Source organism: Streptomyces sp. NPDC059787 (assembly GCF_042732315.1).
Taxonomy (GTDB): Bacteria; Actinomycetota; Actinomycetes; order Streptomycetales; family Streptomycetaceae; genus Streptomyces; species Streptomyces atrovirens.
The window spans coordinates 1-57,671 of record NZ_JBHWHX010000011.1 but is presented as its reverse complement, the minus strand read 5'-3'; the positions used below and the strand labels follow the sequence as shown (position 1 = coordinate 57,671).

Genomic DNA, 57,671 nt, shown 5'->3' with positions numbered 1-57,671 from the left:
CCGGGAAATGCGTGCCGAGTAGCTGGCGGAAGTGCGCGGCGCCGGCTGCATTAGAAATAGCATAACGCACGCCCTTGCCGCCCAGTCCGTCGTTCAGTTCCATCAGCTTTGCGGCCTGATCGGTGATCTTCTTCTCGTTGTACAGCGAACTTTCCGGGTTGTACGCGGACTTGGCCCATTCGCTCTCCCGGCCGCCGGTGAACTTGGCCTCCATGATCCAGCCATGGGCGGGCCCGCCGTCTACATGCACTTCACGGCCGTCGGCAAGCTTCCATATCTGTTCATAATCCGTTCCGGACACCACGCGCTGATAGCGGAACGAGGGCCGCTTCAGCATTTTGTCCGTCAGCCAGGCCAACCCCTTGAACGTCGGACAGGACTGAAGGCCGAGCGGATCGCACCAAGTGAGCGGATTGACCACGTACGCGTAGTCGTCCGGCCCTGCCGTCAATCCCAGCGGATCCGGAGAAATGTACCGTCCGGAAATGGGGTCGTAGTAGCGGAAGTAGTTGTAGTGGAGTCCGCTTTCCGCGTCGAAATACTGACCGGGGAAGCGGAGCAGGCACTCGGCTTCGCCGGATTCCTGGATCCTTCCACCCCACAGGGCGGACCGGTTCCTCCATGTCACCTCGCCCTCGGGCGAGAGCAGCTCGGTGGGGGTTCCGGCGAGGTTGCCGATGATGAGGCGGAAGTGCCGGTCCACCTCGTGCTGGGGGGCGTCCCGGAGCCACTCACGGCGATCCTGCACCACGGGCCGGTGGCTGTCGGGCGTGTACTCGTAGGTGATGCTCGTACGGCGATCACCGCCGTACACGTGTGTCTCCTCGGCCAGGCGGTTGCCGTCCCACACGAAGAAGACCGCCTCCGCGACGCTCCCCGCGTCGTCGGTCCGCTCCTTGGCCACCCTGCGGCCGAGAGGGTCGTACGTGTAGCGCCACTGTGCACCTTCCGGGGTGACCACCCGGATCAGCCTGTCCTCCGCGTCCCAGTCGTACGCCCAGACTCTCCGCTTGCCGGAGAGGGTCGTCAGCACCCTGCGGACCACCCGCCCCTGGGCGTCGTGGGAATAGGCGTGGCGACCTGCCCGGACGAGCCGCGTCCCGTCGTAGGCGAACGAACGGACGGGACTGTCGCTGGCCCCGTCCTCCGGGAGACGGGCCGACACGAGCCTTCCGGCGGTGTCGTAGGCATACCGTTCCTCCCACGCCTCCGCCCGGACGGCCACCGCCCGGCCTGCCCCGTCCAGCTCGTACCGGGCCCCGCCATCCGCGCCGTCCACCGTTCCCGACAGTCCGAGCGGCGCATGGTGGAACACGCGGTCGACGGATGCGGTGGCGGTGACGTCACGACGCTCGGCCTCACCCGCTCGCACCACCGTCTGACGGCTCAGCCGGTGCAGTGCGTCCCACACCTGCCGTACCGCAGGCCCGTCCTCGACCCCGATCTCGGTCTCCCTGCCCGCCGCGTCGTGACCGAAGCACACCGTGCGGCCGAAGGCTTCGAGGCGGCTGGGCAGTCCGTCCCCGTCGTAGGACCACCGGCTTCGGGCGCCGGACGGGGTGACGCGGGAAAGACGACGCCCCAGCGTGTCGTAGGTGAAGGTGCTGGTGGCTCCGTTGACGGCTTCCTGTGTGACACGCCCGTGGGCGTCGTGCTCGAAGGAGAGCAGGACCTGCGGAGAGCGGGCCTTCTTCAGGTATCCGGCGTCGTCGTAGTGGAACGTCGTCACCGCGTCCCCCACTCGCTTGCGCACGACGTTGCCGTTGACGTCACGGTGATACTCGATCTTCTGCCCCGCGCCGTTCACCTGTCCGACGAGCCTGCCCACCTCGTCGTACGCGTAGGCGAGGCGACGACCGTTGAAGTCCCGCTCGGCGACGAGCCGGCCGACCTCGTCATAGGTGTAGTCCCACACGAGTCCCGACTGGTTCGTGACCGAGACCAGCCGCAGTTCGGTGTCGTGCGCGAAACGGATCCCTCCCCCTGCCGGACCCGTCCTGCCGACCAGGAGGTCGAAGTGGGAGTACTCGGACCGGGTGACCGCTCCGGACGGGTCGGTGTGCGTCAGGAGGTTGCCCTCCGGGTCCCAGGTCCAGGACTCCCTGCTGCCGTCCGGGCCGACCCGCTCCCTGCGCCTGCCCTCGACGGTCCACGACGTGCGCGTCACTCCTCCGAGTGGATCCGTCACGGCGGTGACGTGGCCGAAGGCGTCGTACGCGTACTCGACGACCGCCCCCGTGGCGCTCGTCACCCTGGTGGGCAGTCCAGCCCCGTTGGACTCGATGCGTACGGTCGCACCCGACGCGTCCGTCAGCTCTGCGAGCGCCCCGTGGTCGGAGTGGGCGAACACGGTCACCGCGTCCTGCGGCTCGGTCACCGACGTGCGGTTGCCGCGCTCGTCGTAGCCGTAGGTCCGATGCGCGCCGTCGACGCCGACGGTGCGCGTCGGGAGGTGCCATTCGTTGTACTCCGCGGTCGCCCCACGGCCGTCCGGACCGATGACGGAGGTCACGTTGCCCGCCTCGTCGTAGGTGTAGGCGGTCCGCCGGCCCACCGGATCGGTCTGTGCGAGCAAGCGTCCGTAACGGTCCCACTCGAGCGACTCCTCCCGTCCGGCGGCGTCGACGACGCGGACCAGCTGCAGGAACTCGTCGTGCTGGTACGTCGTCGCACGACCCAGGGAGTTGACGTACGTCGTGGTGCGTCGCTCGGCGTCGTAGGAGAGCGAGCAGTTCAGGAAGCCGTCGACGCCCGTGCCGGCGACGCAGCGGTCCTCGTCGTCGTAGGTGAACCGGTACCAGCTCCCCTTGCGGTCGGTCCAGGACGTCACGCGGCCCCGGTCGTCGTAGGTGAACCTGAAGGGCAGGTCCGAGGAGTTGTATATCTCGGTCAGGTTCCGCTCCGCCGAATACCGGTAGCGCAGCACCTCCGTGAAGCCCTCGTCGCACGCGTCGTCCCGAAGCCGGAGGGCCGTGACGAGCCCCTCCTCCGTCTCTACGTCCAAGTGGTAGCCACCCGAGTGCCGCACCGTGCGTGGAGTGCCGTCCGCGGCACGGTCGAAGTCCACACGGTTGCCGTTGCGGTCGGTCACGGCGGTCAGCGCCAGGGTGTACGGCATGCCGGGCAGCGGATCTTCGATGGCCCGGAAGTGCCGTGTGACAGCCCCGTCCGGTGTGCGGATACTCAGGATTCCGTTCTGTGTGCCGTCCCATTCCAGGGGCCACCTCGGACCCTCCGACGGCATCGTCACCTCCCCCGGCCTGGGGGCCGGGTAGGCGAGGACCATGCCGTCCTCCGCCGCGAACAGGACGCCCTGCTCGTCCAGCTCGACCCTCTCGTCCAACGTCGACGCCCAGGACCTGCCGAACCAGCGGCCCTCGCGGTAGGTGGAGAGGTGAGTGCGCCGCAGTGCCAGGGCGAGAACGCCCGGCAACTCGATGTCCGTGTCGTACATGAGCATCTCACCGGTGACCATGTCGATGGGGTCACCGCCCGGGCACCGTCCCGCCAGAGCCTTGGCCCGCTTCACCAGGTCCCCGGATCCGCTCCGCAGCGAGGCGAGACCGGCCCGTCCAAGGCCCCGGATTCCCAGGGTCATGCTCTTGAGTCCGGCTGCTCCGCCCTTGAGGCCTTTGGCGAGTCCGCCGAGGGTGGTCAGCCCCTTCATGCCGGGTATGCAGTCCAGCGCGGCCAGTCCCACGTCCCACAGGGACGCCTGTCCTTTGGAGTATTTGTAGAGGGTGTCGGCGAGGACGACGAGTGCGGCGATGAGCACGATCGCGCCGAGGATGGGCCCGCCGATGATCATGGCGACGATGCCGACGACCGCGACGACGATCTTGCAGGCGGCGACGATGGTGTCCCAGTTGTCGGTGAACCAGTCGCCGATCTCCTCCCACCAGGAGCGGTTCCGGATACCGGCGTCGGAGGCCTCGTCGATCTTCGACTTGGTGTCGCGGGCGGCCTCCTCACGCATCTTCCGCGCGTCGGCGGCCATCTTCTTCGCCGCCGCGAGCGCGTCCTGAGCCGCGGAGACGTCCGACTGGGCTTTGTCCTGGGCGGACTTGGCGCTCCGCACGTCCCGGGTCGCGGCCCGCACCTTCGCCTCGTCCGGCTTGTCCGCGTCCGACTTCGACCCCGTGGGGTCGTCCTTGTACTTGTCGGCCTCCTTCGTCGCCCGGCCCACCCACGACTCCGCCGAGGTCAGCTTCGACTGCGCCGAGGACAGATCCGCGCGGGCCTCGCGCGCCTTGGCCAGCGCCTTGTCGGCGAGGGCCTGGGCGCGCTCCAGCTTCGGCCAGTAGTCGGCGAGCGCGTCACCGCACATCCCGTACGACTTCTCCAGCTTCCGCAGGTTCTTCGGAACCCCGGAGAACTCCTCCTTGAACACGTCGGCCGACTTGCCCGCCCACTCGGCCAGCGTGCCCTCACCGGCCATCCCCTTCACCAGGCGCAGCGCCTCGGAGACGTCGTCGGCGAAGCCGTGCAGGAACCTCGCCAGGGTGCGCACCCGGTCCGGGTCGCCGGGGGTCGGGTCCTTGTCCAGGTCAAGGACATGCCAATCACTCGGCCGATGGCCCACCATCCCGCAACCCCCGTCGCACGCACATCACCAACACCCGTATGCGCAAGCGAACCTACACAGCACGACAGTTCGACGAAAGATCGGCATCCAGCAGCAGCGCCACCAGCGCTAACCTCCTGGAGGTCGCCACCGGACCGGAGCAGGTCGCCGGCACGCCGGCCGCCTCGCAGACTGCGCCGGACGACGGCCCCGATCCGGGAAACGAAGGCCTGCAGACCGTCGATCCGGGGCTCACGGGACGCCCGGTGCACGACGGCATCAACGCCGGACCGCACCGCGCCCGGTCGACTGCGCTGTTCCATCACCGCCTGACCGACTCCCCTGAGGGAGCCCCTCGTCCCGTCACCGCCGGCCAGCCGGTACGGGAGGCCCTGTGCACGGGCATTGCCGCGTTCCCGCCACTGGGCCGCGGCAACGTCGGTAACGAGCACGACCACCTCATGACGGTGTTCCGGCACGCCGTCGAGCAGCCCGCGGACGCGGGGCTGCTCGCGCGGTTCGCACCAAACGGCGACTCCGTCGCCTGTGTGACGGGCGTGCTGCTGGGCGCCGTACACGGGATCGAGGCACTGCCCGTTGATCTGGTGAGCCGTCACGAACTGTCATGGGTGCTCGGCACCTTGGCATGTGACCTGCTGATCCAGATCCTGGACTCGCCCAGCGGCAGCGAGTACGTCGAAGGCTGGGACCCGCACTGGTGGAGCCGTCGTCCAGGTTGGTGACTTCCGCTGGTCATGGACGACGCAGCCTGCCGGATCGAGGACGAGGAGAGGCCCGCTGGGCCGGCCCGTGCCCTGTCCGCCGCTTCCGCCCTCGAGGGGGGACAGGCCGGTCACAGACCCATGACGACCACGCGGTCCCCGCACAGCTTGCGCAGGGCGTCCTCGTCGGAGGTGAAGACCGTGACCGGCCCCGGCCGTCGCAGGGCGACGGCCGCTACCTCCACGGCTGCTACTCCATCGGCGACGTCACCCTCTGGGGCGTCAACCGTCGACACGAGGGCACCGCCAACAGCCTGGCCGCGCTGAAGTCGATCCGCGCAGCCCGGTCCGACGGCACACCGATCTACGTGGTCCTGGACAACCTGTCCGCCCACAAGGGCCCCGACATCCGACGCTGGGCGGTGAAGCACAAGGCCGAGTTGTGCTTCACCCCGATCACATCGTGCAGACCCGGACTCTGCACGCCCACCTGCGCTGGCGCAACGCCAGCGGCCGCCACCGCGACGTCCTGGCCGCCGAACGCAAGGAACACGCCCGCATCCGCAGCGAGAAAGGCGTCCGCTGGGGTGGGCGGCCGTTGAAGGCGGCGTAACCAGCCGCGAACGGTGATCTCTGCGGACTCATTGAACCCGAGCCCGGTCAAGGTGTCCCGTCAGCCGCTCCAAAGTAGCCGCATTACCAGGGCTCCCCTGTGGATGGGTCGAGGCCCGCCTCCAAACGCCGTTTCTGCTCACGCCAGTTGACGAAGGAGGGCTCTCCGGGAAGGACGACACTGATCGTCTCCTCCTGGAATTCTTCATCGGTGAGCAGTCTGCGCAGGAACTCCGCCATTCCGAAAGGGTGGACCTGGAAGTGGGGATTCGTGTGCCGCCCGCATACGAGCACGGGCCACAGGTCGGGGTCGTCGCCCGTGGTCAGCCAGCAATAGATGTCTGCGCCACTGGTGACGCCCCAAGCCAGGATGGAGTCCGGGTCCACGTCGAGGGCCGCCCTGCCGCCGCACATCTCCCAGGTACCGCGGGCGTTCGCCGTCTCGTCCTTCAGCCCGGACCCGTCTGAGTAGGCGTCGGGCCGCGGAACCGGCAGCAGTATGCCGATCGCCTCACTGAGCTCCCCTGCCCCGTATACCTCCATGAAAGCGACATAGTCGGCCGGAAACCGCGTCCCCCAGGTCTCTTCGAGCTCGCTCCAGTCGATCCACTCGTTCACGCCGTGCGTCGTCGACACGACCTGCGCGAGCGCCGCTATTCCGGAGGTCCCGCCCACTTCCACTCCTTCACGTGCATCTTCGAAAAGCCACAACCTGCGCGATCACGCTCCCCACAGAAAGGGAAGGGCCGGCGCCGGCACGAACCTTCAACCCGGCGAACCGTCCGGGTCTGAGCACTGGCGAGGTGCCGCGAGTACGTCCCCGAGTACCTTCTCGAGCGTGACGCGGACCAGTTCGTGTCTCAGGGTCTCCTCGATGCCCTCGTAGATGCCCCGCATCGCCGGCTGGATGCCGTGACCCACCACGCATCCCTGGTCCGGGGTGGTGCGGTGCATCGCGAACAGCGGGCCGGGTTCCACTGCCTCGTACACGTCGAGCAGGGTCATCGACTCCAGCTCGCGTGCCAGCGACCAGCCCGCGCCCGCGCCCCGCCGGGACTCCACGAGCCCGGCTCTGCGCAGCTCGCCGAGCAGCCGTCTGATCACCACGGGGTTGGTGTTCGCGCTGGCCGCGATCTGCTCGGAGGTGGCGACCTCGTGGCCCTGGCGCTGGTAGAGACCGATCCAGGCCAGCGCATGGGCGGCGATGGTCAGCCTGCTGTTGGCGCTCATGAACCCCTCCTCTCGGCCGCAACGGTTCATGTTACGACAACTTAGTCGTAACAGTAAAGGTTGCAACAAGCTGTCGTAACAATTAGCGTTGCGACTGTCGGGGGAAGGGCCAATCGACGAGGAGAGAAGAATGAGCAAGCCACTCACGGGCAAGGTCGCCCTGGTCACCGGGGGGTCGCGCGGACTGGGAGCCGCGACCGTACGGCTGCTGGCCGAGCAGGGCGCCGACGTCGCCTTCACCTACGTCAGCTCCGAGAAGCAGGCGCAGGCCGTCGTCGACGAGGTGCACGGCAAGGGAGCCAAGGCCGTCGCCTTCCAGTCCGACCAGGCGGACACGAGCCGGGCGCCGGCGCTGATCGACGACGTGGTCGCGCACTTCGGCGGCCTGGACATCCTCGTCAACAACGCGGCGATCTCCGTGGCCGGCACGGTGGACGACCCGGACGCCGACACCGCCGCACTGGACCGGATGCACGCCACCAACTACCTCGGCGTGATCGCCGTCGTCCGGGCCGCCTCCCGAGTGCTGCGCACGGGCGGCCGCATCATCACGGTGAGTTCCGGACTGGGCTCCCGGGTCGGCGCCCCCGGCCTCGCCGACTACGCGGCGACCAAGTCCGGAATCGAGAGGTACACCATGGGCGTCGCACGCGACCTCGGGCCCCGGAACATCACGGCCAACGTCGTGGAGGCCGGGCTGATGGAGGGCGGCATGGAGCCGCCGGACCCCGAGACCCTCAAGGTCCTGGTCGGCTCGCTGTCCCTGCAGCGCATGGGACACCCCGACGAAATCGCCGCGGCGATCGCCTTCCTCGCGAGCCCCGCCGCGTCGTACGTCACGGGCGCGGTGCTGGACGCCCACGGCGGCTACAACGCCTGAACCCGAACCCCTGCCACGCGCCCCGAAGGGCATCGCGCCTTCGGGGCGTACGCACCGCCGACGACCCGGTGTCGTACATGCTCGCCCGGCCGCACGAACGGCCGCCTCGCCCCACCTTCCACGCGTCACCCGAACCGCAAGTCCTGACGACTGCTCGCTGCCCGCCGGTGCAGCCAGGCGGAGACGGAGAGGCCGATGGTGGCGACGGCGGCCACCGCGGCAATTTTTGCCGTAGCAGCAAGGCTCCTTCGCGAATCGGCACGGTTGCGCGGAGGCTGCTTCTCGAGCGCCCCCGACTGCATCGGGGTAGGTACGAGAGGGCAATCGATGACCAGCAGTGACATAGCCGCAGCCGCAGCCGCTGCGAGCCGGCCCGACGAGCAGGACTCCGAGTCGTCCGCCCGCTTGGCCGCTGTGCGCCAAGTCGCCAGTCGGTTCACCGGGACATACGGCCTGACGCAAGTCGACCCCGAGTTCGGTCTGCTCTTCGCCGAGACCGTGGAGGTCTGGCACAGCTTCGATCACGAGACCGTGTCACTTCCCGGCGATGAGTTCGCGGGTGCGATGCTGCGGATGCTCCGTGCGACCGCCGGCCTCGTGAGAAACCACGCCGACCGCATCTGGTCCCTCCAGGTCGACCACCACGGCTTCGCTCTGGCCGCCACCGCTTCGGGCGAATTGGAGAACGGCACCCCGGTGCGCATTTCACGTTGTCTCCAGGTGACGGTCCACGAGGGGCGCATCACTCGCATCTGCGAGTTCGGCGACCGACAGCAGCGCCTGCCGCTGGATGAAGCCCTGCGTGCCGCAGGCCGCTTCCGCAGCTGACACCCCCACCACCCCCGACATCGCCAGGAGTCATCATGGACGTCTTTCTCACAGGTGCCGGCGGCTATATCGGCGGAGCCGTAGCCCGCCGTCTGATCCGCGAGGGGCACACGGTGCGCGGCTTGACCCGCACGCCCGGCGTGGTCGATGCTCTCGCCGCCGCCGGCATCGAACCGGTCGTCGGGGAACTCGACGACACGGCGCTGCTCAAGCGAGAGGCCGACCGCGCCGACGCGGTCGTCAATGCCGCTCACAGCGACCACCGCGGCGCTGTGGCCGCCTTTGTCGACGCTCTGCGGGGTTCGGGCAAGGTGTTGATCCACACCAGCGGGACCAGCGTCATCGGTGACGACGCCCAGGGCCGGTACGCATCCGAGGTGGTCTTCGACGACGCGAAGCCCTTCGGCCCGGGGGACCACGAGATCCGGCGGGCCCGGTACGCCATCGACCGCTCCGTCGTCGACGCCGGTGCGGCGGGAGTGCGTTCGGTGGTGCTGTGCAACTCACTGATCTACGGCAACGGCACGGGACCGCGCCCGCAGACCGTGCTGATTCCGCCGCTGGTCACACAGGCCCAGGCCGGCAAGACCGTCCGCGTCGTCGGACGCGGCCTGAACCGCTGGTCGACGGTGCACCTCGATGACATGGCCGACCTGTATCACCTGGCGCTCACCGACCCCGCGGCCACGGGCTTCTACTTCGTGGAGGGCGGCGAGGACGCCTCGTTCGCCGATATCGGTGAGGCGATCGCCCGTCGGCTGGGTCTGGGGCCGGTGGAGCCGTGGGATCTGGACTCCGCCGCTGCCGCGTGGGGGGAGGGTTTCTCCCGGTACGCCCTCGGCGCCAACAGCCGCGTACGCGCCACCCGGGCTCACGACCTTGGCTGGCACCCCTCGCGTCCGTCGATCACGAAGTGGATCGAGCAGGAAATGCCTTTGCCGTGAGGCGGTCGGTGCGTCGGTGGTGTGGTGGCGCGGTCAAGGGTGGGGCCGGGGGCTCGCCTCCAGGGCGAAAGGTCCCTTCCGGTTGCGGACATGCGGCTCTCGCGTGAGCGTCCATGCGGGGTCCCCTCGTACGGTGCGTCACCGTACGGGGATGACGGGTGAGTTGTACGAGTGTCCTTCTGGCTGCTCCCGGCGTTTTTCATCAGAGGAACCCGGTGTGCGCGAACCTGGAGGTGGGCCTCGGATGACGACCGACCATGTGGAGCCGGCGGTGCCGGGCGGGGAGTGCGAGCGGGAGCCGGACCCGTCGGACAGTCTGCGGACGTTCGGGGCCGTCGTGCAGGCGCTGAGGGAGCACGCGGGGCTGAGCAGGGTGCAGTTCGGGGAGCTGGTGCGGTTCTCCAAGCACACCGTGGAGTCGGTGGAGTTGGGGCGACGGATGCCGGACGCGTCCTTCGTGGAGCGGGCGGAGGAGGCGCTGGGGAACACGGGGGCGTTGCGGCACTCGGCGCGGTTTCTGACGCGGGGGGATGCGGGGCGTGGCGGCCTCCGGACGTTGCTGGATCAATCAATTCTCCAGCAACCCGACTCCATCAGACCCGGGGCGAACCAGCGGTGCGCCGAAACCTACGGGGTGGCTTCGGTTCCTCGGCCGTGTGGAGAGGCACGGGCAGGATGCCCTTGCCCCGCAGATCGTCGCTGGTGATCAGAGGGCTGTCGCTTTCTCGTCCTGAGTCGACCACCCGACGGACCTGTGCCGCGGCGAGGGACTGGTTGCCGACCGTCGGAACTCGCCTGCACTTCGCCGTCGGGCGCGCGGAGTGGTCGCGGTTCGTGGGGGCCCGAGCATTTTTCGTCCCGGCGGTCGTGTAGCGATGACGCCACCGGCGCGACTCGTCGTCGGCGGCGTCATCTTTCCGCGCGTTGTGGTCAGAGATCCCACACCTGGTCGGGGTCGTCCAGTGCCGCCCGGACCTGGGAGAGGTCTCCGATGTCCGCGAGCGGCGAGCTCTTGGCTACGTCGACGATGCCGCGCACGACACTGTTCAGCACTTCGCCGTTGCCTTCGTCGAGCGCTCGGTCCAGCCTGGCGAACATCTCCTCGAAGAGGTTGCGCCGCTCCGCGAACGCCTGGGTGAAGTAGTCCTTGAGGACGGCTTCGGCGGCCCGGATCCGAGCGACCTCCGTGGCCTCGTACGCCTCCAGACGGGCCCTCTTGGTGCTCTCGACCTCATGGATGTGGATGCACTCACGGGCGGCTTCGACGATCTGGTTCAGCGCGGCGAAGCCGTCCGCCGCCTGGACGGAGCCCTTGGCCGCCTTGAAGACCTTGCCGACGTGCACCTTGGTCTGGTCGGGCACCTTAATTCTCCTCGGTCAAGGGTCTGTACCTGATGGTGAGGTTCGAGCTGCGCTCGTCCAGCTCGCCTTCTGCGTCGACGATCGGAGTCGTCGCCACGTCACGGACCGCCATGACCAGGGTCATGGCCCGCTGGAAGCGTTCGGCGTGACTCCGCGGCTCGAACGGCTCGGATTCCAGGAGGTCCAGCGCCTCAAGCCCTCGGGAGGTGAGGTCCGTCAGGAGGTCGCGCAGCTCCGCAACGCGGGCGTCGACACCCTTCAGGCGGGTGTCCGTCTCGTCGAGTTCGGCGATCGCCACGGCGACCTTTGCCTCGAACTCCCTTGCCTGGGTGATCGCCTTCTTGCCTTGGCCCTTGAAGACCAGGCCACCGACGAGCAACGCCGGGCCGATGGTGACGAAGTTGAGCGCCGCCGTCCCGAGTGCCACTCCGCCGCCTCCCGACGCGAGCGCCCCACCGCCCAGGAAGGCAAGGGTCGCGCTCTCGGCCGCGGCGCCCGTCAGACCGGAGATCGCCGCTCCGGTGCTCGCGACTCCGAAGCTGCTCGCTGCCGCCGCGATGCCGGCGCCCGTGCTCGCGCCCGCCGCCGCGGATCCGAGGGCTCCGCCGATCCATGCCGCCGCGTTGACGTCGAGGCCGTGCAGCCCAGGGATTTTGGTCATGGTGGCGTCGACGCCGTCCACCAGCAGCCGCTCGCTCTCGCGCACCTGTCGTTCGTGGCGACGCAGGAAGTCGCCCATGCGCACGACGACATCGATGAGCGCCTGTTTCTGCTGCTCCCCCAGTGTCTTGAGAGCGGTGTTCGTCACCGCCAGCGCTTCCTCGGTCTGGGCTCGGCGTTGCTCGTAGTCCTGGCCCGCCTCTTCCAGTCGGGCCTTCGAACGCTTGAGGTCGTGGATACCTTTGCCGCCGAGGGCGACTCCACTACCACCGGTCGCCACACCGACACCGATGAGTATGACCGGTATGAAGAACGGCACGATCCCCCCTTGATCCCCATGGCCCTGCGCGAACGGACGGGTCCACCCGCCCGTTCCCCCTGCTGGGTGCGACGCAAGGGGCCATGCATGCTGTTGGTGCGCATTGTTGGCTTTTCGAGCATGACGATGAGCTGTTACTTCTGTCAACGCGTTCCCGGATGTCGGGCATTCGAATTTTCGTATGTGCTGGACTCGTCGGGCCGGCCCGGGATGCGGACACCCTCGTTTGCTTCGCCGTCAGCTCCTTGCCGCAGCGGCCACCAGCAGGATGCCGCAGAAGAAGCCGCGGTCGAATGGCAGGAACGGCGGTCGGTCAGATCTCGGCCGGCCGGTGACCTTTATGGTCAGGAAGAGCGCCAGCGGTTGCGGCCGTCGGAGCCGGGGCCGCAGACCATGGGGGTTCCGGCCTTGGTCACGCCGGTGGCACCGAGCGGGGAGCAGTAGGAGCCGGGGTGCACGGTGCCGACGTTGCTGCTGCCGTCGTCGGACGACGAGGAGTCGCCGCCGGCGGTGTCGCTGCCGTCGTCGTAGTCGGGGTCGTTGGCGGGGATCTTGTAGGTCGTGTCCTTCTTCGACGGGCACTTCTGGACGAGATCGGCGTCGGTCCACTGCCCCAGGTCGAGGTGGATCGTGGTGGTGGAGGTGACGTCACCGTTCTCGTCGGGGCGTTGGAAGCACACGCGCCACTCGTCGCCTTCCTCGGCGGCCTCTTCGGCCGTGGGTGCGTCGATGTCGAGGTAGACGTCGTCGAGTGTGACGCTGTCGAGGTCGATGCCGGCCCGGTCCAGTGCCTTGACCGCCGTGTTGTAGGTGTCGCCGACGACATCCGGCATCTTCGGCCACGGGAGCGGTCCGCCGTCCTTCGTGGGGCAGGGCTCGTTGTCCTTCACGGCGGCGAAGACGACGGACTGTGCGGTGGTGTCGGCCTTCTGGAAACACACCGTCCACGCCGATCGTACGGCGATCGGGCGGTCCTCCGGGGACGCGTCGTGACGCTCGGGCGTGAAGCCGGCCGCTCGTGTGCCCTTCTCGGCCTCGTCCAGTGCCTTGCCCGTGTAGTCGGTGAGCTCGGGGGCCTTCGAGGTGGTGGGGGATGGAGTGGCTTCGGTGTTTTTGCCGTGCGTGTCCTGTGCGCTGACGTCGGACTTGTCCGGTTTGCTGTCGTCGAGCTGCCCGCTCATGCCCGCGCTGATCAGCATCAGGAAGAAGGCGCCGAACGTGGCGCCGAGTCTGGCGTACCAGCGCCATGCGGGCAGGACCCACACGGCCACCATGGCGGCGATCATCACGAGGAAGCCGAGCCCGAGGCTCACCGCGCTGAGCAGAGCCACGAGGGCCAGGAGGCCGAGCAGGGCGGGCGTGGTCCTCCACCAGGGCCGGGACGGGGGTGGAGGGGTGTTGTACGGGTTCACGGGCTCTCTCTCGTTCTCCGGTGTTCGGCGTTCGGTGTGGACCGGGTCGGGCCCGGGCTCGTGTCGGGGCACGACGTCCAACGGCCCTGGCCGTGCTGTTGTTACGCGAGTGGTTGACGGACGCGTACCCCAGAGGCCGTGGTGCGGGCGCGTCCGGGGCGACGGCGGCTGTCAGTTGGCCAGTGCCATGCGTTCGACGTAGGCGACCTTCACGGACGTGATGTCGGAGAGCTCGTGCTTGTCCTCGAGCGTGCCGTACGAGGTGAACTCGCTCTTGTCGGCGTCGGTCTCGCCGGCGGCCAGGTGCTCCGCGCCGATGTAGGTCTGGCCGACGTAGTCGCCGTCCTTGTCGAAGGCGTTGACGAGGATGGAGTAGTTGGCGGGTTCGTCGCCCTTGTTCGTGATCTTGTAGACGAATTCGAAGGTCGATTCGGGCTCGGTGTCGTCGTCCGCGTCGCAGTCGTTGAACGAGTAGATGTCCGAGTCGTCGCAGTACTCGTCGTCGCTGTCGTCGTACGAGTCGCTGTCGTCGACGACGAGCTTGCCGCCCGAGACCTCGACATGGTCCATGGGGTCCCCGTCATCGGACAGCGCCCAGTAGGTGACGCCGCCTATGAGGAGTACGGCGACCGCGGCGGCGATGACGCGGGTGCGGTTGCCCGGCCGTCGTGGGCCGGGAATCGGCGGGGCCGGCGTCGGGGCAGCGGTGGGTGACCCGGCGGGCAGCGGGGGAGCGGGTACTGCTTCCGGTCTTTCGGACGTGCTGTCGGACATGGGGTGGTGACTCCTCGTCTGGACGGTGCGTGCCCACTCCGTGAGCGGCGCGTGTGCGTGAGCTCAGCTCAGAAACGGAGCCGATGCGTTCACCGGGGCAGGGTCGCCCCCGGCCTCCTGGGTGCTGTGCGTCCATGCCGGGACGGCGATGTGCACATAGAGAGTATGAGTAGTGCACGTTAGCGCTGTCAACAAGTTTTATGACTCGCGAGTGTGACCCCGTACGCTGCGTCAGCGTACGGGCACGTTCGGTGGGCTGTGCGAATTCCCGTGGGTCACTGTGGGTGCCTTCGCGTCCTCGATCACGGGGACTTGGCGCGTGCGCACGTATCTGGAGGTGGCCTCGTATGACGACCGACCGCGTGGGGGCCGTGGACCCGGCGGAGCCGGTGATGCCGGGCGGGGAGTGTGAGCGGGAGCCGGACCCGTCGGACAGTCTGCGGACGTTCGGGGCCGTCGTTCAGGCGCTGCGTGAGCACGCGGGGCTGAGCCGGGCGCAGTTCGGGGAGATGGTGTGCTTCTCCAAGCACACGGTGGAGTCGGTGGAGCTGGGGCGGCGGATGCCGGACGTCTCCTTCGTCGAGCGGGCGGAGGAGGTGCTGGGCAACACCGGGGCGTTGCGGCACTCGGCGCGGTTCCTGACGCGGGGGGAGGCGGGACTGGCGGCTTGGTTCCGGCGGTGGGCGAAACTGGAGCGGGTGGCGGTGAACCTGTGCACGTACGAGTGTCGGCTGGTACCGGGGCTGTTGCAGTCGCAGGGCTACATGCGCGCCCTTTGCGAGAACGACATCCCTCCCATGGCTGACGAGGACCTGGAAGCCACGGTGCAGGCGCGACTGGAACGTCAGTGCCTGCTCAAAGAGCGACCCAACACGGCCTTCGACTTCATCGTGGAGGAGTCCGTGTTCATGCGACGCCTCGGTGGTACGGAAGTGACGCGTGAGTTGATCGACTATGTACTTGATGCCGTCGCCCCAAGGAACATCACCCTCCAGATCATGCTGGCGGACAGCGAGCATCACGCATGCATGGCCGGACCGATCCAGCTGTTGGAGACCCCGGACGGCAGCTGGCGCGGCTACGCGGAGGGACAGGAGAACGGCCGCCTGATCGCTGACCCGAAACAGGTCAGCAGGCTGCATATGCGCTATGCGAGACTGCGCTCGCAGGCCCTTACTCCGAAGGACTCCAGGGGCCTGCTGGAGCGGATGAGAGGAGCGCTATGAGCACGCCTGAACTCGACTGGTTCAAGTCCAGCTACAGCAGTGCACAAGGTGACAGCTGCATTGAGGTCGCCGTCACTGAACAGGCCATCCATGTGCGGGATTCCAAGGACGTGACGCGTCGGCCCTTCGCTGTCGGGCGTGAGGAGTGGGCGCACTTCGTGGAGTTCGCTGCGGGGGCCTGAGCCGCGAGCCGCTTTGGTGGACTCTCGTCACCGTCCTTCGAAGTGCCGGCGTAGTGCCATCCGCCAGTGCGTGTACAGCGCTTCGGGCACAGGTGTAAGCCGGTCCAGGTTGAACAGGACTTGGCGGTAGAGCGGATGCGGCTGGCGCGTGTCGTGTGCGGTGATCAGTGCGGACAACGGCGGGCTGTCCTCGGGCGTCTCGCGGTCCACCTCGACGAGTACGGAGACCTTGTCGTCGGGGTGGAGCCCTGACAGAGGAGCGCCGATCCGTTGGGTCAACTCGCTCCACGTCGTCGTGCGGCGCTCCCGTGCCGCCCACCTCAGCGCGAGGCGCACGGCGGTCGCGTAGCGGCAGATCTCGGAGAGGGTGGGACGCTCGGCGAGGCGGGCCACGTGCTCGCGCCATCGGGCGATGTCGCGACCTTCGTCGGTGGCCAGTTCGGGAGCGAGGCTCTGCGCCAACTCTTCGGCACGGTGGAGGAGTCGGCGAATCTGGTCCAGGTGTAGATCGTCTCCCTCACGGTTGAGCCGGTCCGTGAGTGCGGCGAGCCGTTCCCAGTCCTGGTACAGCTCTTCCGCCGCCTGGTCTGTCACCCAGTCGGTGAGTTCGTGTACTGCCTGCTGTTCGGCGGTGGAGACGGCGAGGGCTTCCAGATCGACGGTGAGCTGCTCGACGTACGTGAAGTCGTTGGCTCTTTGAGCTTCTCGGGCCAGGTCCATGAGCACGTCATAGGCGGCGCGGCGACGTAGGGCAGGGGAGTCGGATAGCTTGGCAGGGGAGGGTGAGCGGCGTTCGGGTTCTTGGGGGGCGGGGGCCGGAGCGCTGGTCGTGGCCCGGTAAGCAGCGTGTGCGCGACGGATTTCGCGGTTCCAGATTGCCAGGACGTTGGTGTCCGAGAGGTTCTTCTCCCAGCCCAAGTGCTCCAGGACGTCCCTGAAGAACGGCGCCGGCCCACCGTCCGACCCCTTGATCAGGGCGGAGAGCACGGGCTTGCCTGACAGGCGGGGGCGTTCAATCTGGAGCAGAAGGTTCAGCCAGCGGCCGATGGTGAGTTCGTCCTCTGACGGGAGAGCTCGTTTGCGGAGCGTCGCCATGTTCACCATGCCGCGGTTACGGGCGGTGTCTTCCAGGGCCTCGCGGAGGGCGGCGACTGTTTCCTCGTTGTGGAACCGAACTTCGGTGGAGGGCGGCTCGGTGGGGGTGTCCGGAGCGTGCTCGACCTCTACCGGTCGTACCGAATCGGCAGCGATGTGCCAGAGCCCGTCATCGCCGACGGACAGGGGGGCGTCGATCGGCTGGTACGCCCAACGGGAATCCAGGAAGGAAGTCCGGCTGGGCAAGGTCAGGCGTGCGGTGATGCGAACCGATACCTCGTAGAAGTGCTCTGCTTCTGTGGCACCGACGAGTGTGGCGTCGTGGAGGGTGACGCTGTCCGGAGCAATAGGGAGGGCAACCTGCGGGGGAGCCTGCTGCTCAGCTTCGGAGGGGAGTGGTGGTGTGTCGTCCTTGGCGTGTAGGAGACGTGGTGTCAGTACTCGTCCGTCCGGTGCCAGCGTGCACTCAGTGAGCCGAGTCCATTCCACGGAGCCGTCCGGGAACTGCGTTCCCACCTCCACCTCTCGGCCTGCCCTCATGGAGCGGCACTGGACGCGCAGAGCGTATCCCTGCCGGTCCACCTGCCAGTTGGCGAGGAGGCTGTCGGGCCCCATGAACCAGTCGAGACCCGAGCGGCGGGTTCGCAGTTCCGCGTCCACCTCTTCCCACTCGCGCTTCGAGCGCCGGGCCAACTGCACACGTAGGAGACGGCTACCACCGTTGTACAGGACGTCGACGACTTCGCGGACCTCGTGCATCTTGGGTTTGTACACGGGCTGTGCGCCGCGCTGCCCTTGGTTTTTCAACCACGCGGCGAGGGCATGTCCGATGTACAGGTGGTCCGCACTGGCCTCGTCACGCTCGGCCCGCTGGCACCTCTCCGCGGCGGACACGTGGGCGAAGTGACATTTCCTGTCGCGGTACTGCTTGGGGGACAGCCGGTTGCCGCAGCCACCCAGGAGTGTGCCGCAATAGAAGGCGCGCTGCGGGTGGAGACGTATGAACTCGTCGTAGTCCTCTGCATCCGTCGGAAGAAACACGGGCACATCGGAGTGTGCGTGGCCGGACACCGCCGTCTGGACCTTTCGGGTGTCTTCCTCTTCGAGTGGCGGCATGAGGGCTCCGGATAGCGGTACAGGGGGAGGGCAAGTGCGGGTTGGCGGGCCGGGGCTTCGGGCCCGCCAACCCGCTGGTTTAGGCCGACTTGGGGTGACGGGGGCCGCGGCCCGGAGGCGGGGTGAGGGTGGAGGTGTAGTTCTCGCCGTGCGCGGCGGCGTCGATGGCCTCGCGCTGGTGGCGGTGGAGGGTGAGCGGACGGCCGTCCGGGACCGTGCCGCCCTTGGTCTTCCCGGCCTGGAAGATGCGGGCGCACTCCGGGTGCAGCACCTGCTCCCCGACCAGTTCGGCGACTGTGCCGCCGCTCTGGAAGAACCGGGTTGAGGGACAGCCAGGGGTCCGGCCACTGGGCCTTGTCGTCGAGGTCCTTCTCCACGAACGCGGCGACACGGTCGTCGCGGATGACGGTGCCGCCCTCGGTGAAGTCGCGGTAGTCCTTGATGAGTGCGCGGTGCACGCCGAAGACGTCCATCGCGGTGCCGGAGGCCGTGACCGGCGCAGGCCGCGGGGCGGCGGGCTCGGACGGGGAGGCGGCGGTGCGGGCGCCGGCGGCGACGAGGTGACGCGTCGGGTCGAGGGCGCTCCAGTGAGGGAGCCGGGAGGTGTCACCGTCCCGCACGGCCAGCGGGTGCAGGGCGTCGCGGACCTCGGCCGCGTTCGCCGGACGGTCGGCCGGGTCCTTCGCGAGCAGCCGGCCGACGAGGCGGATCAGCTCAGCGGGGATCTCACTGCGAATGACGCCAATGGGCGTCGGCTCCGCCTCCAGGTGCTTGCGGGCGAGCTCGAAGGGCGACTCGCTGATGAACGGAGGTACGGCGACGAGCATCTCGTACAGTACGCAGCCGAGCGCGTACAGGTCGGCGGCCTGGGTGACCTGGCGGGCCTCGAACTGCTCGGGCGCCATGTAGCGGGCGGTGCCGACGCTGACGCCCGTGCTGGTCAGCCGGGACTCGTCCGGGTCGTCGACGATGCGGCCCATGCCGAAGTCGAGGACCTTGACCGTGCCGCCGCGGGTGAGCATGACGTTCGCGGGCTTCAGGTCGCGGTGCACTACATCGGCCGCGTGGGCGGCTGACAGGCCGTCGGCTATCTGGACGCCGATCGCGGCCACCCAGGAGATGGGCAGCTGGCGTTCCTCCTCGATGAGGTCGCGCAGCGTCTCGCCGTCGAGGAACTCCATCGCCAGGTACGGCAGTCCGCCGTCCTCGCTGACCCCACCGGCGACGAGCCGGGTCAGGCTGGGGTGCTCCAGGCGGCGCATGATGCGGACCTCACGGGCGAACCGCTCCACCGACTTGGCGTCCGCCCCGGTGTCGATCAGTGCGCCCGAGCGGCGGCGCAGGATCGTCTTCACGGCGACCTGGCGTCCGGCGCTGTCTTCCGGAGCCTGGAGGTCCTCGGCCCGGTGCACTTCCCCCATGTTGCCCTTGCCGATGACCTGTCCGACGCGGAACCTGCCGTCGATCAGCCCCTGCCCCACAATCGCCCCTTTTCCCTCACTAATTCGTCACCCTGCGCGAGGACTCGTCCACGTCCGGCGATGGGTACTCGCGCTTACTGACACCGTTTCAGGCGCACGATTTCCAGTACTGTACACGAGAGTGGTAATTCTTACTAGAGATTGATTCCGTTGACAGCGCTAACGTGCTATCTGTAACTTTCCGCGTGTCGTCGGGTTGGGAGTGAAGGTCGTGGAGCGTCGAGCGTTCGGGGAATCCGGTGCGTCCGTGTCGACGGCCGCACTGGGGGAGCTGCTGAAGCGACTGCGCCGCGCTGCGGTCGACGGAGTGGTGCCGGAGCGTGAGTTCGTTCAGGGTGTGCGCGTGCTCGCGGTGGACGACGCCGCGCAGGGCCGGTTGCGTGATGAATTGGCCCGGCTGGGTCTGCGTGTGGGGAACTTGCACGTGCACGCCGACATTGACTCACACTTCAGTGAAAAGGTTGTAGGGGGAAATGAAAAAAGCGTGAATCCGCGTGTTGCGCTCGCACGAGGGCTGCTGGCGAGGTATGCGGACGCCGAGGGCGGTGTGACGTCCCGAGTCGTGGAGGGCGTTGTACGGCTGTCGGGGCTGAGCGTCCGGGAGGCGGCCGAGCTGTTGTCCGGGGCCAGTGTCCGGCCGGACACGGACGGCGCCGTGGAGGGAAATCCCGAACCTTCCGGGACTTCCGGAGTGCCTGAAGGGCCGCTGAAGGGCGTGTCCTCCGCAACTGCCGGGAAAGGTCCGGCTCCGGCGACGCGACTGCCGTCGAACACGAACGAGGTGAGCCGGGCCGCCGTGGCGACCACGGCAGACTGGGACCGCGCCCGTCAGCTGGCCAAGGAACCGCCGAGCCAGGCATGGCTCGCCGAATACGCGCTCGCCGCCGTGGGGCGTCGGAGTCTCACGGAGCTCATCGGTCAGCCCGCCTGCGAGGCGGCCTTGCGCGTCGCACGGGACCGGGAGCCTGCGGATCACTCAGTACTGGCGGCACTCGAAATCCTCCGCCGTGTGTGGGACAAAGTCGCGGAAGCAGGTCTGCGGCCCGAGGACTTCCTCGACCGACCCACTGACGCGTTCGGTGATGCGACCCCCCGCTCCTGCCTTGCGGCCAGGCCTCTGGTGCACGCGGAGTCGCGGTTGGCAGTACGCAACGCGCTACGCAAATTCGCCGTCGCGGCGGAGCCGCCTGCGGAGCCGGTACAGGAGGTGGAAAGCTTGGAGGAGACGCCGGGCGCGGGGCACACAGAGGAGGCCCAGCCTTCTGGTACGGACGAGCGGCCCGAGACGGCCATCCGTGAGGTGTCCTCTGCCGACACGGATGCGACCGCGGCCGAGCCTGAGCGAGCCCCGGTGCACACCGAGTCGCCTTGGGCCGGGCCTTCGGCGCGGATCGGCGCCCGGGAGACCGATGCCGCAAGGGGACTGCAGTTCACCGCCGACTGGGCCAAAGCCACGGCGTTGGTCCGACCGCCGTTCGGCGGGGAGGTCGCCTGGCTCGCCGAGTACGCGCTGCTGGCCGTGGGGCGCCTGCAATTGGGAGCGCTGCTCGGTTCGTCCGCCGCTGACGCCGTGGTCCGCGCCGCGCGACGGCGAGGCATGCTCAACCGCCACGCGATCAAGGCGCTCGAAGTACTCGAAGGCGTCTTCGACACGGTCAAGGAGCTGGGGCTCAGGCCCGAGCACTTCTTCGAGCGGCCTGCCGATGCTCTCCTCGGGATGACCCCGCGGACGTATCTGACCGAGCAGCCCCTGATGCGCAATGAGTCGCGTCTCGCCGTCCGTGACGCCCTGCGTGAGTTCGTCGACGCGCAGGCGGAACGGAACGAACCGGCCTCGGTGACCGACGAAGCGAGCGCACCCCAAGAGCCCCGGACCGACACGGAGGAGCCCGCGGCACAGCCTTCCACGGACGCCGACCGGATGCTCGCCGAGGTGCACACCCAACACGAGGCCGAAATCGCCCGGCTCGCACGGGAACACGAGCACCGGCTCACGGAGGAGCGAAGCGTCGCCGCCGAGCACCTTGCGGCCGTCCGGGCGGAGGCCGAACAACAGCTCGCCGCGTTGGAGGAGCAGCTGCTGGACCGCGCGGACCGCACCATGGAGCGACGTGAGCAGCATGTGCGACGTCAGGCCGAAGGAGTCCTTGCACGTCTGAAGGAAGAACACCACGAGGCGTACCAGGCGCTGCTGCGCAGGACCGAGCGCGCGGAGGAGACCGCCCGGCAAGCGGACGGCGCCGAGGAACGGATCCATACCCTGGAGCAGAGGCTGCGCGAGTACCGTGAGGGCGCCGAAGCGCATATCGGGGATCTCGAGTCACGGCTGAGCGAGGTTCAGTCGGCCGCCGACGAACGCGAACGCGCCGCCGCGTCGGCGCGGGAGGAGTACCGCGAGGGTGCCCGACTGCGCGTCGCCGAGGTGGAGGCACGGCTGCGGGAGGCCGAAGCGGCCGTCGCCCAGCGGGACCTGTTCGTCGAGGCGGCCCGGCGGCGCGCCGAGGAGGCCGAGCAGGAGGCGGCCCGGCGCATCGCGCAGAGCGAGCACGACGCCTGGCTCCGCATCACCGACCTGCAGACGCAACTCGGCGAGATGCAGACGCGGCTCAGCGAGGTACAGGCGCAACTGGCCGCGGCCCAGGAAGCAGCGGACCGCGGTCGCGGCTCCCTCCGGGACCGCTGGCGCCGCTCCTGAGCCCGCCGGCCGCCCACCCGCCCCCCTCCGCACTCATCGACACCAGGAATCCCATGGACCCCAGACAGGAACTCGTCTCCTACCTGCGGCGGCAACTCGTCGGCCCGGTCGACGGCGACGACGAGACGCTCGACGCGCCGCCCGACCGGCAGTACCTCATGGGCACCCTTTACCCGCAGGAATCCCACCTGCAGGGGCAGTTGGACCTCGCCAAGGAGGAGTTCGACGGGGCCGGCACCGAGCGGGGAGCCGAGGACACCGCGCCGGCGGGCGCCCCCGTGCCGGAGTCGAACTCCTGGCTGCCGTCGTCGCTCGGATTCAGCTTCTACACCGACGCCGAGACACTCGAGGTCGAGTGCTCCGCCGCCCGTTACCGGACTCAGTCGCGCAGCGGTCAGCGCGGCCGGACGTGGCAGCGGATCGCGATACCGGCCGAGACGCACCTCCTCGGCCCGGACCGGGACCAGATTTCCGTGCTGGACGCGCGAGCCGAACTACGCATCACACGACGCGACTTCGGCAACGGGAAGCTCGTCACCGTCGCCCTCGTCAACGCTGCCCGGTACGACTCCGTGCTCGGCAAGAACGCCCACTGGGACGGGATGCTGTTCCAGGTGGAGCTGCGGGCTCGGCCCGTCGACGGGCAGGTGCTCCAGTATCCGAGCGTGCGCCTGGCCAGCAGGGACCTGGAGGAACAGGAACTGCGCCTGCAGTACCGGCATGTGCGCACCCACGCCGTCGGTCACGGGTGCGCCGTCGAGGAACTGCGGGACGACGCCGACCGGACGGTGACGGGACTCCGGGCAGCCGTCATGCCCGAGGCGGAGGTCACGGGCGTACGAGCCGCCGGACTCACCGACACGCCCGCGCTCAGCCTCGCCCACCTCGCCGACCCGGCCGTCTCCGTCGATCAACTCCGCGAGGAACTTTTCGAGTTCGCCTCCGCGTACCGGGCCTGGTACGTCGGTCAGCTCAACACCGAGGTGCCCGAGTGGGGCCGTGAGGCGGCCGAGCGCGTCCTCGGGCGGATCGGCACCGCGGTCTCCCGCATCGAGTCCGGCGTACGCACCCTCTGCGACCCCCGGCGCCCCGAACTGCTGCACGCCTTCCGGGCCGCCAACCACGCCATGGCCCTGCAGATGCGCCACTCCGTAGCCGACCTCGCCGGCACCCGGCGCCCCCGCCGCGACAACGGCGTACCGCCGGACCCGCAACCGTACGCGGACGCCACCTGGCGCCCCTTCCAGCTCGCGTTCTTCCTGCTGGCCGTCGACGGCGCCGTCGACCCCCGGCACCCGGACCGCGCCGTCACGGACCTCATCTGGTTCCCGACCGGTGGTGGCAAGACCGAGGCGTACCTGCTGCTGGCCGCGTTCGTGATGGTGCTGCGCCGGGGCGGACCCGACGGCGGAGGCACCGCCGTGCTCAGCCGGTACACGCTCAGCCTGCTGACCACACAGCAGTTCCAGCGCGCCGCGACGACCGTGTGCGCCCTGGAGTCCATGCGCCGGGCCGACCCGGCCACCTACGGCGAGGAGTCGTTCTCCATCGGGCTGTGGGTCGGTGAGACCACCACCGCGAATAGTTACGACAAGGCGCGCCGCGACTTCGACGACGCGCGAGAGGCCGCCACCCCGGACGACGTGTTCATCCTCGACCGCTGCCCGTGGTGCGGCACGCGCGTCCTGCCCGCCCACAAGTCGCCCGACACCGGCGACTACGGGGTGCGCGCCGCCGCAGACTCCTTCGCCTTCTTCTGCCCCAGGGACGAGTGCCTCTTCCACGACGAACTGCCCGTCGCCGTCGTGGACGACCACCTGTACGACCGTCCGCCCACCTTCGTCCTCGGCACCGTCGACAAGTTCGCCCGCCTCGCCTGGGAGCCGCGTGCGGGACGGCTCTTCGGCGCCGGCACCGGGCACCGGCCGCCGTCCCTCGTCATCCAGGACGAACTGCACCTGCTCACCGGCCCGCTCGGCACCACCGTCGGCCTCTACGAGTCCGCCGTCCTCGGACTGTGCGCCGCTCCGGACGGCACCGGGCCCAAGGTCGTGGCGTCCACCGCCACCATCCGCCGCTCCGGTGAGCAGGTCCGCGCCCTGTACGGGGGAGACGTCCAGCTCTTCCCGCCCGCCGGACTCGACGCCCGCCGCTCCTACTTCGCCGAGCTCGACACCTCCCGGCCGGGCCGCCGTTACGTCGGTGTCATGGCCCAGGGACACACCGCCGGCCGTGCCTCCGTCGCCACCGCCGCCGCCCTGCTCCAGGGCGCCTGGGAACTGCCCGAGGAACACCGGGACGCCTACTGGACGCTCGTCGCCTACCACCACAGCCTGCGCGAACTGGGCCGCACGGTCACCGCCGCCGCCGACGACATCCCCGCCCAGCTCGCCGGACTCGACTCCGGCAGCGGTGTGCGTCCCCTGCCGGACCAGCAGGTCGAGGAACTCACCAGCAACCTGCCGCGCTCCGAGCAGCCCGTGCTCCTCGACCGGCTGGAGAAGGGCTGGGACGACACGAGGTCGGTGTCCTTCCTGCCCTGCACCAACATGCTGTCCGTGGGCGTCGACGTGAAGCGGCTCGCACTGATGCTGATGCAGGGGCAGCCCAAGACGACCGCCGAGTACATCCAGGCCACCAGCCGCGTGGGCCGCCACGCCGTGCCCGGACTCGTGGTGACCTTCTTCAACGCCACCCGCCCCAGGGACCGTTCGCACTACGAGACCTTCGACGTGTACCACCGCGCGCTCTACCGGCACGTCGAACCGACCAGCGTCACCCCCTGGTCCGTGCCCTCCCGCCGCCGCGCCCTGCACGCCGTGCTCGTCGTCCTCGTACGGCACCGGCTCGGACTCGCGGCCGAGAACCAGGCCGGGCAGATCCTCGACCGGATGACCGAAGCGGAGGAACTGGCGGAGGAGTTGGCGGTGCGGGCGGACACCGCGGAGCCGGGGGCCGGCGACGCGGTGCGCAAGGAGCTCGCCGGGCTGCTCGCCGACTGGGAGGACCTCGCGCGCCAGGCCCGCAAGGACGGCCGTGAGCTGTACTACCGCAGCCAGGGCAAGGGCCAGTCCAACCTCATCAAGAGCTTCGAGCAGGTCCACGGCCTGTGGGAGACACCCAACTCGATGCGCAACGTCGACCGGGAATGCCAGGTGACAGTGAAGGGAGCCGACCTGTGAGCCGCACACTCCGGGTACGTCAGTCGCAGACCGTGGTGCCCTTCGGGGTCGGGGCCGTCTTCGACATCCAGGGCGAGTCGTTCGTCGCCACCGGCATCGGCGACTGGCCGTCCCGCGGCAGACAGCCCATCGACTCGCCCCGGCTCGCGGACCGCCTCGGCGTCTCCGGCTTCTACGCCGCGCCCGCCGCCGCGGGCGACCGCTTCGACGTCGCCGACGCACCCGGAGCGCCGTACATCCGTTTCCCCTCCTGGCTGTTCTGCGGTGTCTGCCGGCGAATGAAGCGGTGGCGGATCGCCGACGAGAAGCGTGGCCAGGCGCCGTGTTGCCCGTCCTGCTCTCCCGCACGGACGCTGGCGCCGATGCGGTTCGTGCAGATCTGCCAGGCCGGTCACCTCAGCGACGTCGACTGGTGGTTCTGGGCGCACTCGCGGCGTGACGGAGGCGAGCGGCGGCGGTGCGGGGAACGTGAGAAGCTGCGCTTCCTCGTCTCCGAACGGGCCTCCGGCCTCGAAGCGCTCTCCGTCGCCTGCACCGCGAAGGGCTGCGGAGCCATCCGGGACCTGCTCGACATCCTCGGCACCCACGGTATGCGCTGCTCGGGACGGAACCCCTGGCAGTGTGCCGGTGAAGCCGGCGAGTGCCCGCGCCCGGTGCAGATCGTGCAGCGGACCGCCGGCAACCTCTACTACCCGATCGTGCACTCCGCGCTCGACATCCCCGAGACCGACGTCCCCGCGCACGCCGACGACGTGCTCGCGAACCAGGTCCGCGAACACCACCTCTGGGTGTCGCTGTGCCGCGACCCCGCCTCGCCCCGTGCCGCCCTGTTCCGGCAGATGATCCAGGAGGACACAGGAGCCGACGACGGTCTGCTGGACGCACTCCTGGCCGAGGAGACGGGCGATACGAGCCCTGCCGTCACGGCTGCCGCACCCGACGGCCCCGCACGGCCCGACCTGAGCCGGGAGGAATGGGCCGCGTTCACGGCACCCGCCCCGCCCGCCACCCGTGACTTCGCCCTGCGCGAGACCACGCTCGGCCTGGCCGGCGAGACCGACGAACCCTGGGCCGGCCTCGCGAGCCGCTTCGGCCGCGTCGTCCTCGCCGACCGGCTTCGCGAGGTCCGCGCCCTGTCCGGCTTCACCCGGGTCTCCCCGGACGCCGCCGTCGTCCCCGCCGACACCTCGCGTCGGCTGAAGTGGCTGCCCGCCGTCGAGGTCTTCGGCGAGGGCGTCTTCCTCACCCTCGACCACGGCGCGCTGAAGGACTGGGAGGAGGACCCGGACGTACGCGGACGCGTCAAGGGGATGCGGGCCGACCTGGACCGCTCCTTCCAGAAGGACCGGCTGCAGAACGTGACCGGTCCCGAACTCTCCCCGCGCTTCGTCCTGTTGCACACCCTGGCCCACCTCGTGATCCGCCAGCTGTCCTTCGAGTCCGGCTACACGACGGCGAGCCTGCGCGAACGGATCTACGCCCGCCCCGAACAGGACCAGTACGGCATCCTCGTCTACACCGCAGCCGGGGACGCCGAAGGCACCCTCGGCGGACTGGTCCGCCAGGGCGAACCGCCGCGGCTGGCCGAAACACTGCTGCGGATGACCGAGTCCGCCGCCTGGTGCTCCGCCGACCCGTTGTGCGCCGAACACTCCGGGCAGGGCTTCGGCAACCTCAACCGGGCAGCCTGTCACGCCTGCGCCCTGCTCCCGGAGACCAGCTGTGAGGCCGGCAACAGCCTCCTGGACCGGGCCCTCGTCGTCGGCGGCGAACGGGTTCCCGGCTACCTGCAGTCGATCGTCACCGCCGCCCGCGCCGCCGCGGCGGGAGCCCTGGAGCAGCAGTGACCATCACCTACCTCGACCTCGACCCCGACCAGCGGTCCGGCCTCGACGGACTCCCCTTCGACGGCAACCACCTGGTCGGCGGACCGCCGGGCAGCGGCAAGAGCGTGCTGGCCGCGCAGCGCGCCGCCATGCTCGCCCTCACCGGCACCCCGGTGGTCCTGCTGACCTACTCCAACCTGCTGCGCCAGTCGCTCGCCGGCACGGTGCACGCACTGGGCCCCGCGGACCGCTCGGTCCGCGTCATGACCGCACACCGCTGGCTCGCCGACTGGTACGGCGCCACACCTCCCGGCGGCGGCGACGGCTGGTACGACTGGGACGCCCTCCACAACCGTGCCGCCGACACCGCACCGGCCGTCGGGCCCACCCTGGTCATCGACGAAGGGCAGGACCTGCCACCGGAGTTCTACCTGCTGTGCCGCATGCTGGGGGCCCGTACGACCGTCTTCGCGGACCAGTGCCAACGGCTCACCGACACCAACTCCACCCTCGACGAGATCGCCCGCAACCTCGGCCGGTGCACCCGCCACGAACTCGCCGGCAATCACCGCAACACCGAGCAGATCGCGTCCTTCGCGGCCCACTTCCACACCGGTGCCGACACGCCGGTCCTGCCCGGCCGCCAGGGACCGGTGCCGCGCCTGCACCGCTTCCACGAGCGGGGCGTCGCGGACCTGCTCGTCCTGCTCGCCGAGACACAGCCCAAGAAGAGCATCGGAGTGATCGCCGCCACCAAGCACACCCAGTTCTCCCTGCTCGGCAGCGTCCAGAACCGCGCACCGCGCCTGAAGCCCCAGCTGTACATGTCCGAGTCCAGGGGCGGTCAGTACCGCAACCTCGACCTGGGCCGGCCCGGCATCGTGATCGTGCACCGCCGCAGCGCCAAGGGGCTCGGCTTCGACACGGTCGTCATCCCCGACACACACGCGGATGCGGGTACGGACCCCACCTCCGCCGCCCTGCGCATGTCGTACTACGTGATGGCCACCCGCGCACGGCAGGAACTCCACCTCGGCTACGAAGGGGAGTCCGAGCCACCTCTCCTGGCCCAGGTGAATCGCGGGGAACTGCAACGAGGGTAGAACGGCCCGTGAGAGCGCGCAGGATCTGCCGAGTGTGCTTGTCCTGCGGGTCGTGCCTGGCGTCGCGCAGCGCGCAGGCCGCGTTCGGTGTCCCAGCAGCCGCCGTCCGCGGTGAAGGGCACCGCACCGGGACTCGTAGCCTTCTGATCATGGCCGACATCTACGAGCTCCAGCTCACCCTCGACCTGCCGGGCTCGCTCCCGCCGCAGGACCTCGCCCTGCTCCGCTGGCACCTGGGGGAGGAGGGCGGCCGGCAGGACGACGGGTACGAGTACCCCCTCTGGGGGGACCGGGGGCCGGCGCTGCGGATCGGGGGCGCGCTGGTCGGGGAACTGTGTTCCGACGGGCCGCAGTGGGCGCTGACCGTGCGGCAGGAGGCGCATCCCGACGAGTTCGAAGACCTGCGCCGGATGGTGCTGTGGCTCGGCGCGCGTACGACGACCGTGGGCACCGTCGGGTACCTCCGCTTTTACGAGTCCCATGTCCCCGATGTGCTGGTCGCGGAGGCGGGAGCCGTCCGCAGCGCGGTCCTGCGGGTGGAGAAGGTCCTCGAGTCGGCGACCGAGGTGATCCCCGACCCCTACGCGTGAACCGGGGCCGCCGCCCGCCTACTCCGGGGGCGTGGGGGTCTCGGGGGTGCGGTACATCGCCTGGACGTCCAGCTCCAGTTGTACGGTCGGGCCGACGACCGCGATGCCGCGGGCCAGCATCGAGCGCCAGTTGAGGGTGAAGTCCTCGCGGTGCAGCTCCGCCTTCGCCAGGGCCGCACAGCGCAGCTCCTGTTCGTAACCGCCGTTCACCGTGCCGAGGTACGTCGTGTCCAGTCCCACGGAGCGGCTGGTGCCGTGCATGGTGAGCGTGCCGTTCAGCGTCCACCTGGAGCCGCCCCGGTAGACGAACCGGGTGCTGGTGAAGTCGATGTAGGGGTAATGCTCGACGTCGAGGAAGTCGGCGGAACGCAGGTGGTTGTCACGGGTCCTGTTGCCCGTGGTGAGGCTGGCGGCGTCGATGCGCACCGAGACCTGGGAGTCGCCCATGTCCGGGGTGATGCGGATGCCGCCGGTGAAGCGGGTGAAGCGTCCGTGGACGTGGGCCATGCCCACGTGCTTGGCGATGAAGCGGATCGCGGTGTGCGGCGGGTCGAACAGCCAGGTGCCGGGTGGCGGCAGTTCCAGCTGGCGTGCGGGCAGCAGCGCGACGCGCGCCGGGGGGAGGGCGGCACCGGCGGCTATGTCGACGTTGTTGCGGGCCGGGGTGAGGCCCTCCGCCGCGACCATCACGCTGTAGGAGCCGGGTGGGAGCGCCGCCATGAACAGACCGTACGGATCGGTGGTGCCGTGGGCGGCGACCCGGTGGCTGTCCAGGGCGGTCACCGTGACCTCGGCGCCGCCCAGGGGCTGTCCCATGGGATCGACGACCTCACAGCCGTACGCGCCGGCGCCGGCCGGCAGGGGCAGTGAGAGGTCCGGTGCGGCGTCGGGGCCGCCGCGGGAACGTCGACGCCGGAGCAGTCCGAGGGCCATGCGGTTCACCTTTCTTCCTGCGTGTCACCACCGCGAGACCCGCGACGATGGACGTGTTCGCGGTCGCCGAGAATCGCCGAGGAGGGATTGCAGGCGCGATGAAGTCAACTATTAAACGATCATAGAGCAGGTGGAACGGAGCGGTTCGTCGCCGGGGTCGGCGTCCGACATGGCTTGCCCGTGTGCCGGATTGGTGTGAATCGCCGCCGTCCCGGCCATTCGACGGGCCGTGCCGCGCCCGCCGACTGTGATTCTTTGCTCCGGTGCTGTGGCGAACGTCATCTGGAACTGCGGAAGATTCACGCGCGGCTCGCGGTCCCGTCACGCGACCCACACATCGCGCGGGCCGCGCCGTCGCGTCGGTCGGCTCCGTCCGTCCGCGCAGAAGGAGAAAGCCCGTACGCCGCGTGAGCGCACGGGCGACGCCGACGGCGACAGCGACGGCGGTGCGGTCGGCGCCCGGCGGCGCTCACGGGCGGACGGACGCACCGCCCTCCGGCACCGGCCGGTCGAGGTCCGGGTCGCCGAACTCCGCGCGCAGGGCATGGAAGGCGGTGACCTTCTCCTCGCCGAAGCGGCGGACGTGGGCGGCGTACGCGTCGGGGGAGAGGAACGCCGACGGCCGGGACTTGCTGTGGAACTTGTCCGCGTACATCACCAGCCGCTCCTCCCGCGTCACCGCGAGGTAGTCGGCGGGAGGGATCGGGAGGCCCTGGCGCAGGACGTCGTCCTTCGTGACCCCCACCCCGGTGTGGTGGGAGCAGAACCGGCACAAGGGCTCGGGAAAGCCCTCCCCGGCGAGGAGTTCGTGGCCGAGCAGGCCGTGCCGGACGTAGTTCTGGTGGTCCAGGAGGCCGTCGTCGCCGTAGAGGCGGTAGACGCCGATGTCGTGGAGGAGGCAGCCGGCGTGGACCAGTTCGGCGTCGACGTCGAGGCGCGAGACCGAAATGAGCTGCTCGGCGATGCTCCAGACGACCTCGCAGTGCGTGTGGACGAGAGCGAACGCCTCGGCGGTGGGTGCGTGCTTCTGGTGCAGCGCGCGGATCTCTTCAGGCCCCGGAATCCTCACTCGGGGAGCGTAACAACCGGTGCTCCGCTCACTCGATCGAGCATTCCCGCACAGTGAGCGGCTTCGTGCTGCCGGCCGGTCTGCTGCACAGGACCTCCGCCTTCGAGACGCCCTCGGCGGTTCTGCGGACCCGGTTGAGGACGATGCTGTGGCCGTGGCGTTCCGCGTACAGGGGCGCGTCGGTGAAGTCGATCGTTCCGGTGGCCATGCCGTCGAGCTTGACGTTCCTGAGGTTGACCCAGGTCGCCGCGCGGCTCTGGCGTACGTCCCCGAGGCTGGCCGCCCAGTACAGGGCGCGCGTGGCGTCGTGGGAGAGGGCCGTCTGCCCGCTCGCGAAGTCGGCGGCGTCGTACGTGGCCTTTCCGTCCTCCAGCCAGGGGAGGTAGTTGGCGGCGTCCTCGTAGAAGGCGGTCCTGGACGAGGCCTCCTTCAACTCGGCCAGGGCCGCGTGGTACAGCGTGATCCGCGGGGCCACGCCGTCGCGGCCGCCCGTGCCGGAGAACCTGGCCTTGCTCAGGTCGTCACCCGTGAGGATCGAGATCTGCCGGTTCGCGCAGCCCGGTTCGGTGGTCAGCTGCGTCATCAGCGGTCCGATGTCCTCGACCCGTCCGGCGAAGTAGATCACCGAGGGGACGTTCTCGCCCCGGCAGATGCTCTCCGCGTGCGACCGCAGTTCCGGCTTGCCGTTCGCCACCCGGTAGCGCCGCGCGGGCAGCATCCGGAAGCCCTCCCGGTCCAGCATCTCCCCGCCGTACAGGGCCTGTTCACTGGTGTAACGGTCCTGCGACTCCTTGGTGTCGCGGGCCAGCACCAAGGCGTGCGGGGCCCCGTCCCCGGTGCGCAGTTGCCGGGCGACGAGACCGAGCGCCTCGGCCTGGTGCTCGTCGGGAGCCGCGAGACTGAACCAGTTGGAGAACTCCTTCGGCAGGTAGGTCGCCGAGTTGGTGCCGGAGACGACGGGCAGCCCCACCGCGTGCAGCCGGCGTGTGACGTCGGGGCTGCTCTGCAGGTCGCGGCCGAAGCCGACCACGCCGACGACGGTCGGGTCGCGGTCGGCGTACTCGGCGATCGCGTCGGCCGCGACGCGCTGGTGCCCCATGTCCGCACCGCCGTTGGCGAGCAGCACCCGCAGTTTCACGGTGTAGTTCTCGTTGACGACGCGCTGGGCGAGGTACACGCCGGTCAGCTCCTCGGCGCCCTTGACCAGGGACGGGTCCACCGAGGAGGAGCTCAGCGGTCCCGCGTACACCACGGTGACGTAGGCGTCGGGGTGGTCGCGCAGGACTTCGGTGTTCTCCGCGTGCACCAGCCTCTCCAGCTCCTGCAGCCGCTTGCCCTCCCCGGTGGTCCCGCCGCTCAGGTGCGCGCCGAACCGGACGTCTCCGGTGGCTATGCCGACGCACTCCGTGCCGCCGCCGGGCGCGGGACGCCGCTCGGTGTCGCGGTCGGCGGTCAGCAGGCCCGCCGAGCAGTACGTCCGGTGCAGTTCGCGGGCGTGGACGACGCCCGCGGTGACGACCAGGGCGAGGACGAGGAGCAGGCTGTGCGCCGACCACACCAGGCGGGCCAGGGACGGCCGGTGCCCGGCCCTGACGCACCGCCAGTCCGTCTGCCGCAGCTGCACCAACTCGCCGGCGGGCAGCGGGATCCTCAGTACCCAGGGCAGGGCGTTCGTCCTGCTCGGTGACTGATCGGCCCGGAGGTTTCCGGCCCATTCGTCGTACCAGTGCCGCAATCGTTGGGGGAGACGCGAGGGCGGGGACGGGGGCTGCTGCGGCCGGTTGACCGGAGGGTTGGCGTCCGCGCCCCGGTCCAGCAGGGCCGCGTCGTCCGCCGCCACGCTCGCCACGATCAGCAGCGGGTCGAGCTCGCTGCGCCGGCTGCGGACGTCGCTGACCGCCCTGAGCAGCTCTATGCCGCCGTTCTCCCGGCCCACCCGGCGCAGGAACAGCACCGGCGGGCGCGTCCGCTTGAACCCCCGCAGGTCCCAGCTGCCGCGCCGGTGGTTGTCCCGCAGGTCCTCGAAGAGTGCCAGCACGTACAGCTGGAGGGGGAACGGGCCGCCTTCGCGCATGGCCTCGGCCACGTCGTAGGCGCGGGCCGCGATGGCCCGCCAGGAGCGGACGGGCCGCAGCAGCCGCACGCTGGTCGACTGGCGGCGGGCGGCGGACTGGAGGAACGTCGTGGTCAGGAACCACCGGCTCTCCCTGCGCAGCCACAGGAAGAGGGGAGCGCGCCCGGGGACGTGGTTGAGGCCGGCGAGGAGGATCATCAGCCCGATGCCCGCCAGGACGGCGATGTACCACTCGGGGCGGGTGAGCAGCGCGGTGAAGGCGCCCAGGACGCCCATGGGGAGGAACTGCTGCACGTCGTTGAGCAGTATCTGCCGGTTCCGGCGCGAGGGTCTGCGGGGGCGCCAGCGCTGCTTGGCCAGGATGCGCAGCAGATGTGTCTGGGCCCGCTCCCGCTGGGCGTTCCCGTCCGGAGTGCCGCCGGGGGCGGTCGGCCAGTGCTCGCGCATCTCCGGGTCGTCGGTGGCCTCCTGGAGGGCGCGCACCAGGTTGAGGCGGGGGAAGGAGTAGGGACGGTAGGCGGCGGACCGGTCGCCCCACTTCCTGGAGTCACCGAGGTCGACCAGGAGCCGCGCGGCCCGGGCGGTGGGGTCGAGGTCCCCCGGCTGCGGCTCGGTCGGGGCGACGGCCAGGCGCGTACCGTGACGCTGCTGCCCCTCGCTCAGCTCGTCGACGAGTTCGGTGACCCGGTCGTCGCCGGCGGAGTCCTCGGCGTGCAGCACGATCACCGGCATCGGGGGATCGCTGGTCCGGAAGTCCTGGATCAGGGACTCCAGCTGTCGCTGGACGTCGATCCCCGCCTCGGTCGACATGCCCGGGTGACCGCCCGGGCAGTCCTGTGGGAAATTCTGGTCACGGCCGTGCACGGACACCCCCCGTGGTCATAAGACACATGTGTCGCAAGCGCCTTGTGAGGATAACTCCCACCCCTGACAACCGCCCCCGGCGCAACGGCGCTCCCTCGGGGCGGTGATGCCGTGGCCGGTGGTGTCGCCTCCGGCGAGCAGCGTCACACGATCGGGTGGTGCTGTGCGATGCGGGCACGTGCGGGGCGGGCGGTCCGTTCGATCCGGTGACGGGAACATCTCCCGTCCTCACACGACACGGACGACCGGAGCACATCATGAGCCTGCATCTCCGCCGCAACCCCGACGGCACGACGACCGGGCGGAACGAGGCCACCGGCTTCACCGTGACACACGCCGAAGAGGAGGAGGTGAAGCGGCAGTTGTACGAGGACGCGGGGTGGGCGTACACGCCGCCACCGCCCCCGGTGCCGCCCGGGTTCCACCGGTTCGCGCTGGTGCACGAGGAGTTCGACGACACGGGTTTCGCGGACGAGCGGTACGCGGGACTGCGGGAGCATCCGCCGGAGGGGTGCGTGCCGGCCGACCGGGGCTGTTTCGCCCTGGAGTGCGAGCGGCCGGGGAAGACGCTCCTGGACGCGGTCGCCGGGACCGTCGCGGAGGTCCGCCGTGAGCACGGGCTGGTGATGAACAGCCTGGGTGTCGAGAAGCCCCAAGAATGGTTCGACGCCGACCACAAGAACGGATACGCGGCGGAGACCGTGGCGCACCTGGTGCTCATGGCGACCGACCGGGCCCGCCGGCTCGGGTACGGGCGCAAGGACCTGGTCCGGCTGCTCGGGGCGGCCGGTCTTGAGTAGGCGAGGCGGGGGAGGCACCGGGGCGATCGGCCGGCCCGGCGGGCGGCGGGCGTGTTTGGAAATGAATGTCATGTATGTAGGGTCCAGGTGTGTCGGCGGGCCCTCACCCCCTTGATCACCCCGGAAGCCTTCTTGCATATGCTTTGCAAGTGCGTGACTACAGCATCAGGGCCGCGGGCCCGGCAGACCTCGACCGTGCGCGAGCCGTGATGCTCGACACCGTGTACCGAGACTTCGGCACCGGGTACGTGCCGCGGTGGCACGGCGACATCATCGACCCGGGTGCCGCCTATCTCGCCCCGCCCCGGCACACCCTGCTCGTCGCGCTCGACCCGGACGGCGAGGTCGTCGCCACCGGGGCCCTCGACTCCCGGGGCCCCGCCCATCCGCCGAACCCGCGCGAGCTCGCCGAGCGCTACCCCTCCGGCGAGACCGCGCAGTTGCGGCGGGTGTACGTGCGGCCGGACCACCGCAGACGTGGACTGGCGCGGCGGATGGTCGGTGAACTGCTCGACTTCGCGGCAGCCGACGGAGGCTACCGGTCCGTGTACCTGCACACGGACCCGTCCGTTCCGGGGGCGGAGCCCTTCTGGCGGTCGCTGGGCAAGGTCGTGCACGACGAACGTGAGGACGCGGACGGCGGCAACGGAGTCGTCCACTTCGAGATACCGATGGGACGGTGACCTGTGCGCCTGCTTCGTTCGCGGCTTCTCGCCGCCCTGGCCCTCACTCCACTGCTGGCCGGCTGCTTCGCCTCCGGAGGAGATGAATCCGGGGGCGGCGGCGACGGCAGGAGCGGCTCCCGGCTGCGGGTCGCGCTCGCCTTCCCGCCCGCCGAGCGGCTCTCACCGTACGGCGCCGACGCCACGATCCTCAGCCGGCTCGGCGTCTCCGAAGGGCTGACCGCGATGGACGCCAACGGCGCCGCCGCGCCCGCGCTCGCCCAGTCCTGGCGACAGAAGGACGCGAAGACCTGGGTGTTCACACTGCGCGAGGCCCGCTTCCAGGACGGCACGGACGTCACCGCGTCCGCCGTCGCCGACGCGCTCACGCACGCCGTCGAGGCCGAGCCCGAACCCGCCGCCCTCTCCGGCGTCGGCCTGGCCGCCGAGGCCGACGGCAGCCGCGAGGTCACCGTCCGCACCGCCGAGCCCGACCCCGTTCTCCCGCTGCGGCTGTCCAGCCCGAGCCTCGCCGTGTTCTCCGGCAAGGCATACGACGCGAAGGGCCGCGTCGACCCCGTCGGCACCGCCACCGGGCCCTTCGAACTCACCGAGGCCGACGGGGCCTCGTCCGCCGCGCTCGACCGCTTCGACGACTACTGGGGCGGCCGCGCCCAGGCCTCCGGCGTCGACGCCCGCTTCATCGCCGACGGCACCGCACGCGCCAACGCCCTGCGCACCGGTGAGGTCGACATAGCCGAGGCGGTACCCGTCGCACAGGCCGCCGCCCTCGACCGGAAGACCCGGCGCGACACCGCCACCACCCGCACCACGAGCCTGCTGCTCAACTCCGCCTCCGGGCCCCTGAAGGACCCGAAGCTGCGCGCCGCCGCCCGCGCGGCCGTCGACACCTCCGCGCTCGCCGAGGGGGTGTACGAGGGGTACGCCGACCCGGGCGCCGGCGTCTACGGGCCCGCCGTGACCTGGGCCGAGGGCAAGCGGGTCGAGCCCACCGGGCGGGCGGAGGCCGGCAGTGCGAAGGGAACCACGATCACCCTCGCGACGTACGACAACCGGCCCGAGCTCCCCGAGGTCGCGCAGGTGGTGAAGCAGCAGCTGGAGAAGGCCGGCTTCGAGGTGAAGCTCGAGATACGGGAGTACTCGCGGCTCGAGGGCGACGCGCTGGACGGGAAGTTCGACGCGTTCGTACTCGCCCGCAACACCCTCCTCGACACCGGCGACCCGGTCGCCGTCCTCGCCAGTGACTACACCTGCGACGGCGGCTACAACATCGCCCAGCTGTGCGACAAGGACGTCGACCGGGCCGTCACCGAGGCCGAGCGGATCGCCGACCCCGGCAAGCGGCAGGACGCTGCCATGGCCGCCGAGGCGGCCGTCCTCGGCAGTGACGCCGTGGTACCGCTGGTGCACCAGCGGATCATCACCGGTGTGGGCACCTCGGTGCGGGGCGTGCTGCTCGACCCCTACGAGCGCACCCTCGTCGGTACGGGAACGCGGCGCTGACCCGTGCGACAGCCCCTGACCGCACTCCTGTGGCGCGTTGTCCTCGCGGCCGCCCTCGTGTGCGGCATCGGCCTGCTGCCCTGGTTCTCGCACACCGACCCGGCCCTGACCGTCCTCAAGGCACGGTCGGCCGAGCGTGATCCCACCCCCGAGGTGCTGGCGGACATCCGTGCCCAGCTGGGGCTGGAGTCGGGCCCGTTCTCCCTGCTCGGACAGTGGCTGGGCGGGCTGTGGCACGGGGACGCCGGACGGTCGTGGATCTCCGGCGGCGAGGTCCTGCCCGCTGTGCTCCAGGCACTGGGCGCCTCCCTGCTGCTGATGTCGGTGTCCCTCCTCGTCGCCGCCGTCACCGCGGTGCTCGTCTGCGCCCGCACGCTCCACCTCGGGGCGCGGCGGCAGCTCGACGGCCGGCGGGCCGGGGGCGGCGGGTCGGCGGTGCTCGCCGCGCTGCCCGAGTTCCTGGTCGCCTCCGTGCTCGCCACCGTGGTCGGAGTGCACCTCGGCTGGCTGCCCGCCCTCGGCTGGTACGGGCCGCAGTGGACCGTGCTGCCCGCGCTCGCCCTCGGCCTGCCCGCCGGAGCCGTGCTGGGGCGGCTGCTCGACGATCTGCTGCCCGGCGCCTTCGCCGAACCCTGGGCACTGACCACCGCCGCCCAGGGACTGCCCGCCCGGCGCGTCGCCCGCCGGGCGGTACGCCGCTGTGTGCCCGCGCTGCTGCCCAACCTCGGCCTGTTCGTCGTCGGGCTGACCGGCGGGGCCGTCGCCGTGGAGCAGGTCTTCGACATCCCCGGACTCGGCCGCACAACCCTTCAGGCCGCCCTCGCCCAGGACCTGCCCGTGCTCCAGGCGGGCACCCTCGCCCTGGTCCTGCTCGCGGCCGTGGCCACCGGGGCGTGCAGGATCGCGGCCCGGCTGCTCGTCGGGCCGGCACTGCGGGACGGCGCCCTGACGACGCTGCACCGGCCGGTCCCGTCCATCCGCCACGTCCAGCCCCTTGTCTACGGCGCCCTCCTGGCCGCCGTCGTCGTGCTCGGGCTGCCCCGCGACCCGCTCGCGGTGGACACCGGGGAGCGGCTCCAGGCCCCGTCCCTCGCCCATCCGTTCGGTACGGACGCCCTCGGCCGGGACCTGCTCGCCCGGGTCGGGCACGGTGCCCTCGACACCCTGCTGCTCGCCCTCGGGATCAGCGCCGTGGCCCTGTGCGCCGGGGTGGCACTCGGGCTCCTGCCCCGGTTGTCCGGGCCGCTCGCCGACACGGTGAACGCCGTACCGCCGGTGCTCGGCGCGCTGCTCGTCACCGCCGCCGTCGGGGGCGGGGCCGCCACACCGGCGATCGCCGTGACCGCCGTCGCCTGGACCCCGCTCGCCGCGCACACCTCGGCGCTGCTGATCCAGGAGCGCGCCACCGAGCACTTCGCGGCCGCGCGGCAGTTCGGGGCGGGCCCCTGGTACCTGCTGCGCCGTGAACTGCTGCCCGCGGTACTGCCGCCCGTCACCCGCCATGCGCTGGTACGGCTGCCCGGGATCGCCCTCGCCCTCGCCTCCCTCGGCTTCCTCGGTCTCGGCGCCCAGCCGCCGTCGCCGGAATGGGGGCTGCTCCTCGCCGAGAACCAGCCCTACGCCGAACGCGCGCCCTGGGCCGTGCTCGCCCCCGCCGCCGTCCTCGCCCTGCTCGGGGCGTTCGCGGTGACCGCGGCCGGTGGAGTGCGGTGGCCGGGACGACGGCGCGGGCGAACCGGGGACCACGGGTCCGGGGAGGCGCCCGCGGGCCCGTCGTCGGTCACCAAGGAACTGGTGGAGGCGCGATGACCGTCCTGCCCACCCGTCCGCGCGAGGCGACGGGCCGGACCCGGCTCTCCCCGCTGCTGCGGCTGCTGATCGTCACCCAACTCGCCTTCAACCTCGGGTTCTACGCCGTACTGCCCTTCCTGGCCGCCCATCTCGGACAGGCCATGGGAATGGCGGGCTGGCTGGTCGGACTGGTGCTGGGACTGCGGACGTTCAGCCAGCAGGGACTGTTCGTGGTCGGCGGGGCGCTGGCCGACCGGTACGGCATCCGGCCGGTGGTGCTCGCGGGGTGCGCCCTGCGGATCGCCGGTTTCGTGTGGCTGGGGTACGCCGAGCGGACCTGGGCGGTGATCTGCGCGGTGGTGCTGATCGGGTTCGCCGCCGCCCTGTTCTCCCCGGCCGTCGAGTCGGAGGTGGCCCGGCAGGCGGTCGTGCGGGAGGAGGCGGGCGGGGGATCCCGCCCCCGCGTGCTGGCGCTGTTCACCGTGGCGGGGCAGGCCGGCGCGTTCGCCGGGCCGTTGCTGGGCGCGCTGCTGCTGGCGGTGGACTTCCGTACCGCGTGCCTGGCGGGCGCCGGGGTCTTCGTGCTGGTGCTCGCCGGTCACGCCCGGCTGCTGCCGCAGCGCATACCCGGGCGGGACCGCACACCGGTCAAGGGCGGACTGCGGCTGGTGCTGCGCAACCGGCCCTTCCTCGGCCTGTGCTGCGCCTTCGGCGCCTACCTGCTCGCCTACAACCAGCTGTATCTCGCCCTCCCGGTCGAGGTGGAGCGCGTCACCGGCTCCCAGACGGCGCTGGCCTGGCTGTTCGCCCTGTCCTCGCTGCTGGTGGTGACCGCGCAGCTGCCGGTCACCCGCTGGGTGGGGGAGCGGCTGGCGATGCGCCGGTCGATGACGGCCGGTCTGCTGCTCGTCGCGACCGGTTTCGCCGTGGTGGCGGCGGCACGCCCTGCCGGGTGGTCGGGGACCGCCGGACTGGTGCCCGCGGCCGGGTTCGTGGTCCTGCTCACCCTCGGCCAGATGCTGGTCGCTCCGGTGGCCCGCGCATGGGTGCCCGACCTCGCGGAGGAGGGCCGGCTCGGCCTCTACACCGGGGCGCTGTCCTCCGTCTCCGGCCTGATCGTCCTGCTCGGCAGCTCGGCGACCGGCACACTGCTGGACGCGGGGCTGCCGCCGGCGGTGCCGTGGCTGGTACTGGCCGGTGCGACGGGGGCGGCGGCACTGCTGCTGCCACGGAGGGCGTGACGGGAGCGGCCCCCGCCCGTCCGCTTCCGGCCCGGGGGCGCCACTGCCCCGCCCTCCGGATCGGTTCTCGTCAGTGGCCGGGCACGGCGGGCTCTGCCGCCGTGCCCGGTGATGTCGAAGCCCTACGCGCCGTTGCCGGCCTGCGTGCTCTGCCACTGGGTGAGAAGTCGCCGGGTGGAGGCTGTCGTCGGATCGGAGGTGCCGAGGGACCGTTCCATGGCGGCGACGATGGCGGTCATGTCGTCGACGGCTGCCCCGTTGTCGGGGCCGGCGTGTTCGTAGCGCAGGATGGTGAGACAACTGCGTGATATCAAGACGGTGTTGTGTTCGGCGCCCAGGTGCTCGGTGCCGGTGGCGATGACGTCCTCGTACGCCGCTTCGGCCTCGTCGACGCGGCCGTCCTGGTTGAGCCACTCGGCGAGGCAGTGGCGGGCGGCCAGGGTGTCGGGATGGCCGGGGCCCAGGACCGGTGTGATGTCGCCGATCAGTTCCCGTATCGCGGTGAGGCGGTCGGGCAGGTCGCCCGTCTCGCCCCGAATCTGCAGGCTCAGCAAGCGGGCCGACAGGGTGTCGGGGTGGTCTGCTCCCAGAACGCGGGTCAGGTCCGGCAGCACCAGCTTGATCCGGTACACCGCGAGTCCGGGTCGGCCCTGCATCAGACACGTCGCAGCCGACAGGACACGGGCGCGCAGAACGGCCGGATCGTCGCCACCGAGGCGTAACTGTGCCAAGGCCACCGGGAACGGGACCTCGCGATGCGCCAGTCGTACGAGCACCACCACCGCGCACAGGGCCACGAACAGGTGAACCCAGAGCATCCCGCCGACAGGAACGAACAGGGCGCCCACACCGGCAAGAGCCAGAGAGGCCAAGGGCCAGCGCCATGACTTCGATATTCGCCGCATTCGAACATCATTGCGCTTCCGGTGAATCGAAGGATAGTGAACGGTCCACTGGATCAGGACGGTTTCCTACCGGGGGATCGCTCGCCGGTCCGTACGCGGGACGGGGAGCGCGGAGCCCGTACCGTTCGGGCCGGAGCGCGTGGCCGGCCACACGAGTCGGTGCCGCACCGACTCGATGACGCCGACCTCGGCGACGTCCCCCACACGGTCCTCGACTCCGCTCGCGTGCGGGCTGAGGAAAGGAGGGCGAACCCACCGGCTCAAGCCCTGTGCGATGGGCATCCGCTCACCTCACCGACGACGGTGTGCCGCGCCCCCGGCCGGCCGTCAGCCCGCGACCAGTTCCCGCCGCACCTCGGGCCCGGCGGGAGCCGCCTCCACCCGGGACGTCCGCCACAGCCACAGCACGTCCCGGCCGAACGACCACACCAGCAGCCCCAGCGCCAGCACCACCACACCGACGTTGACCACGTGCGGCAGCAGAGCCGCCCCGGCCAGCAGCAACAGCACGCCCTGGAGCGCGGCCACCGTCTTGCGGGCCGTGCTCGGCGGGAGCGGGGCGGTCAGCCAGGGCCGGACACGCGCGGCGGCCACGAAGACATACCGCATACCACCGATGAGGAGCACCCATGGACCCATCGCCATCGACACGTACACACTCAGCACCAGGATCAGGAACGCGTCCACCTCCATGTCGAAGCGGGCGCCCAGCGGAGTCGACGTACCGGTCCTGCGGGCCACCTTGCCGTCCACGCCGTCCAGGATCAGGGCCACGGCGGTCAGGCCGACGAAGAGCGAGACGGGCGGTGAGTCCTGGAACGAGTCGGCGACCAGCGCGGTGACCCCGCCGACGAGGGTGGCACGGCCGAGCGTGACCCGGTTGGCCGCGCCGAAGGAGCGCAGCCGGGACCGGTGCAGGGCCCGGGAGAGCACCGCCCAGGTGGCGATCGCGAACGCGAGGCCGGTCAGCCAGCCCGCGGGGCCCATGCCGATCGCCGTACCGATCAGGGCCAGCAACAGGATCTGTACGCCCGCCCCCACGGCGGTCTCCTGCTGTACGAGCCTCGCGTCGTAACTGTTGTTCAGGGCCACCGAACACCCTCCGGCCGTGTGACAGAGTCGATCAACGCCGCTACCTTGTGCGCGGCCTGTGCACCACTCGGTACGCGCGCGGCTTCCCGATCGTTCAGGAGGAATTCGATGAACCGCACCGCACGTGCGTTCTGGCTCGACTCGCCCGGCCGAGGGGCGATCCGTGAGGTCGCCCTGCCCGCCCCCGGCGCGGACGAGGTGCTGGTGCGCTCGCTGTACTCCGGGGTGAGCAGGGGCACGGAGACGCTCGTCTTCCGAGGCGGGGTGCCGGAAAGCCAGCACGCCGCCATGCGGGCGCCGTTCCAGGAGGGCGACTTCCCGGCCCCCGTGAAGTACGGCTACCTCAACGTGGGGGTGGTGGAGGAGGGACCGGAGGCACTCGTCGGACGCACCGTGTTCTGCCTGTATCCGCACCAGACGCGGTACGTCGTCCCGGCGGGCGCCGTCACGCCCGTGCCCGACGGTGTGCCCGCCGGGCGGGCCGTGCTCGCCGGCACGGTGGAGACCGCCGTCAACGCGTTGTGGGACGCGGCGCCGCTGGTCGGCGACCGGATCGCCGTCGTCGGCGGCGGAATGGTCGGCTGCTCGGTGGCCGCGCTGCTGGCACGGTTCCCCGGCGTACGGGTGCAGCTCGTCGACGCCGAGCCGGCGCGCGCCAGGACCGCGGCGGCGCTCGGCGTCGGGTTCGCGCTGCCCGGGGACGCGCTCGGCGAGTGCGACCTGGTCGTGCACGCCAGCGCCACCGAGCAGGGACTCGGCCGGGCGCTCGAACTGCTCCGCCCCGAGGGCACCGTCGTCGAACTGAGCTGGTACGGCGACCGGAAGGTGAGCCTCCCGCTGGGCGAGACCTTCCACTCCCGGCGACTGGTCATCCGCAGCAGCCAGGTCGGCACCGTCTCCCCGGCCCGCGCGAACCGCGGTTACGCCGACCGGCTCGCCCTCGCCCTCGACCTGCTCGCCGACCCCGCCCTCGACGCCCTCGTCACCGGCGAGTCCGCCTTCGGGGAACTGCCCGACGTCATGCCCCGCCTCGCCTCCGGGGAGACACCGGCCCTGTGCCACCGCGTGCGCTACGACACCCCGTAGCGGGGCCGGCGCGCCTGACCTGAGAAAAGACGTGGCGGACGCTGAACAGGGGAAGGCAGTCAGCCGTACTACACGGCATCCCCGTCGGAGATCGGCCGGGGAGCAGACGCGCCGCACCTGGAGGGTCGTCCGTTGTTCAGCATCACCGTCCGCGATCACATCATGATCGCCCACAGCTTCCGCGGCGAGGTCTTCGGACCGGCCCAGCGCCTGCACGGAGCCACGTTCCTCGTGGACGCCACGTTCCGGCGCGAACAGCTGGACGAGGACAACATCGTCGTCGACATCGGCCTGGCCACACAGGAACTCGGGGCCGTCGTCGGCGAGCTGAACTACCGCAATCTCGACAACGAACCCGACTTCGCGGGGGTCAACACCTCCACGGAGTACCTGGCCAAGGTCATCGCCGACCGGCTCGCCGAACGCATCCACAAGGGTGCGCTGGGCGAGGGCGCCAAGGGCATCGCGGGCATCGCCGTCACCCTGCACGAGTCGCACATCGCCTGGGCGAGTTACGAGCGTGCCCTGTGACCGACACGACCATGGACGTGACCGGCACGGCCCCCGACCGGGCCGGCACCGCCCGCCTGGACTACGTTCCCCGGCAGGCGTCCTTCCCGAGGAACGGCGGGATCATCCCCATGTCGCTGCGTTCCGTGCACTTCGTGATGCCGGGCGGTGTCGACGACCCGGCCACGCCGAGCGGCGGCAACGCCTACGACCGGCGCGTGTGCCTGGACCTGCCCGGGTTCGGCTGGCAGGTGCACCGGCACGCCGTGGCCGGTGACTGGCCCCGGCCGGACGCCGCCGCCCGCGCGGAACTCGCCCGCACCCTGCGCGAACTGCCGGACGGCGCCGTCGTCCTGCTCGACGGGCTGGTCGCCTGCGGAGTGCCCGGGATCGTCGTCCCCCAGGCGGAGGAGGGCCGGCTGCGCATGGCCGTCCTCGTGCATCTGCCGCTCGGCGACGAGACCGGGCTCGACGCGGCCGTCGCCGCCGAACTGGACGCCCGCGAGCGCGCGGTCCTGCGGGCGGTGCCCGCGGTGATCGCCACCAGCGACTGGGCCGTACGCCGCCTCGTCTCCCATCACGGCCTGGCCCCCGACCGCGTCCATGTCGCCGCCCCCGGCGCCGACATCGCGCCCCTCGCGCCCGGCACCGACGGTGTCTCCCGGCTGTTGTGCGTGGCCGCCGTGACCCCGCGCAAGGGACAGCACCGGCTGGTGGAGGCGCTGGCGGCGGTGGCCGACCTGCCGTGGAGCTGCGCGCTCGTCGGCGGGCTGGGGCACGATCCCGAGTACGTCGCCCACCTGCGCGGACTCATCCGCGAGCACGGCCTGGAGGACCGGCTGGAGCTGACCGGCCCGCGGGCCGGCGCCGCACTGGACGCCAGTTACGCCACCGCCGACCTCATGGTGCTCACCTCGTACGCGGAGACGTACGGCATGGCGGTCACCGAGGCGCTGGCGCGCGGCATCCCGGTGCTGGCGACCGACGTCGGCGGGCTGCCCGAGGCGGTCGGCCGCGCACCCGACGGGGGAGTGCCCGGCATCCTCGTCCCGCCGGAGAACCCCGCCGCCATCGCCGCCGAACTGCGCGGCTGGTTCGGCGAGGCGGACGTGAGGCGCCGGCTCAAGGCCGCCGCCCGCAGCCGGCGGGCCGCACTCGGCGGCTGGGCGAGCACCGCACAGAGCCTGGCGGCGGTACTGCGCCGGCTTCCCACCGAACCCCGGAGGGCCGCATGACCGAACAGGCGACCACCACCCAGTACGGCGGGACCATCCCGGCCCCGCCCGGCACCCGGGAGGTCATCCCCGGTGCCGGTCCCGCGCCCCGCCCCGGGGAGCGGGCCACCCTGCGGCTACGGGACACCGGCGACGACGAACCGGCCCGCTACGCGCCCGAGTGGCTCCAACTGCGGGAACCGGCCGACGCCGCCGCCCGGTCGTACGATCTGCTGGATCCGCTGCGCATCCGGCTCGCCAATCTGCCGCGCCGGGCGGACGGTCTCGTCATCCACGACATCGGCTGCGGCACCGGCTCGATGGGCCGCTGGCTCGCCCCCCACCTCGACGGCGCCCAGCACTGGGTCCTGCACGACCGGGACCCCTACCTGCTGCACTTCGCCGCCGTCGCCTCCCCGCGCTCCGCCGCCGACGGCAGCCATGTCACCGTCGAGACCCGGCGCGGTGACGTCGCCCGGCTCACCTCGGACGCGCTGGCCGGTGCCTCCCTGGTGACGGCGTCCGCGCTGCTCGACGTCCTCACCCGCGAGGAGGTCGGCGCCCTCGCCGCCGCCTGCGCGGGAGCCGGCTGCCCGGCCCTGCTGACGTTGTCGGTGGCCGGACGGGTGGAACTGACCGAGCCGCACCCCCTGGACCGCGAGATCACGGAGGCGTTCAACGCCCATCAGCGGCGGGGCGGGCTGCTCGGGCCGGACGCGGTCACGGTGGCCGCCGAGGCGTTCGCCGAGCACGGTGCGACGGTACGGATCAACCCGAGCCCCTGGCGGCTCGGCCCCGGAGAGGCCGCGTTGACCGAGCAGTGGCTGCGGGGGTGGGTCGGTGCGGCGGTGGAGGAGCGGCCGGAACTGGCGCCGCGCGCCGACGGTTATCTGGCCGAGCGGCTGGAGGCCTGTGCGGCTGGGGAGTTGAGGGTCGTCGTCCATCACAGTGATCTGCTCGCTCTGTGCCGGCCGGTGGACGGGGCCGCATGAGTGCGTGGTTCCGCGGTGTTCCGGCCCGGATCGGCACCCCTGTCGTGCGCACCCGTCTCGGCACGCTCGGCGGTGTCGTGATCCTCGCGGTTCTGCTGTGGCGCATCGACACCGGTGTCCTCGTGGACGGGCTGCGCCGTATCGACGGGCCGACACTGCTCGCGGGGCTCGGGATCGGGCTGGTGACCACCGTGTTCAGCGCGTGGCGCTGGGCGCTGGTCGCCCGGGGGATCGGGATCCGGCTGCCGCTGGGGGCGGCTGTCGCCGATTACTACCGTGCCCTGTTCCTCAACGCGGCCTTGCCCGGGGGTGTGTTGGGTGACGTCCACCGGGCCGTGCGGCACGGGCAGAGCGCCGGGGACATGGGGCGGGGGGTGCGGGCGGTGGTGCTGGAGCGGACCGCCGGGCAGCTCGCGCTGTTCGCCGTGGGGGCGGTGGTGTTGGTGACCATGCCGTCGCCGGTGCTCGATGAAGTGCGGCAGGCCGCGCCGGTGGTGGGGCTCGGTGTGCTGGGGGCCTGTGCGGTGGTGTTGGCGGTGCGGATGAACCGGGCGCCGGGGCGGGGCGTCGGCCGTGGGGTGTTCGCCGAGGCGCGTGAGGGGTTGTTGTCGCGGCGTAACGCGCCCGGTGTCCTTGTTTCGTCCATCGTCGTGCTGGCCGGGTATGTGGGGATGTTCGTTCTCGCTGCGGATGTCGCGGGGGCGGACGCGTCCGTGGGGGAGCTGTTGCCGCTGGCCGTACTGGCGTTGCTGGCCATGGGGCTGCCGTTGAACGTGGGCGGGTGGGGGCCTCGGGAGGGGGTCACCGCTTGGGCGTTCGGGGCGGCGGGGCTCGGGGCGGGGCGGGGGCTGACCGTCGCGGTCGTCTACGGGGTGCTCAGTCTTGTGGCCAGCCTGCCCGGTGTGGTGGTGCTGGTCGGTCGGTGGTACGCGGGGGTGCGGGGCGGGGGCCGTGGTGTTGTCGCCCCCGCCGCCCTTTCCCGTCCCGTCCCCGGGGGCGTAGCCCCCGGACCCCCTGCCGGCCTTCGGCCTCGTCCTCAGACGCCGGACGGGCTGGATGTGCCGGAAGGTGAGGTCAGTAGTGAGAAGTACGTCGCGAACGAATCCGCCAAACTTGCCAGGATTTCCCTGCCCTTTTCCGCCGTGCCCAGAGAAGGGCGGCCGATGACGCCCGAATCGGTGTAGGCGGACATGCCCGTGGTGAGGAGGTGGCGGCGGTCGTCCGCTGTGTGATCGGAGGTCTCATAACCGGGGCGGAGCAATTCGGGATGTGTGTGGAGAAGAATGGAGGTCTCGATTTCGCCCGCGTGCATGTCGGTGAGGAGGGATGTGGCGACGCCGGCTCGTGCGCGTGCCGTCTCCCAGTCCTCCGGGGCCGGGAACAGCGCCGTTCGCTCGCCGCGGGCGGAGGATTCCTGGACGACGTTGCCCAGTACGTAGTTTCCGCCGTGCCCGTTGACCAGCACCAGGGTGTCCACGCCCGACCTGCGGAGCGAGTCGGCGATGTCCCGTATCACCGCGTGGAGCGTGACGGAGGAGAGGGAGACGGTCCCCGGCCAGGCCGCGTGCTCGTGGGAGCAGGAGATCGTCACCGGAGGGAGGAGGTGCACCGGAAAGGCGTCGGCGATCTCCCGCGCGATCGCGCAGGCGACCAGCGTGTCGGTCGCCAACGGCAGGAACGGACCGTGCTGCTCGAAACTCCCGACCGGAAGTACCGCGATCTGCCGTGAGACGCCGGCTCCCCGCGTCCGTACATCCTCAGTAGTATCCGCCGGCAACAGGCCGTGCACCGGACCGTATGCCGCCGACCGCTTTTGTGAACCACCCATATCGTCACGGCCTTTCGTCTCTGCTTAGGAACTCGGGAATCATGACAGAAAAAGTAGGCGTACTCGGCAAGAAGCCCCAGCGGCGGACCGGCGTGGAACGCGTCGTGAATGCGCCGCTGCCCACCGTGTACGGCAAGTTCCAGGCGGTCGGTTACCTGGACCACGACCGCGGTGACGAGCAGGTCGCCCTGGTGTACGGCGACATCGGCACGGACGAAGTCCTCGTCCGGCTGCACTCGGAGTGCCTGACCGGGGACGCCTTCGGCTCCCAGCACTGCGAGTGCGGCGACCAGCTCGCGTCGGCGCTGCGCGCGGTCGTCGCCGAAGGGGCGGGCGTCGTCGTCTACTTGAGGGGCCACGAGGGCCGCGGCATCGGACTCCTCGGCAAGCTGCGGGCGATGGCCCTGCAGGCGGAGGGCCTGGACACCGTCGAGGCGAACCTGGCGCTCGGGTTCCCCGTGGACGCCCGCGACTACGGTGTCGCCGCCGGGATCCTCCAGGACCTGGGCGTACGCTCGGTGCGGCTGATGTCCAACAACCCGCGCAAGCGCGAGGCGCTGGTCCGGCACGGCGTCCAGGTCGCCGAGCAGGTGCCGCTGCTGATACCGCCGTGCGAGAACAACATCACCTACCTGCGCACCAAGCGGGAGCGGCTCGACCACCACCTGCCCCATCTGGACGCCGTGGCGCACCTGTCCTGACCCGGCCCCACGGTCAGCGCGTCACCGCCTCGTGCACCAGCCGTTTGAGGTCCCGGAAGACGGTGTGGGAGGAACCGGGCCGCACCTGCGTGTAGAACTGCACGGTCAGGTCGCGGCCCGGGTCGACCCAGAACGTGGTCGTGGCCACGCCGCTCCAGCCGTAGCTGCCGGGAGCGGACGGGGCCTGCGTGCGGGAGGGGTCGATGACGACGGAGACGCCGAGGCCGAAGCCGACGCCCGCGTTGCCGGGGACGTCGTGTGCGGGGTGGCTGCCGAAGGCGCGCAGGTCGGCGCCGCCGGGGAGGTGGTTGCGGGTCATCAGGTCCACGGTCGCCGGGGAGAGCAGGCGTGTACCGTCGAGTTCGCCGCGCCGGCGCAGCAGCTCCATGAAACGGTGGAAGTCGTGGGCGGAGGCCACCATGCCGCCGCTGCCGGACAGGAACCGGGGCCGGCCCCGCAGCGGCAGCCCGGGGACGGTCTCGATGCCGCCGTCGTCGGACTCCCCGTACATCTCCGCGAGCCGCCCCGCCTGTTCGTCGGTGACCTCGAATCCGGCGTCCGTCATACCGAGCGGCCGGAAGATCCGTTCGGCGAGGAACACGTCGAGCGGGCGGCCCGACACCACCTCGACGATCCGCCCCAGCACGTTCGAGGCGACCGAGTAGTTCCACTGCGTACCCGGATCGAACTGCAGCGGCAGACGCGCGTACACCTCGGTCGTCCCCGCGAGATCCGCGCCCGGCGCCACCGACGACTCCAGCCCGGCCGCGCGGTACAGCGCGTCGACGGGGTGGGAGTGGTAGAAGGCGAACGTCAGACCGGCGGTGTGCGTCATCAGATGCCGTACGAGGAGAGGGCCGGCGGGAGGGCGGGTCCGCACCCCGTCACCCGCTCCGCTCTCGTACACGCGCGGCCGTGCGAACGCCGGGAGATGGCGGCCGACCGGGTCGTCCAGCGACAGGCGGCCCTCCTCCATCAGCATCAGCGCGGCGACGGCCGTCACCGGCTTGGTCATGGAGTAGATCCGCCACAGCGTGTCGCTCTCCACCGGCAGGCCCGCCGCGACGTCCCGCGCCCCGTACGCCGTGAGGTGCGCGACGCGCCCGCCCCGGGCGACGGCCACCAGGAACCCGGGCAGCCTCCCCTCGTCGACCAGACGGGCGAAGTGCCGGTCCAGGCGCTCCAGCGCCCCCGCGTCCAGCCCGGCCTCGGCGGGATCGGTCTCCTGCCGCAGCACTGTCATCGTTCTCCTCGGGGGAACACCGGCCCGGTGCGGACCGTTGAACGAGTCATGACCCAGGACGCCGAACAGAACGCACTGCTCGCCCTGCTCTCCGAGCGGCACGGGGGAGTGCTCGTCACCCTGAAACGTGACGGGCGGCCCCAGCTGTCGAACGTCATGCACGCTTACTACCCCGACGAGCGGGTCATCCGCGTCTCGCTCACCGACGACCGGGCCAAGACCCGCAACATGCGGCGCGATCCCCGCGCCTCCTACCACGTCACCAGCGACGACCGGTGGGCCTACACGGTCGCCGAGGGCACCGCCGACCTGTCACCCGTCGCCGGGAACCTGTACGACGAGACGGTGGAGGAACTGATCCGGCTGTACCGCGACATCAACGGCGAGCACACCGACTGGGACGACTACCGCGCCGCGATGGTCCGCGACCGGCGCCTGGTGCTGCGACTGCGCGTGGAACGGGCGTACGGCATCCCGCGCCGCGCCGGGGCGTGACCGAAGAACACCCCGGCGCGTACCGCGCGTGCCTCAGGCGCCGACGTACGCCGCGAGGTGCTCGCCCGTGAGGCCGGCGCGGGCGGCGACCAGGTCGGCGGGGGTGCCCTCGAAGACGATCCGGCCGCCGTCGTGACCGGCCCCGGGGCCGAGGTCGACGATCCAGTCGGCGTGCGCCATGACCGCCTGGTGGTGCTCGATGACGATGACCGACTTCCCGGAGTCCACGAGGCGGTCGAGCAGGCCGAGCAGCTGCTCCACGTCGGCGAGGTGCAGACCGGTGGTCGGCTCGTCGAGGACGTACACACCGCCCTTGTCGGCCATGTGGACGGCCAGCTTCAGCCGCTGCCGCTCGCCGCCGGACAGGGTGGTGAGCGGCTGGCCGAGGGTGAGGTAGCCGAGGCCGACGTCCGCCATCCGCTCGACGATCCGGTGCGCGGCCGGAATCCGTGATTCGCCCTCGCGGAAGAACTCCTCGGCCTCGGTCACCGACATCGCGAGCACCTCGCTGATGTCCCGGCCGCCGAAGCGGTACTCGAGCACCGACGTGTCGAAGCGCTTGCCCCCGCAGTCCTCGCAGGGCGTGGCGACACTCTGCATGATCGCCAGATCGGTGTAGATGACGCCGGCGCCGTTGCAGGTGGGGCAGGCGCCCTCGGAGTTGGCGCTGAACAGCGCCGGCTTGACGCCGTTGGCCTTGGCGAACGCCTTGCGGATCGGGTCGAGCAGCCCCGTGTACGTCGCCGGGTTGCTGCGGCGCGAGCCGCGGATCGGGGTCTGGTCCACCGAGACCACGCCCTCGGGGGCCGGTACGGAGCCGTGGACGAGGGAGCTCTTGCCGGAGCCGGCGACACCGGTGACGACGCAGAGCACGCCGAGCGGTATGTCGACGTCGACGTCCTGGAGGTTGTTGGCGTTCGCGCCGCGGATCTCCAGCGCGCCGGTGGCCTTGCGGACCGTCTCCTTCAGCTTGGCCCGGTCGTCGAGGTGGCGGCCGGTGACGGTGTCGCTCGCGCGCAGGGCGTCGACGGTGCCCTCGAAGCAGACGGTGCCGCCCGCCGTGCCGGCGCCGGGGCCGAGGTCCACGACGTGGTCGGCGATGGCGATCGTCTCCGGCTTGTGCTCCACCACCAGCACCGTGTTGCCCTTGTCCCGCAGCCGCAGCAGCAGGTTGTTCATCCGCTGGATGTCGTGCGGGTGCAGGCCGATGGACGGCTCGTCGAAGACGTACGTCACGTCGGTGAGCGAGGAGCCGAGGTGGCGGATCATCTTGGTGCGCTGCGCCTCACCGCCGGAGAGCGTGCCCGAGGCCCGGTCGAGGGAGAGGTAGCCGAGGCCGATCTCCACGAACGAGTCGAGGGTGTGCTGGAGCTTGGTGAGCAGCGGCGTCACCGACGGTTCCGTCAGCCCGCGGACCCATTCGGCCAGGTCGCGGATCTCCATGGCGCAGGCGTCGGCGATGTTGAACTCGCCGATCCTCGAGGAGCGGGCCAGTTCGCTGAGCCGGGTGCCGTCGCAGTCGGGGCACTCGGCGAAGGTGACCGCCCGGTCCACGAAGGCCCGGATGTGCGGCTGCATCGACTCGCGGTCCTTGGACAGGAACGACTTCTGGAGCTTCGGGATCAGCCCCTCGTAGGTGAGGTTGACCCCGTTGATCTTCACCTTGGTCGGCTCGCGGTGGAGGAAGTCGTGCCGCTCCTTCTTGGTGTACTCGCGGATCGGCTTGTCCTTGTCGAAGAAGCCCGACTCGGTGATGACCCGCACGGTCCAGCCGTCCCCGGTGTACGTGGGGATGGTGAAGGGGTCCTCGGAGAGCGACTTGGAGTCGTCGAACAGCTGCGTGAGGTCGATGTCGGAGACCGTGCCCCGGCCCTCGCAGTGTGTGCACATGCCGCCGGTGCGGCTGAAGCTGACCTTCTCGGTCCTGGTCTTCTCGGAACCGCGGTCGACGGTGAAGCCGCCGGTCGCCGAGACCGAGGCGACGTTGAAGGAGTACGCGGCGGGCGGGCCGATGTGCGGTGTGCCGAGCCTGCTGAAGAGGATGCGCAGCATCGCGTTGGCGTCGGTGGCGGTGCCGACGGTGGAGCGGGGATCGGATCCCATCCGCTGCTGGTCGACGGTGATGGCGGTGGTCAGGCCGTCGAGCACGTCGACCTCGGGGCGGGCCAGGTTCGGCATGAAGCCCTGGAGGAAGGCGCTGTACGTCTCGTTGATCAGCCGCTGCGACTCGGCGGCGATCGTGTCGAACACCAGGGAGCTCTTGCCCGAGCCGGAGACACCGGTGAACACCGTCAGCCGGCGCTTGGGTATCTCGATGCTGACGTCCTTGAGGTTGTTCTCACGCGCCCCGTGCACGCGGATCAGATCGTGGCTGTCGGCGGCGTGCGGCTCGGCCGGCTGCTGCTCTGTCCTCGTGGTCATGCTCATCGTTCCCCTCCGTCGGGCGAGGACCGCGTGCGCGGTCCCCGCCGGCGTCCCCATCGCGGCAAGGCTAGGCTAGGCGGACCGTGTCCACCTGCGCTTCTTGATTCCTGACCGGTCGGGAACGTCTTCGACGTGGGTCAGGCCGTCACCTTCTCCGGCCGTTCCGCGCTCTCCTCGACGGCACGTTCGCCGAGCTGCCCGGTGGGGACGCGATGGGTCTCGCGGGCCGTGATCGCCGCGATGACCGGGGGCACGCACAGAGCGGCCGTGAAGAGGGCCACCGCCATCCAGTCGTCGCCGTCGGGCCCGGCGATCCGCGCGGCGAACGTGACCGCGAACCCGGCCACCGCGAAGCCGATCTGCGTGCCGATCGCCACGCCCGACAGCCGGACCCTGGTCGGGAACATCTCGCCGTAGAAGGACGGCCACACACCGTTCGCGGCGCTGTAGACCACGCCGAACGCGATGATCCCGAGGATCAGGGTGAGCGCGTAGTCGCCCGTGGAGATCGCCCACAGGTAGAGGAACATCGTCACCGCGCTGCCGACGGCCCCGATCAGATAGACGGGACGGCGGCCCACGCGGTCGGAGAGCGCGGCCCACAGCGGGATCGCGGCCAGCGCGACGACATTGGCCAGCGCGCCCACCCACAGCATCGACGAGCGGGACATGCCGACCGTGTCACCGGTGGCGTACGCCAGCGCCCACACCGTGAAGACGGTGCTGACCGAGGCGATCAGCGCGCCCGCGACCACCCGCAGGACGTCCGCCCGGTGCTCGCGCAGCAGCACCATCAGCGGCAGCTTCACGACCCCCTCGCCGGCGGTCTGCTGCTCGAACGCCGGTGTCTCGTCCAGCCTGCGGCGGATGACCCACCCGACGACGGCGACCGCGACGCTCAGCCAGAACGGCACCCGCCAGCCCCAGGACAGCAGCTGCTCCTCGGGCAGCGCGGCGATCGGGATGAAGACCAGCGTGGCCAGCAGCTGGCCGCCCTGCGTGCCGCTGAGGGTGAAGCTGGTGAAGAAGCCCCGCCGGTCCGGCGGCGCGTGTTCCAGCGTCATCGAGTTCGCGCTGGCCTGCTCGCCGGCCGCCGAGATGCCCTGCAGCACCCGGCACAGCACCAGCAGGACCGGGGCGAGGGAGCCGACCTGGGCGCGGGTGGGCAGACAGCCGATGAGGAAGGTCGACAGGCCCATCAGCATCAGCGTGAAGACCATGATCTTCTTGCGGCCGAGCCGGTCCCCGATGTGCCCGAGGAAGAGCGCGCCGATCGGCCGGGCCGCGTACGCGACACCGAACGTGGCCAGCGACAGCAGGGTCGCGGTGGCCGGGTCGGAGTCGTCGAAGAAGATCTCCGGGAAGATCAGTGCGGCCGCGCTGCCGTAGATGAAGAAGTCGTAGTACTCCAATGCGCTGCCGATCCAGGCGGCGGCCGCCGCCTTCTTCGGCTGTCCGGGCGGGGAGGCGTCGCGGGGCGGTGCGGGGACGGTCACGGCGTGCTCCTTCGGGGGGACTCCACGACGGTACGCGGAGGACGAGCGGAGGGGAGTTGCCGATGTGCTAATTAACCCACTGGGTAGTTAGTAGCGGCTGGGTAGGGATGCTGCGCCCGGCCGCCCGCACTGTCAAGGGGTCGCGTCGTACGGACTTCGGTCAGGTCCGGGGCAGGGCTCAGCCCGCCGTGCGTTCCGCCGTCAGATAGGCGATCACCATGTCGCCCAGCATCGCCCGGTAGTGCTCGCGCCGGTCCGGGGCCACCAGGTCGCGGCCGAACAGCGCGCCGAAGGTGTGCCGGTTGGACACCCGGAAGAAGCAGAACGAGCTGATCATCGCGTGCAGGTCCACGGCGTCGACGTCGGCCGTGAACAGCCCGGACTCCTGTCCGGCCGCCAGGATCCGGCGGATCACGTCCAGCGCGGGCGAGCCCATCCGGCCCAGTTCCTCGGAGGCCGCGATGTGTTCCGCGCCGTGGATGTTCTCGATGCCGACCAGGCGGATGAAGTCCGGGTGCCGCTCGTGGTGGTCGAACGTCAGCTCCGCCAGCCGCCGGATGGCCGCCACCGGGTCCAGATGGTCCACGTCCAGCTGCTGCTCGGCCTCGCGGATCACGCCGTACGCCCGCTCCAGCACGGCCGTGAACAGCTGTTCCTTGCCGCCGAAGTAGTAGTAGATCATCCGCTTGGTGGTGCGGGTGCGGGCGGCGATCTCGTCGACGCGGGCCCCGTCGTAGCCGGCCCGGGAGAACTCCCGCGTCGCCACGTCGAGGATCTCGGCCCTGGTGCGGGCGGCGTCACGGATGCGCTCGCCGGGCCGTGCCGGTTCTTCGACGCTGGTCATCGGGTCCCTTCGGGCCGGGGTGCGGTGCCGGTGATTCTAGAAGCAGCCCCCGCCCGGCCCGACGGGGCTTCCCGCGGGCCCGGAACGGCTGATATAGCTAACGTACTGGTTCGTACATTAGTGAGCCGCCTCTGGAGGTCCGCGGTGCTCAAAGACTCGTATCTCGTCGGGCTGATCGGCTCCGGCATCGGCCCCTCGCTCAGCCCCGCGCTGCACGAGCGGGAAGCCGGCCGGCAGGGCCTGCGCTGTCTGTACCGGCTCCTCGACCTCGACACGATCGGCGTGGCGCCCGATGCGGTGGGCGAGCTGCTGCGCGCCGCCCGGCTGCTCGGTTTCGACGGGCTCAACATCACCCACCCGTGCAAGCGGCTCGTCGTCGAGCACCTGGACGCCCTCGATCCGCAGGCCGAGGCGCTCGGCGCGGTCAACACCGTCGTGTTCGAGGGCGGGCGCGCCGTCGGCCACAACACGGACGTCACCGGCTTCGCCGCCGCCTTCGCCCGCGGTCTGCCCGAAGCCCCGCTGGAACGGGTCGTGCAGATCGGCGCGGGCGGCGCCGGCGCGGCCGTCGCGCACGCCACGCTCACCCTCGGCGCCGAACGGGTCACCGTCGTCGACGCGCTGCCCGAGCGGGCCGCCGACCTGGCCGCCGCGCTGAACCGGAGCTTCGGACCGGGCCGCGCCGCCGCCGCGCCCCCGGGCCGGCTGCCGGAGCTGCTCGGCGCCGCCGACGGCCACGGCGGCCTCGTGCACGCCACCCCCACCGGCATGGCCGCCCACCCCGGCCTGCCCCTGCCGGCCGGGCTGCTGCACCCCGGACTGTGGGTCGCCGAGGTCGTCTACCGCCCGCTGGAGACCGAGCTGCTGCGCACCGCCCGCGCGGCCGGCTGCGCCACCCTCGACGGCGGCGGCATGGCCGCCTTCCAGGCCGCCGACGCGTTCCGCCTGTTCACCGGCCGGGAACCCGACAGCGCGCGGATGCTCGCGGACCTCACCGAGCTGACCGACGGCGCCGTCGGGGCGCCGAAGTAGACCGAGAAGCCCGAGAGACCGAGAAGCCCCACAGAAGCAAGAGGTACCGACGTGCGTACGTCCATCGCCACCGTCTCCCTCAGCGGCTCCCTCACCGAGAAGCTCACGGCCGCCGCCCGGGCCGGCTTCGACGGCGTGGAGATCTTCGAGAACGACCTGCTCACCGCGGTGCTCACCCCCGAGGAGATCCGCGCCCGCTGCGCCGACCTCGGCCTGGGCATCGACCTCTACCAGCCGCTGCGGGACATCGAGGCCGTGCCCGCGGACCTCTTCGCCCGCAATCTGCGCCGCGCCCGGCACAAGTTCGAACTGATGCGCAGGCTGGGCGCCGACACCGTCCTCGTCTGCTCCAGCGTCGACCCGTCCGCCGTCGACGACGACGCCCTCGCCGCACGGCAGCTGAGCGAACTCGCCGACCTCGCCGACGGCTTCGGCATCCGGGTGGCGTACGAGGCGCTGGCCTGGGGGCGGCACGTCAGTACGTACGACCATGCCTGGCGCATCGTCGAGGCGGCAGGGCATCCCGCGCTCGGGACCTGTCTGGACAGCTTCCACATCCTCTCGCGCGGCAGCGACCCCAAGGGCATCGAGGACATCCCCGGCGAGAAGATCTTCTTCCTCCAGCTCGCCGACGCCCCGCTGCCCGCGATGGACGTGCTGCAGTGGAGCCGCCATCACCGCTGCTTCCCCGGCCAGGGCGGCTTCGACGTCGCCGGACTGGTCCGGCACGTGCTGCGCACCGGCTACGCCGGGCCGCTCTCCCTGGAGGTCTTCAACGACGTCGTCCGGCAGGCCGAGGCCGGACCGACCGCCGTGGACGCCCGCCGCTCCCTGCTGATGCTCCAGGAGGAGGTGGGCGCGGCCGAACCCCCGGCCCCCGTCGTCCCCACCGGGTTCGCCTTCGCCGAACTCGTCACGCCCGACGCGGACCCCCTCGCGGGGCTGCTCGACGCGCTGGGCTTCGCCCGCACCGCCCGGCACCGCAGCAAGCCCGTCGACCTGTGGCAGCAGGGCGAGGCCCGGATCCTCGTCAACACCGGGGCGGCCGTACGCCGTGACGGCACCCGGCTCGCGGCCGTCGGCCTCGAGTCACCCGACGCCGCCGGTGCCGCCCGCCGCGCGGAGGCCATGCTGGCGCCCGTACTGCCGCGCCGCCGCGCCCCCGAGGACGCCCCGCTCGACGCGGTGGCCGCGCCCGACGGCACGGAACTGTTCTTCTGCGGCACCCGGCCGCCCTCCGGCGGCGGCTGGCGGTCCGACTTCGCGGACGTGGAGCACGCCCCCGCCGCCACGGCCGTACGGCACATCGACCATCTCGCCCTCACCCAGCCCTGGCACCACTTCGACGAGGCGGCCCTCTTCCACCGCAGCGTGCTCGGGCTGCGCGCCGACGAGAGCGTGGACCTCGCCGACCCCTACGGCCTGCAGCGCAGCCGCGCGGTCGGCAACGCCGACGGCGGTGTCCGGATCGCCCTCGGTGTCGGTGCCGCGCCCACGGACGACACCGTGCACGCCCAGCACATCGCGCTCGCCACCGACGACGTGGTCGCCGCGGCCCGCCGTTTCCGCGACGCGGGCGGCCGGCTGCTGCCGATTCCGGCGAACTACTACGACGACCTCGCCGCCCGGCACGAGTTCGCCGACGGCGAGCTGGAGACCTACCGCGACCTGGGCATCCTCTACGACGCCGACGAGCACGGCACCCTGCGCCACTGTTACACCCTCACCGTCGGCCGCGTCTTCTTCGAACTCGTCCAGCGCGACGGCGCCCACCGCGGCTACGGCGCCCGCAACGCCCCGGTCCGCCTGGCCGCCCAGCACGCGGCACGGACACGCACGGGCGGCTGAGCGCCCGATCCCTCGCCGGGCCGTGGACGATCGCGGCACGGGCCGCGGCGCCGGTGTCCGCCGGCCGGTCCTCTCCCGGCCCGCGACCGCGCGCACGGGTGACGGGCCGCCCCCTGCCGGAGAGCCGGGCGGAACAGAGGCCGGCCCCGGCCGCGGCCCTCCAGGGGGGCTGCGGCGGGGCCCGGCCCACGTGTCACGGC

At 70.9% G+C, this 57,671-nt stretch carries 43 protein-coding genes and 3 pseudogenes (1 of these 46 running past the window's edge); 27 read left to right on the top strand and 19 right to left on the bottom strand.

Annotated features, from left to right (window positions below; translation table 11 throughout):
• A protein-coding gene (locus ACFV5H_RS13000; protein WP_385194578.1) for an RHS repeat-associated core domain-containing protein crosses the window boundary here: on the bottom strand, positions 1-4,585 show its 5' portion. The gene continues 80 nt to the left of window position 1, outside the view; 4,585 of the gene's 4,665 nt are visible here — the first part of the coding sequence; it begins with the start codon at positions 4,583-4,585; the stop codon falls past the left edge of the window.
• Positions 4,586-4,623: 38 nt separating this feature from the next.
• Between ACFV5H_RS13000 and ACFV5H_RS12995 the strand changes: the two genes are divergently transcribed.
• Together ACFV5H_RS12995 and ACFV5H_RS12990 are read left to right on the top strand one after the other, a co-directional pair.
• A complete protein-coding gene (locus ACFV5H_RS12995) occupies positions 4,624-5,307 on the top strand; it encodes a hypothetical protein (protein WP_385194576.1) in 684 nt (227 codons plus the stop codon).
• A gap of 212 nt (positions 5,308-5,519) precedes the next feature.
• Positions 5,520-5,899 (top strand): annotated as a pseudogene (locus ACFV5H_RS12990) (IS630 family transposase); the annotation flags it as partial.
• A gap of 83 nt (positions 5,900-5,982) precedes the next feature.
• Here ACFV5H_RS12990 and ACFV5H_RS12985 read toward each other — a convergent pair.
• Positions 5,983-6,573 (bottom strand): SMI1/KNR4 family protein, encoded by a 591-nt coding sequence (locus ACFV5H_RS12985; protein ID WP_385194573.1) that lies wholly within the window; start codon positions 6,571-6,573, stop codon positions 5,983-5,985.
• 90 nt (positions 6,574-6,663) lie between these two features.
• A complete protein-coding gene (locus ACFV5H_RS12980) occupies positions 6,664-7,128 on the bottom strand; it encodes an Rrf2 family transcriptional regulator (protein ID WP_385194571.1) in 465 nt (154 codons plus the stop codon).
• Between the two features lie 130 nt (positions 7,129-7,258).
• On the opposite strand from ACFV5H_RS12980, the gene ACFV5H_RS12975 reads away from it, so the two are divergent.
• From ACFV5H_RS12975 to ACFV5H_RS12960, 4 genes and pseudogenes are all read left to right on the top strand, one after another.
• Positions 7,259-8,008, top strand: coding sequence for an SDR family NAD(P)-dependent oxidoreductase (locus tag ACFV5H_RS12975; protein WP_385194569.1), 750 nt, complete (start codon positions 7,259-7,261; stop codon positions 8,006-8,008).
• Positions 8,009-8,335: 327 nt separating this feature from the next.
• Positions 8,336-8,836, top strand: coding sequence for a hypothetical protein (locus ACFV5H_RS12970; RefSeq protein ID WP_385194567.1), 501 nt, complete (start codon positions 8,336-8,338; stop codon positions 8,834-8,836).
• Between the two features lie 35 nt (positions 8,837-8,871).
• Entirely contained in the window at positions 8,872-9,780 is a 909-nt protein-coding gene (locus ACFV5H_RS12965; RefSeq protein ID WP_385194564.1) for an NAD-dependent epimerase/dehydratase family protein, read from the top strand.
• A gap of 244 nt (positions 9,781-10,024) precedes the next feature.
• Positions 10,025-10,318: pseudogene (locus ACFV5H_RS12960) on the top strand (multiprotein-bridging factor 1 family protein); the annotation flags it as partial.
• A gap of 392 nt (positions 10,319-10,710) precedes the next feature.
• Here the strand turns inward: ACFV5H_RS12960 and ACFV5H_RS12955 are convergent.
• From ACFV5H_RS12955 to ACFV5H_RS12940, 4 genes are all read right to left on the bottom strand, one after another.
• Positions 10,711-11,142, bottom strand: a complete 432-nt coding sequence (locus tag ACFV5H_RS12955; protein WP_385044540.1) for a hypothetical protein — start codon at positions 11,140-11,142, stop codon at positions 10,711-10,713.
• A 1-nt stretch (position 11,143) separates the two neighbouring features.
• On the bottom strand, positions 11,144-12,121 hold the full coding sequence (locus tag ACFV5H_RS12950; protein WP_385044543.1) for a hypothetical protein: 978 nt from the start codon (positions 12,119-12,121) through the stop codon (positions 11,144-11,146).
• Positions 12,122-12,465: 344 nt separating this feature from the next.
• On the bottom strand, positions 12,466-13,533 hold the full coding sequence (locus ACFV5H_RS12945; protein WP_385044546.1) for a hypothetical protein: 1,068 nt from the start codon (positions 13,531-13,533) through the stop codon (positions 12,466-12,468).
• Between the two features lie 171 nt (positions 13,534-13,704).
• A complete protein-coding gene (locus ACFV5H_RS12940; RefSeq protein ID WP_385044549.1) occupies positions 13,705-14,307 on the bottom strand; it encodes an FxLYD domain-containing protein in 603 nt (200 codons plus the stop codon).
• 347 nt (positions 14,308-14,654) lie between these two features.
• Here ACFV5H_RS12940 and ACFV5H_RS12935 point away from each other — a divergent pair, with 347 nt between their 5' ends.
• Together ACFV5H_RS12935 and ACFV5H_RS12930 are read left to right on the top strand one after the other, a co-directional pair.
• Positions 14,655-15,533, top strand: coding sequence for a Scr1 family TA system antitoxin-like transcriptional regulator (locus ACFV5H_RS12935; RefSeq protein WP_385194562.1), 879 nt, complete (start codon positions 14,655-14,657; stop codon positions 15,531-15,533).
• Entirely contained in the window at positions 15,530-15,715 is a 186-nt protein-coding gene (locus ACFV5H_RS12930) for a DUF397 domain-containing protein (RefSeq protein WP_385044556.1), read from the top strand. Before ACFV5H_RS12935 ends, ACFV5H_RS12930 begins: the two co-directional genes overlap by 4 nt.
• Positions 15,716-15,742: 27 nt before the next feature.
• Here ACFV5H_RS12930 and ACFV5H_RS12925 read toward each other — a convergent pair whose 3' ends face one another.
• Together ACFV5H_RS12925 and ACFV5H_RS12920 are read right to left on the bottom strand one after the other, a co-directional pair.
• Positions 15,743-17,569 carry a hypothetical protein gene (locus tag ACFV5H_RS12925; RefSeq protein ID WP_385194560.1) on the bottom strand — a complete coding sequence of 609 codons (1,827 nt, stop codon included), beginning with the start codon at positions 17,567-17,569 and terminating at the stop codon, positions 15,743-15,745.
• A 44-nt stretch (positions 17,570-17,613) separates the two neighbouring features.
• Positions 17,614-19,407 carry a protein kinase gene (locus tag ACFV5H_RS12920; protein WP_385044562.1) on the bottom strand — a complete coding sequence of 598 codons (1,794 nt, stop codon included), beginning with the start codon at positions 19,405-19,407 and terminating at the stop codon, positions 17,614-17,616.
• Between the two features lie 247 nt (positions 19,408-19,654).
• On the opposite strand from ACFV5H_RS12920, the gene ACFV5H_RS12915 reads away from it, so the two are divergent.
• The 5 genes from ACFV5H_RS12915 (at position 19,655) to ACFV5H_RS12895 (ending at position 28,803) form a co-directional block, all read left to right on the top strand.
• Positions 19,655-22,102, top strand: a complete 2,448-nt coding sequence (locus tag ACFV5H_RS12915; protein ID WP_385194558.1) for a hypothetical protein — start codon at positions 19,655-19,657, stop codon at positions 22,100-22,102.
• 53 nt (positions 22,103-22,155) lie between these two features.
• Positions 22,156-25,284, top strand: a complete 3,129-nt coding sequence (locus tag ACFV5H_RS12910) for a helicase-related protein (protein ID WP_385194555.1) — start codon at positions 22,156-22,158, stop codon at positions 25,282-25,284.
• Positions 25,281-27,131: a DrmB family protein gene (drmB, locus tag ACFV5H_RS12905; RefSeq protein WP_385194552.1), complete on the top strand. Its 1,851-nt coding sequence runs from the start codon at positions 25,281-25,283 to the stop codon at positions 27,129-27,131. The genes ACFV5H_RS12910 and drmB overlap by 4 nt, the downstream gene beginning before the upstream one ends.
• Positions 27,128-28,213 (top strand): DNA helicase, encoded by a 1,086-nt coding sequence (locus tag ACFV5H_RS12900; RefSeq protein ID WP_385194550.1) that lies wholly within the window; start codon positions 27,128-27,130, stop codon positions 28,211-28,213. The genes drmB and ACFV5H_RS12900 overlap by 4 nt, the downstream gene beginning before the upstream one ends.
• A gap of 149 nt (positions 28,214-28,362) precedes the next feature.
• Positions 28,363-28,803, top strand: a complete 441-nt coding sequence (locus ACFV5H_RS12895; RefSeq protein WP_385044575.1) for a hypothetical protein — start codon at positions 28,363-28,365, stop codon at positions 28,801-28,803.
• 18 nt (positions 28,804-28,821) lie between these two features.
• Here the strand turns inward: ACFV5H_RS12895 and ACFV5H_RS12890 are convergent, their stop codons facing one another.
• From ACFV5H_RS12890 to ACFV5H_RS12880, 3 genes are all read right to left on the bottom strand, one after another.
• Positions 28,822-29,736 carry a YceI family protein gene (locus tag ACFV5H_RS12890; RefSeq protein ID WP_385044578.1) on the bottom strand — a complete coding sequence of 305 codons (915 nt, stop codon included), beginning with the start codon at positions 29,734-29,736 and terminating at the stop codon, positions 28,822-28,824.
• A 469-nt stretch (positions 29,737-30,205) separates the two neighbouring features.
• Complete coding sequence (locus ACFV5H_RS12885; protein ID WP_385194548.1) at positions 30,206-30,805, bottom strand: HD domain-containing protein; 600 nt, start codon at positions 30,803-30,805, stop codon at positions 30,206-30,208.
• Positions 30,806-30,833: 28 nt separating this feature from the next.
• Positions 30,834-33,689: an ABC transporter substrate-binding protein gene (locus tag ACFV5H_RS12880; RefSeq protein WP_385194546.1), complete on the bottom strand. Its 2,856-nt coding sequence runs from the start codon at positions 33,687-33,689 to the stop codon at positions 30,834-30,836.
• Between the two features lie 311 nt (positions 33,690-34,000).
• Between ACFV5H_RS12880 and ACFV5H_RS12875 the strand changes: the two genes are divergently transcribed.
• From ACFV5H_RS12875 to ACFV5H_RS12855, 5 genes are all read left to right on the top strand, one after another.
• Entirely contained in the window at positions 34,001-34,543 is a 543-nt protein-coding gene (locus tag ACFV5H_RS12875; protein ID WP_385194544.1) for a hypothetical protein, read from the top strand.
• A gap of 149 nt (positions 34,544-34,692) precedes the next feature.
• Positions 34,693-35,226: a GNAT family N-acetyltransferase gene (locus ACFV5H_RS12870; RefSeq protein WP_385194542.1), complete on the top strand. Its 534-nt coding sequence runs from the start codon at positions 34,693-34,695 to the stop codon at positions 35,224-35,226.
• 9 nt (positions 35,227-35,235) lie between these two features.
• Positions 35,236-36,729, top strand: coding sequence for an ABC transporter substrate-binding protein (locus tag ACFV5H_RS12865; RefSeq protein ID WP_385194730.1), 1,494 nt, complete (start codon positions 35,236-35,238; stop codon positions 36,727-36,729).
• A 3-nt stretch (positions 36,730-36,732) separates the two neighbouring features.
• Positions 36,733-38,538, top strand: coding sequence for an ABC transporter permease subunit (locus tag ACFV5H_RS12860; protein ID WP_385194539.1), 1,806 nt, complete (start codon positions 36,733-36,735; stop codon positions 38,536-38,538).
• A complete protein-coding gene (locus ACFV5H_RS12855) occupies positions 38,535-39,761 on the top strand; it encodes an MDR family MFS transporter (RefSeq protein ID WP_385194536.1) in 1,227 nt (408 codons plus the stop codon). The genes ACFV5H_RS12860 and ACFV5H_RS12855 overlap by 4 nt, the downstream gene beginning before the upstream one ends.
• Positions 39,762-39,883: 122 nt before the next feature.
• Here the strand turns inward: ACFV5H_RS12855 and ACFV5H_RS12850 are convergent, their stop codons facing one another.
• The gene (locus ACFV5H_RS12850; protein WP_385194534.1) at positions 39,884-40,579 is read right to left on the bottom strand and encodes a tetratricopeptide repeat protein; all 696 of its coding nucleotides are present in this window, start codon (positions 40,577-40,579) and stop codon (positions 39,884-39,886) included.
• A 414-nt stretch (positions 40,580-40,993) separates the two neighbouring features.
• Positions 40,994-41,758 carry a CDP-alcohol phosphatidyltransferase family protein gene (locus ACFV5H_RS12845; RefSeq protein WP_385194532.1) on the bottom strand — a complete coding sequence of 255 codons (765 nt, stop codon included), beginning with the start codon at positions 41,756-41,758 and terminating at the stop codon, positions 40,994-40,996.
• Positions 41,759-41,866: 108 nt separating this feature from the next.
• Here ACFV5H_RS12845 and ACFV5H_RS12840 point away from each other — a divergent pair, with 108 nt between their 5' ends.
• The 5 genes and pseudogenes from ACFV5H_RS12840 to ACFV5H_RS12820 all read left to right on the top strand — a co-directional run.
• Complete coding sequence (locus tag ACFV5H_RS12840) at positions 41,867-42,844, top strand: zinc-binding alcohol dehydrogenase (RefSeq protein ID WP_385194529.1); 978 nt, start codon at positions 41,867-41,869, stop codon at positions 42,842-42,844.
• A 132-nt stretch (positions 42,845-42,976) separates the two neighbouring features.
• Positions 42,977-43,375, top strand: a complete 399-nt coding sequence (locus tag ACFV5H_RS12835; RefSeq protein WP_073931421.1) for a 6-carboxytetrahydropterin synthase — start codon at positions 42,977-42,979, stop codon at positions 43,373-43,375.
• Positions 43,376-43,386: 11 nt separating this feature from the next.
• On the top strand, positions 43,387-44,589 hold the full coding sequence (locus tag ACFV5H_RS12830; RefSeq protein ID WP_385044654.1) for a glycosyltransferase family 4 protein: 1,203 nt from the start codon (positions 43,387-43,389) through the stop codon (positions 44,587-44,589).
• Positions 44,586-45,560, top strand: coding sequence for a class I SAM-dependent methyltransferase (locus tag ACFV5H_RS12825; RefSeq protein WP_385044603.1), 975 nt, complete (start codon positions 44,586-44,588; stop codon positions 45,558-45,560). The genes ACFV5H_RS12830 and ACFV5H_RS12825 overlap by 4 nt, the downstream gene beginning before the upstream one ends.
• Positions 45,557-46,450 (top strand): annotated as a pseudogene (locus ACFV5H_RS12820) (lysylphosphatidylglycerol synthase transmembrane domain-containing protein); the annotation flags it as partial. The gene ACFV5H_RS12825 and the pseudogene ACFV5H_RS12820, both read left to right, overlap by 4 nt.
• A 146-nt stretch (positions 46,451-46,596) precedes the next feature.
• Here the strand turns inward: ACFV5H_RS12820 and ACFV5H_RS12815 are convergent.
• Positions 46,597-47,388, bottom strand: a complete 792-nt coding sequence (locus ACFV5H_RS12815) for a creatininase family protein (protein ID WP_385044606.1) — start codon at positions 47,386-47,388, stop codon at positions 46,597-46,599.
• A gap of 41 nt (positions 47,389-47,429) precedes the next feature.
• Between ACFV5H_RS12815 and ribA the strand changes: the two genes are divergently transcribed.
• Positions 47,430-48,089 (top strand): GTP cyclohydrolase II, encoded by a 660-nt coding sequence (ribA, locus tag ACFV5H_RS12810; protein ID WP_385044609.1) that lies wholly within the window; start codon positions 47,430-47,432, stop codon positions 48,087-48,089.
• A 13-nt stretch (positions 48,090-48,102) separates the two neighbouring features.
• Here ribA and ACFV5H_RS12805 read toward each other — a convergent pair whose 3' ends face one another.
• Positions 48,103-49,332 carry a serine hydrolase domain-containing protein gene (locus ACFV5H_RS12805; RefSeq protein WP_385044612.1) on the bottom strand — a complete coding sequence of 410 codons (1,230 nt, stop codon included), beginning with the start codon at positions 49,330-49,332 and terminating at the stop codon, positions 48,103-48,105.
• Between the two features lie 48 nt (positions 49,333-49,380).
• Here ACFV5H_RS12805 and ACFV5H_RS12800 point away from each other — a divergent pair, with 48 nt between their 5' ends.
• Positions 49,381-49,827, top strand: a complete 447-nt coding sequence (locus ACFV5H_RS12800; protein ID WP_385194527.1) for a PPOX class F420-dependent oxidoreductase — start codon at positions 49,381-49,383, stop codon at positions 49,825-49,827.
• Positions 49,828-49,860: 33 nt separating this feature from the next.
• Here ACFV5H_RS12800 and ACFV5H_RS12795 read toward each other — a convergent pair whose 3' ends face one another.
• The 3 genes from ACFV5H_RS12795 to ACFV5H_RS12785 form a co-directional block, all read right to left on the bottom strand.
• A complete protein-coding gene (locus ACFV5H_RS12795; protein ID WP_385194524.1) occupies positions 49,861-52,254 on the bottom strand; it encodes an ATP-binding cassette domain-containing protein in 2,394 nt (797 codons plus the stop codon).
• Positions 52,255-52,388: 134 nt separating this feature from the next.
• Positions 52,389-53,747, bottom strand: a complete 1,359-nt coding sequence (locus ACFV5H_RS12790) for an MFS transporter (RefSeq protein ID WP_385044621.1) — start codon at positions 53,745-53,747, stop codon at positions 52,389-52,391.
• Between the two features lie 178 nt (positions 53,748-53,925).
• Positions 53,926-54,591, bottom strand: a complete 666-nt coding sequence (locus ACFV5H_RS12785; RefSeq protein ID WP_385044624.1) for a TetR/AcrR family transcriptional regulator — start codon at positions 54,589-54,591, stop codon at positions 53,926-53,928.
• A gap of 144 nt (positions 54,592-54,735) precedes the next feature.
• Between ACFV5H_RS12785 and ACFV5H_RS12780 the strand changes: the two genes are divergently transcribed.
• Complete coding sequence (locus tag ACFV5H_RS12780; protein WP_385194522.1) at positions 54,736-55,623, top strand: shikimate dehydrogenase; 888 nt, start codon at positions 54,736-54,738, stop codon at positions 55,621-55,623.
• A gap of 51 nt (positions 55,624-55,674) precedes the next feature.
• Positions 55,675-57,471 (top strand): bifunctional sugar phosphate isomerase/epimerase/4-hydroxyphenylpyruvate dioxygenase family protein, encoded by a 1,797-nt coding sequence (locus ACFV5H_RS12775; protein ID WP_385044629.1) that lies wholly within the window; start codon positions 55,675-55,677, stop codon positions 57,469-57,471.
• Positions 57,472-57,671: the final 200 nt, after the last annotated feature.

Coding starts and splice junctions, on each gene's coding strand:
- ACFV5H_RS12830 (WP_385044654.1), top strand. CDS start 43,387: ATGGACGTGACCGGCACGGCCCCCGACCGGGCCGGCACCGCCCGCCTG.
- ACFV5H_RS12975 (WP_385194569.1), top strand. CDS start 7,259: ATGAGCAAGCCACTCACGGGCAAGGTCGCCCTGGTCACCGGGGGGTCG.
- ACFV5H_RS12895 (WP_385044575.1), top strand. CDS start 28,363: ATGGCCGACATCTACGAGCTCCAGCTCACCCTCGACCTGCCGGGCTCG.
- ACFV5H_RS12800 (WP_385194527.1), top strand. CDS start 49,381: ATGACCCAGGACGCCGAACAGAACGCACTGCTCGCCCTGCTCTCCGAG.
- ACFV5H_RS12965 (WP_385194564.1), top strand. CDS start 8,872: ATGGACGTCTTTCTCACAGGTGCCGGCGGCTATATCGGCGGAGCCGTA.
- ACFV5H_RS12785 (WP_385044624.1), bottom strand. CDS start 54,591: ATGACCAGCGTCGAAGAACCGGCACGGCCCGGCGAGCGCATCCGTGAC.
- ACFV5H_RS12995 (WP_385194576.1), top strand. CDS start 4,624: ATGCGCAAGCGAACCTACACAGCACGACAGTTCGACGAAAGATCGGCA.
- ACFV5H_RS12930 (WP_385044556.1), top strand. CDS start 15,530: ATGAGCACGCCTGAACTCGACTGGTTCAAGTCCAGCTACAGCAGTGCA.
- ACFV5H_RS12880 (WP_385194546.1), bottom strand. CDS start 33,689: ATGTCGACCGAGGCGGGGATCGACGTCCAGCGACAGCTGGAGTCCCTG.
- ACFV5H_RS12850 (WP_385194534.1), bottom strand. CDS start 40,579: ATGCTCTGGGTTCACCTGTTCGTGGCCCTGTGCGCGGTGGTGGTGCTC.
- ACFV5H_RS12890 (WP_385044578.1), bottom strand. CDS start 29,736: ATGGCCCTCGGACTGCTCCGGCGTCGACGTTCCCGCGGCGGCCCCGAC.
- ACFV5H_RS12875 (WP_385194544.1), top strand. CDS start 34,001: ATGAGCCTGCATCTCCGCCGCAACCCCGACGGCACGACGACCGGGCGG.
- ACFV5H_RS12980 (WP_385194571.1), bottom strand. CDS start 7,128: ATGAGCGCCAACAGCAGGCTGACCATCGCCGCCCATGCGCTGGCCTGG.
- ribA (WP_385044609.1), top strand. CDS start 47,430: ATGACAGAAAAAGTAGGCGTACTCGGCAAGAAGCCCCAGCGGCGGACC.
- ACFV5H_RS12825 (WP_385044603.1), top strand. CDS start 44,586: ATGACCGAACAGGCGACCACCACCCAGTACGGCGGGACCATCCCGGCC.
- ACFV5H_RS12970 (WP_385194567.1), top strand. CDS start 8,336: ATGACCAGCAGTGACATAGCCGCAGCCGCAGCCGCTGCGAGCCGGCCC.
- ACFV5H_RS12795 (WP_385194524.1), bottom strand. CDS start 52,254: ATGAGCATGACCACGAGGACAGAGCAGCAGCCGGCCGAGCCGCACGCC.
- ACFV5H_RS12940 (WP_385044549.1), bottom strand. CDS start 14,307: ATGTCCGACAGCACGTCCGAAAGACCGGAAGCAGTACCCGCTCCCCCG.
- ACFV5H_RS12815 (WP_385044606.1), bottom strand. CDS start 47,388: ATGGGTGGTTCACAAAAGCGGTCGGCGGCATACGGTCCGGTGCACGGC.
- ACFV5H_RS12855 (WP_385194536.1), top strand. CDS start 38,535: ATGACCGTCCTGCCCACCCGTCCGCGCGAGGCGACGGGCCGGACCCGG.
- ACFV5H_RS12805 (WP_385044612.1), bottom strand. CDS start 49,332: ATGACAGTGCTGCGGCAGGAGACCGATCCCGCCGAGGCCGGGCTGGAC.
- ACFV5H_RS12910 (WP_385194555.1), top strand. CDS start 22,156: ATGGACCCCAGACAGGAACTCGTCTCCTACCTGCGGCGGCAACTCGTC.
- ACFV5H_RS12935 (WP_385194562.1), top strand. CDS start 14,655: ATGACGACCGACCGCGTGGGGGCCGTGGACCCGGCGGAGCCGGTGATG.
- ACFV5H_RS12840 (WP_385194529.1), top strand. CDS start 41,867: ATGAACCGCACCGCACGTGCGTTCTGGCTCGACTCGCCCGGCCGAGGG.
- ACFV5H_RS12925 (WP_385194560.1), bottom strand. CDS start 17,569: ATGCACGAGGTCCGCGAAGTCGTCGACGTCCTGTACAACGGTGGTAGC.